General features: G+C 46.4%; 42 protein-coding genes, 11 tRNA genes, 1 rRNA gene, 1 pseudogene, 1 riboswitch and 1 other annotated feature (1 of these 57 running past the window's edge). Of the genes and pseudogenes, 20 read left to right on the top strand and 35 right to left on the bottom strand.

The window, feature by feature from the left end; translation table 11 throughout:
* The 3 genes and pseudogenes from MZO41_RS00265 to MZO41_RS16735 all read right to left on the bottom strand — a co-directional run.
* A protein-coding gene (locus MZO41_RS00265; protein ID WP_243463912.1) for a MerR family DNA-binding protein crosses the window boundary here: on the bottom strand, positions 1 to 132 show its 5' portion. 93 nt of this gene lie to the left of the window's left edge; 132 of the gene's 225 nt are visible here — the first part of the coding sequence; it begins with the start codon at positions 130 to 132; its stop codon lies off the left edge, out of view.
* 6 nt (positions 133 to 138) lie between these two features.
* Positions 139 to 204: pseudogene (locus tag MZO41_RS16950) on the bottom strand (MerR family transcriptional regulator); the annotation flags it as partial.
* The gene (locus tag MZO41_RS16735) at positions 204 to 335 is read right to left on the bottom strand and encodes a MerR family transcriptional regulator (protein WP_262340759.1); all 132 of its coding nucleotides are present in this window, start codon (positions 333 to 335) and stop codon (positions 204 to 206) included. The gene MZO41_RS16735 and the pseudogene MZO41_RS16950, both read right to left, overlap by 1 nt.
* 306 nt (positions 336 to 641) lie before the next feature.
* Here MZO41_RS16735 and msrA point away from each other — a divergent pair, with 306 nt between their 5' ends.
* The 9 genes from msrA (at position 642) to MZO41_RS00220 (ending at position 9,924) form a co-directional block, all read left to right on the top strand.
* Entirely contained in the window at positions 642 to 1,445 is an 804-nt protein-coding gene (gene msrA, locus MZO41_RS00260) for a peptide-methionine (S)-S-oxide reductase MsrA (protein WP_013355442.1), read from the top strand.
* Positions 1,446 to 1,531: 86 nt separating this feature from the next.
* Positions 1,532 to 1,777, top strand: a complete 246-nt coding sequence (locus tag MZO41_RS00255; RefSeq protein ID WP_236251431.1) for a hypothetical protein — start codon at positions 1,532 to 1,534, stop codon at positions 1,775 to 1,777.
* Between the two features lie 245 nt (positions 1,778 to 2,022).
* Positions 2,023 to 3,009, top strand: coding sequence for a LytTR family transcriptional regulator DNA-binding domain-containing protein (locus MZO41_RS00250; protein ID WP_003643163.1), 987 nt, complete (start codon positions 2,023 to 2,025; stop codon positions 3,007 to 3,009).
* Positions 3,010 to 3,159: 150 nt separating this feature from the next.
* Positions 3,160 to 4,017: an ABC transporter ATP-binding protein gene (locus MZO41_RS00245; RefSeq protein WP_003643164.1), complete on the top strand. Its 858-nt coding sequence runs from the start codon at positions 3,160 to 3,162 to the stop codon at positions 4,015 to 4,017.
* A complete protein-coding gene (locus MZO41_RS00240; RefSeq protein ID WP_011101359.1) occupies positions 4,014 to 4,751 on the top strand; it encodes an ABC transporter permease in 738 nt (245 codons plus the stop codon). Before MZO41_RS00245 ends, MZO41_RS00240 begins: the two co-directional genes overlap by 4 nt.
* A gap of 20 nt (positions 4,752 to 4,771) precedes the next feature.
* Positions 4,772 to 4,939: a hypothetical protein gene (locus MZO41_RS00235; RefSeq protein ID WP_011101358.1), complete on the top strand. Its 168-nt coding sequence runs from the start codon at positions 4,772 to 4,774 to the stop codon at positions 4,937 to 4,939.
* 397 nt (positions 4,940 to 5,336) lie between these two features.
* Positions 5,337 to 8,288 (top strand): YhgE/Pip domain-containing protein, encoded by a 2,952-nt coding sequence (locus MZO41_RS00230; protein WP_013355440.1) that lies wholly within the window; start codon positions 5,337 to 5,339, stop codon positions 8,286 to 8,288.
* Positions 8,289 to 8,791: 503 nt separating this feature from the next.
* A complete protein-coding gene (gene mscL / locus MZO41_RS00225; protein WP_003643168.1) occupies positions 8,792 to 9,172 on the top strand; it encodes a large-conductance mechanosensitive channel protein MscL in 381 nt (126 codons plus the stop codon).
* Between the two features lie 104 nt (positions 9,173 to 9,276).
* Positions 9,277 to 9,924: a deoxynucleoside kinase gene (locus tag MZO41_RS00220; protein ID WP_003643169.1), complete on the top strand. Its 648-nt coding sequence runs from the start codon at positions 9,277 to 9,279 to the stop codon at positions 9,922 to 9,924.
* A gap of 181 nt (positions 9,925 to 10,105) precedes the next feature.
* Here MZO41_RS00220 and MZO41_RS00215 read toward each other — a convergent pair whose 3' ends face one another.
* The 7 genes from MZO41_RS00215 to pepV all read right to left on the bottom strand — a co-directional run bounded on the left by MZO41_RS00215 (position 10,106) and on the right by pepV (position 17,320).
* Positions 10,106 to 10,792 carry a glycerophosphodiester phosphodiesterase gene (locus MZO41_RS00215; protein ID WP_011101356.1) on the bottom strand — a complete coding sequence of 229 codons (687 nt, stop codon included), beginning with the start codon at positions 10,790 to 10,792 and terminating at the stop codon, positions 10,106 to 10,108.
* Between the two features lie 20 nt (positions 10,793 to 10,812).
* On the bottom strand, positions 10,813 to 12,165 hold the full coding sequence (locus MZO41_RS00210) for an ABC transporter substrate-binding protein (protein ID WP_021355926.1): 1,353 nt from the start codon (positions 12,163 to 12,165) through the stop codon (positions 10,813 to 10,815).
* Complete coding sequence (locus MZO41_RS00205) at positions 12,162 to 13,004, bottom strand: carbohydrate ABC transporter permease (protein ID WP_003643172.1); 843 nt, start codon at positions 13,002 to 13,004, stop codon at positions 12,162 to 12,164. Before MZO41_RS00205 ends, MZO41_RS00210 begins: the two co-directional genes overlap by 4 nt.
* Positions 13,004 to 13,969 (bottom strand): carbohydrate ABC transporter permease, encoded by a 966-nt coding sequence (locus MZO41_RS00200; RefSeq protein WP_021356523.1) that lies wholly within the window; start codon positions 13,967 to 13,969, stop codon positions 13,004 to 13,006. Before MZO41_RS00200 ends, MZO41_RS00205 begins: the two co-directional genes overlap by 1 nt.
* Positions 13,944 to 15,044: an ABC transporter ATP-binding protein gene (locus tag MZO41_RS00195; RefSeq protein WP_033098977.1), complete on the bottom strand. Its 1,101-nt coding sequence runs from the start codon at positions 15,042 to 15,044 to the stop codon at positions 13,944 to 13,946. Before MZO41_RS00195 ends, MZO41_RS00200 begins: the two co-directional genes overlap by 26 nt.
* Positions 15,045 to 15,383: 339 nt before the next feature.
* Positions 15,384 to 15,890 (bottom strand): universal stress protein, encoded by a 507-nt coding sequence (locus tag MZO41_RS00190; RefSeq protein ID WP_003644234.1) that lies wholly within the window; start codon positions 15,888 to 15,890, stop codon positions 15,384 to 15,386.
* A gap of 26 nt (positions 15,891 to 15,916) precedes the next feature.
* Positions 15,917 to 17,320 (bottom strand): dipeptidase PepV, encoded by a 1,404-nt coding sequence (gene pepV / locus MZO41_RS00185; RefSeq protein ID WP_013355438.1) that lies wholly within the window; start codon positions 17,318 to 17,320, stop codon positions 15,917 to 15,919.
* A gap of 126 nt (positions 17,321 to 17,446) precedes the next feature.
* Here pepV and MZO41_RS00180 point away from each other — a divergent pair, with 126 nt between their 5' ends.
* Entirely contained in the window at positions 17,447 to 18,283 is an 837-nt protein-coding gene (locus MZO41_RS00180; RefSeq protein ID WP_003644232.1) for an NAD(P)H-hydrate dehydratase, read from the top strand.
* A 136-nt stretch (positions 18,284 to 18,419) separates the two neighbouring features.
* Here the strand turns inward: MZO41_RS00180 and MZO41_RS00175 are convergent, their stop codons facing one another.
* The 3 genes from MZO41_RS00175 to leuS form a co-directional block, all read right to left on the bottom strand.
* Positions 18,420 to 19,160: a 16S rRNA pseudouridine(516) synthase gene (locus MZO41_RS00175; protein WP_003643178.1), complete on the bottom strand. Its 741-nt coding sequence runs from the start codon at positions 19,158 to 19,160 to the stop codon at positions 18,420 to 18,422.
* Positions 19,161 to 19,167: 7 nt separating this feature from the next.
* Complete coding sequence (locus MZO41_RS00170; RefSeq protein WP_011101352.1) at positions 19,168 to 20,838, bottom strand: putative polysaccharide biosynthesis protein; 1,671 nt, start codon at positions 20,836 to 20,838, stop codon at positions 19,168 to 19,170.
* Positions 20,839 to 21,361: 523 nt separating this feature from the next.
* Positions 21,362 to 23,788, bottom strand: coding sequence for a leucine--tRNA ligase (gene leuS, locus MZO41_RS00165; RefSeq protein ID WP_003643180.1), 2,427 nt, complete (start codon positions 23,786 to 23,788; stop codon positions 21,362 to 21,364).
* Between the two features lie 138 nt (positions 23,789 to 23,926).
* Positions 23,927 to 24,137 (bottom strand) — a binding site (T-box leader).
* Positions 24,138 to 24,250: 113 nt separating this feature from the next.
* Here leuS and MZO41_RS00160 point away from each other — a divergent pair.
* Complete coding sequence (locus MZO41_RS00160) at positions 24,251 to 24,934, top strand: phosphatase PAP2 family protein (protein ID WP_013355437.1); 684 nt, start codon at positions 24,251 to 24,253, stop codon at positions 24,932 to 24,934.
* A gap of 29 nt (positions 24,935 to 24,963) precedes the next feature.
* On the top strand, positions 24,964 to 25,530 hold the full coding sequence (mnmM, locus tag MZO41_RS00155; protein WP_033098978.1) for a tRNA 5-(aminomethyl)-2-thiouridylate-methyltransferase MnmM: 567 nt from the start codon (positions 24,964 to 24,966) through the stop codon (positions 25,528 to 25,530).
* A gap of 95 nt (positions 25,531 to 25,625) precedes the next feature.
* Here mnmM and MZO41_RS00150 read toward each other — a convergent pair whose 3' ends face one another.
* From MZO41_RS00150 to metK, 7 genes are all read right to left on the bottom strand, one after another.
* The gene (locus MZO41_RS00150) at positions 25,626 to 25,823 is read right to left on the bottom strand and encodes a hypothetical protein (RefSeq protein ID WP_013355435.1); all 198 of its coding nucleotides are present in this window, start codon (positions 25,821 to 25,823) and stop codon (positions 25,626 to 25,628) included.
* Positions 25,824 to 25,852: 29 nt separating this feature from the next.
* Positions 25,853 to 27,379: a glycosyltransferase family 4 protein gene (locus MZO41_RS00145; RefSeq protein ID WP_013355434.1), complete on the bottom strand. Its 1,527-nt coding sequence runs from the start codon at positions 27,377 to 27,379 to the stop codon at positions 25,853 to 25,855.
* A gap of 10 nt (positions 27,380 to 27,389) precedes the next feature.
* A complete protein-coding gene (locus MZO41_RS00140; protein WP_013355433.1) occupies positions 27,390 to 28,898 on the bottom strand; it encodes a glycosyltransferase in 1,509 nt (502 codons plus the stop codon).
* Positions 28,899 to 28,924: 26 nt separating this feature from the next.
* Positions 28,925 to 30,559: a hypothetical protein gene (locus tag MZO41_RS00135; RefSeq protein WP_003643186.1), complete on the bottom strand. Its 1,635-nt coding sequence runs from the start codon at positions 30,557 to 30,559 to the stop codon at positions 28,925 to 28,927.
* Between the two features lie 126 nt (positions 30,560 to 30,685).
* Positions 30,686 to 40,030 carry a lp_1303a family serine-rich repeat glycoprotein adhesin gene (locus MZO41_RS00130; protein ID WP_252129633.1) on the bottom strand — a complete coding sequence of 3,115 codons (9,345 nt, stop codon included), beginning with the start codon at positions 40,028 to 40,030 and terminating at the stop codon, positions 30,686 to 30,688.
* 384 nt (positions 40,031 to 40,414) lie between these two features.
* Positions 40,415 to 41,917 carry an MDR family MFS transporter gene (locus tag MZO41_RS00125; protein WP_003643189.1) on the bottom strand — a complete coding sequence of 501 codons (1,503 nt, stop codon included), beginning with the start codon at positions 41,915 to 41,917 and terminating at the stop codon, positions 40,415 to 40,417.
* 135 nt (positions 41,918 to 42,052) lie between these two features.
* Complete coding sequence (gene metK / locus MZO41_RS00120) at positions 42,053 to 43,240, bottom strand: methionine adenosyltransferase (RefSeq protein WP_003644222.1); 1,188 nt, start codon at positions 43,238 to 43,240, stop codon at positions 42,053 to 42,055.
* Positions 43,238 to 43,343: riboswitch (SMK box riboswitch) on the bottom strand. (Overlaps the previous gene by 3 nt.)
* Before the next feature lie 110 nt (positions 43,344 to 43,453).
* Between metK and MZO41_RS00115 the strand changes: the two genes are divergently transcribed.
* A complete protein-coding gene (locus tag MZO41_RS00115; protein WP_252129632.1) occupies positions 43,454 to 44,173 on the top strand; it encodes a hypothetical protein in 720 nt (239 codons plus the stop codon).
* Positions 44,174 to 44,248: 75 nt separating this feature from the next.
* Here the strand turns inward: MZO41_RS00115 and MZO41_RS00110 are convergent, their stop codons facing one another.
* Both MZO41_RS00110 and mmuM read right to left on the bottom strand, forming a co-directional pair.
* The gene (locus MZO41_RS00110) at positions 44,249 to 45,745 is read right to left on the bottom strand and encodes a glycosyltransferase (RefSeq protein WP_013355431.1); all 1,497 of its coding nucleotides are present in this window, start codon (positions 45,743 to 45,745) and stop codon (positions 44,249 to 44,251) included.
* 400 nt (positions 45,746 to 46,145) lie between these two features.
* Positions 46,146 to 47,075, bottom strand: a complete 930-nt coding sequence (gene mmuM / locus MZO41_RS00105; RefSeq protein ID WP_013355430.1) for a homocysteine S-methyltransferase — start codon at positions 47,073 to 47,075, stop codon at positions 46,146 to 46,148.
* 113 nt (positions 47,076 to 47,188) lie between these two features.
* Here mmuM and MZO41_RS00100 point away from each other — a divergent pair, with 113 nt between their 5' ends.
* The 5 genes from MZO41_RS00100 (at position 47,189) to MZO41_RS00080 (ending at position 53,482) form a co-directional block, all read left to right on the top strand.
* Positions 47,189 to 48,571 carry an amino acid permease gene (locus tag MZO41_RS00100; RefSeq protein ID WP_013355429.1) on the top strand — a complete coding sequence of 461 codons (1,383 nt, stop codon included), beginning with the start codon at positions 47,189 to 47,191 and terminating at the stop codon, positions 48,569 to 48,571.
* A 331-nt stretch (positions 48,572 to 48,902) separates the two neighbouring features.
* Positions 48,903 to 49,877, top strand: coding sequence for a ferrochelatase (gene hemH / locus MZO41_RS00095; protein ID WP_013355428.1), 975 nt, complete (start codon positions 48,903 to 48,905; stop codon positions 49,875 to 49,877).
* Positions 49,849 to 51,174 (top strand): Nramp family divalent metal transporter, encoded by a 1,326-nt coding sequence (locus tag MZO41_RS00090; RefSeq protein ID WP_013355427.1) that lies wholly within the window; start codon positions 49,849 to 49,851, stop codon positions 51,172 to 51,174. Before hemH ends, MZO41_RS00090 begins: the two co-directional genes overlap by 29 nt.
* A gap of 838 nt (positions 51,175 to 52,012) precedes the next feature.
* On the top strand, positions 52,013 to 52,849 hold the full coding sequence (locus MZO41_RS00085; RefSeq protein WP_128650926.1) for a metallophosphoesterase family protein: 837 nt from the start codon (positions 52,013 to 52,015) through the stop codon (positions 52,847 to 52,849).
* Positions 52,850 to 52,963: 114 nt separating this feature from the next.
* A complete protein-coding gene (locus tag MZO41_RS00080) occupies positions 52,964 to 53,482 on the top strand; it encodes a GNAT family N-acetyltransferase (protein WP_003643199.1) in 519 nt (172 codons plus the stop codon).
* Between the two features lie 191 nt (positions 53,483 to 53,673).
* Here MZO41_RS00080 and MZO41_RS00075 read toward each other — a convergent pair whose 3' ends face one another.
* On the bottom strand, positions 53,674 to 54,195 hold the full coding sequence (locus MZO41_RS00075) for a hypothetical protein (protein WP_003645282.1): 522 nt from the start codon (positions 54,193 to 54,195) through the stop codon (positions 53,674 to 53,676).
* Between the two features lie 195 nt (positions 54,196 to 54,390).
* Between MZO41_RS00075 and MZO41_RS00070 the strand changes: the two genes are divergently transcribed.
* Entirely contained in the window at positions 54,391 to 55,464 is a 1,074-nt protein-coding gene (locus MZO41_RS00070; RefSeq protein WP_022638051.1) for an integral membrane protein, read from the top strand.
* 2 nt (positions 55,465 to 55,466) lie between these two features.
* A complete protein-coding gene (locus MZO41_RS00065; RefSeq protein ID WP_003644211.1) occupies positions 55,467 to 56,009 on the top strand; it encodes a phosphoribosyltransferase family protein in 543 nt (180 codons plus the stop codon).
* A 383-nt stretch (positions 56,010 to 56,392) separates the two neighbouring features.
* Here MZO41_RS00065 and MZO41_RS00060 read toward each other — a convergent pair.
* From MZO41_RS00060 to rrf, 12 genes are all read right to left on the bottom strand, one after another.
* Positions 56,393 to 56,477 (bottom strand) — tRNA-Leu (locus MZO41_RS00060).
* A 55-nt stretch (positions 56,478 to 56,532) separates the two neighbouring features.
* A tRNA-Cys gene (locus MZO41_RS00055) sits at positions 56,533 to 56,603 on the bottom strand.
* A 22-nt stretch (positions 56,604 to 56,625) separates the two neighbouring features.
* Positions 56,626 to 56,697: transfer RNA gene (locus MZO41_RS00050), tRNA-Gln, on the bottom strand.
* Positions 56,698 to 56,704: 7 nt separating this feature from the next.
* Positions 56,705 to 56,777 (bottom strand) — tRNA-His (locus MZO41_RS00045).
* Between the two features lie 5 nt (positions 56,778 to 56,782).
* Positions 56,783 to 56,856: transfer RNA gene (locus MZO41_RS00040), tRNA-Trp, on the bottom strand.
* A gap of 8 nt (positions 56,857 to 56,864) precedes the next feature.
* Positions 56,865 to 56,947 (bottom strand) — tRNA-Tyr (locus MZO41_RS00035).
* A 5-nt stretch (positions 56,948 to 56,952) separates the two neighbouring features.
* Positions 56,953 to 57,025, bottom strand: a tRNA-Phe gene (locus tag MZO41_RS00030).
* Between the two features lie 55 nt (positions 57,026 to 57,080).
* Positions 57,081 to 57,153 (bottom strand) — tRNA-Val (locus tag MZO41_RS00025).
* A gap of 4 nt (positions 57,154 to 57,157) precedes the next feature.
* A tRNA-Glu gene (locus MZO41_RS00020) sits at positions 57,158 to 57,230 on the bottom strand.
* Between the two features lie 21 nt (positions 57,231 to 57,251).
* Positions 57,252 to 57,341 (bottom strand) — tRNA-Ser (locus MZO41_RS00015).
* An 18-nt stretch (positions 57,342 to 57,359) separates the two neighbouring features.
* Positions 57,360 to 57,432: transfer RNA gene (locus tag MZO41_RS00010), tRNA-Asn, on the bottom strand.
* 6 nt (positions 57,433 to 57,438) lie between these two features.
* Positions 57,439 to 57,555, bottom strand: a 5S ribosomal RNA gene (rrf, locus tag MZO41_RS00005).
* Between the last annotated feature and the right edge of the window lie 116 nt (positions 57,556 to 57,671).

Below are 57,671 nucleotides of genomic sequence, written 5' to 3'. Positions count from 1 at the left end.
CTCTAATTCTTTCAGATGATGTTCAACAATCGCTTGACGCTTTTCCGCTGTTGCTTGCTTGCCTTGAACAACTAAATCAGTTAGTTGACGAATATCCTTCAACGGCATTTCGGAATCAATAAAAATCTTCAAATTTTTCATCCAAATCAGATTCTTTTCCGTAAAAACACGATACCCATTCTCAGATCGTCTTAGATTAGGAATTAGGCCCAGGCGATCCCCAGGCGATCATAGTAATGGACCTGAGAGACACTCATTCCAACTAATACTGAAATCTCTTGGGTTGTATATTTGGCGACTTCATCATCCAATTTTAGTTCCTCCTTTTTTCGCATGCGATTCATTATAAACTATCAACCATACTTCATAGCAAGCTTTTCCAATCAAATTGGACTTGGGTGAATAATACCCACAATAATAGCCGCCATTTTTGACGTCAGCCAAACGGTGCTTATAACTATGATGCAACTAACGATCACATCAATATCATCTGGTTGCATTTCTTGTTAGAGTAGCTTACGACAGGGTGATAGAAAACAAATCATAACATTATGTGCTACCAAAGCACCGTGCTAAAATCAAATCAGTCAAAATGCAAGTACGTGCTAATACTCGGCAAATAAGCCAGTTAAGGAGACACCATGAAAACAAAACCTGAAGCCTTAATGCGCGACTTATACAATTTAATCATCAACCCGGCGACGCGTGACTGGGAACGCCATTTACTAGTCCAGGCCAAGAATAATCGGCAACAGCTATCGCCGACTGGGCAACTAAAACAGCTCGAAGCTGATTTGCGACCATTAGCTATGCGGAATAACTTGACCCCGGATGTTATGGACTTTTATCTTGCCATCACTGGCAACGCACCCATGCCGACTAAAAACAATGTATCGGCTTACCCACCCCTTAGTTCGCCTTATGAAGAACGGGCAGTCTTTGCTGGTGGGTGCTTTTGGTGCATGGTTGAGCCCTTTGATCAGCGTCCCGGTATTAATAATGTGATTTCTGGTTATACCGGTGGTTCGTGGGCCCAACCGACCTATGAACAAGTTATTGGTCAATATACGGGGCACGTTGAAGCCGTGGAAATCAGATACGATTCCCGTAAAATCTCGTATCAAAATCTTGTCGATATTTATTGGCAACTAATTGATCCGACCGACCGCTTTGGACAAATCAATGATCGCGGTAGCCAATACCGGCCAGTCATTTTTTATGCTAATCAACATCAATTGACCATTGCGCAAGCATCCAAACAAGCGCTTGTGGACTCGCAACGTTATCAAAAACCAATTGTCGTGGCCATTGAGCCCTTACAGCAATTTTGGCCAGCAGAAAATTATCATCAGGATTTTTACCGCAAACAACCCCGGCGCTACCGACAACTGAAAAAAGCCCATGATCACTATCTAAATTGGTTGAAATTCAAAAACAAATTCTAGCTTGGCGGTTCAGTCACAACTGATGACTTTGCCTGCTTCTGGAATCAATTGGTCAAGCACTAATCGCTGTGCCATACTTAATTGTTATGGAGGCGCATAAACATGCGGCAAGAATCGCAATGGGCCCTAATCAGCTTGTGGCTGATTATATTAGGAAGTTTCATCCACATGGGCTAACGTTAGGTTGGCATCAAGTGATGCCAGTAATTGCTTATAATCGCCCACAGATACCGTTTGGCTGGTCATTTCTGATATTGCTATTATTATCAATTGACCAAGTGTTTTATGACCACTTGATCAATCTCGTTAGTCATTCAATCATCAAACATTAATTTTAAAAAACAGGATATTGACCCGCCATACGAATGCCGGCCGTCCATTGTCCTGTTTTTATTGCGGTATTTTGCATCATGTCAGCTGTCATTTTGACATAACGGTCTTAATCAGGACAAACCACAACTGCCTACTTCGATATGGTATATTGTTACTGTCTACATCAGATTTGCCAATTTGTTTGAGTGATATGGCCTTTTTCTAACCACCTCACTCAGACACTAAAAACAACGAGGTTCTCACCATGCAAACAATTCAGTTAAGCAACATCTTTAAACAACAAGCACACCAAACGATTTTAAAAGATTTCACACTCACCATTCCAGCGCAAAGTAACATCGGCATTCAGATGAGCCACGTTGAGGCAACGACCCTCTTTAACCTATTACGCCAAACGACACCCCAAACTAGTGGCGTGATGACTGGCCTCACTCCCGCACGTATCCAAGCCATCTTTCATGATGACGGCTTTTATCCGCAATTAACAGTCTCGACTTATTTGAAGACCTTTCAACACATCAGCACCTTTGAGACGGACCTGGATGACATTTTGCAGTATTTCGCACTCAAAGACGTCGCCCATACTAAGATCAAGCACTTATCCTTTGATCAACAACAACGTCTGGCCTTACTGCGGGCGTTCATCCTACAACCGGACTTGTTACTAATTGAAAGTCCCCTGACCAACTTGACCAACGCTGGCATTGAGCTGTACTTAGCAGCCTTAGCCTATACTCGCGAACACGGCGTCACCGTACTGCTGACCTCCTACTCATTAGAAGAACTTGTCCTAACCAGTACGACTATCTTCCGCTATCGACCAAACCAGGGCCTCGAGTTGACTGATTTGGCGACCGAAAGCAGTTCCGATTCCGCACACACTTCAGAAGATACACCTAGACCAATTTTTAAAATTGCAAGTAAGGTTGAAGATAAAACAGTCTTTTTCAGCCCCAACGAGATCGATTTTATTGAAAGTGTCAACGGGGTCAGTCAACTGAACGTCAGTGGCGAACAATTCACGTCATCGCAAACAATGAGCGAATTAGAACAACAATTGACGACGCTCGGCTTCTTCCGCTGTCATCGTTCTTACTTGGTTAATTTACAACAAATCGCGGAACTAATCAGTTACTCCCGAAATAGTTACACGTTAATCTTGAAAAACAAAAGTAAACTGCCCCTCTCTCGCGGTAAACTCACTGATTTAAAAGCTTTGATCAATTTTTAGGACACCATTCAGCCTAAATAATGCACCATTCGGCCCCAATATGCCCCATTACACCTTGATTTAATCACATTCGACGATTGTTCCAGTAAACTAGATTTTGTAGAAGCCACTACGCTTCCAAATCAAATTTAAAGGAGTCAGCGATCAACGATGACAATAAAAAATGCAATCGAAGTGATTAACATTGCCAAATCATTTCAAAATACGACCGCGCTGGACCAAGTTAGTTTTACCGTCCAACCAGGTGAAATTTTTGGCTTTTTAGGTCCCTCGGGATCGGGAAAAACAACCACCATTAAAATTCTAACCGGACAATTATTACCAACGAACGGTGAAGCCTACGTCCTGGGTCAGTCTGTCCAAGCATACGACGAACACCGCTATGAAAAAATCGGCATCGTCACGCATCAAAGTGGGCTTTACGACAAATTATCGGTATACCAAAACCTACTATTCTTCGCGAAAATGTTTGGTGTCCCGGTTGCACGTGTTGATAAGTTACTTGAACGAGTTGGTCTCAGTCAACATAAGAAAAAACTCGCTGGTAAGTTATCTCAAGGTATGCGTCAACGGCTAGTTCTGGCCCGAGCAATTCTTCACCAACCGCAAGTCTTGTTCCTCGATGAGCCAACCAGTGGTTTAGATCCCCGCACGACCCAAGCAATTCACGCACTGATTAGGGAATTACGCGACCAGGGTACAGCGATTCTGCTAACGACTCATGATATGCTGGAAGCCACTCGTCTCTGCAATCGTGTCGCCTTACTCAACGCTGGCCGCATCGCAGAATGTGCAGCCCCACAAGCATTGCAATTAAAATATAATCGCGACCAGCAGTATCGCGTCCACATTGCATCGGCAGCGCAAGATTTGTTACTCCCAGCATCTCCTGAGACGACCTATCAGATTAATCAGTGGATGCTTTCTGGGCAACTTGAGACGATTCACTCGTGCGAGCCGACCCTTGAAGATGTCTTTTTAACCGTAACTGGAAGGAGCCTAAAATGAGTTTATCAGTAACCAAAATAAAAGCCTTATTCGGTCTTAAATTAAGACTGATCATTTCAAATATGAGTCTAATGACTGCCCCAATCATGGCCATTTTGTACGTCGTTTTCATGAAGAGTATTATGCAAAGTAAAGCACCATCACACGTCGCCCTGATTTCCCTATTACTGGGAATGGGACTATGCTTTAATATCGTTATGGGTGGCATCATGATGACGAGTTATCCCTTAGCCGAAGAAAAAGAACACCATACGTTACGTGTCCTAATGACCTCTTCCATTACCGGGCCCGAATTTTTTATCGGTAGTTTATTGCCACCACTAGCTATTATGACTGTAACCAATTTGATACTGGTCCCCCTAAGCGGCGCCAGTTGGTCGCAAATTCACTTAGGAAACTTTTTATTGATTACTATTATCACTAGTTTAACGAGTCTCGTGCTCGGATACATTATTGGTCTGATTGCTAATAGTCAAACTCAAGCAGGCGTCTACAGTATTCCAATGATGCTGATTTTAAGCCTGATACCGAATTTCGAACAGTTCAATACCACCCTTAAAACCATTAGTAGCTATCTTTATACCAGCACGATTAATCACTATATTACCGCCTCATATGCCACTAATGGTTTTTCATGGACGCTTCGTGAGGTACTGACGCAACTCGGATGGCTCGTGATTACCTGTGGCATCTTCTTCTATGCCTACCGTCGTCACGGCCTTGATAATGACTAAAATTTAGGAGGTTTTCAATCATGTCAACTTTAAAAATCGGAACAACCGTCAAGTTACCAAAACCATATTTGGAAATTGTGGGAACGATCATTGCCTACTACGCAGCTAAAGATCAATACTTAGTTCGGTTTGGTGTTAGCCAACAACTCTACTTCAAACCAGATGAACTAATTGTCTGGAAATCTTAACTGCTTATCTCATACCAAGCCCCTTACTTTGAAATATCATGGTAAGGGGCTTCTTTTCCACGTTCGGACAATCCCGCAGCCGAATCGACGTTGGCTATGTTATAGCAATGGCCACCCAGCCTAGAAGGTGCGCGTAAGACGCGCATTTGCTGATGACCAGTAACCTAACGACACATTTTTATCATAATTGATGACAGCTCAATTCATGCTATGTATACCCATAATATTTTTAAAATCATAACTTACCCTTAATTTTAAACCCCACTTGCACTCAAAATGGGGTTTAAACCCCACATGCTGTCTTGATGATGTGGTGCTATTTCTGAAACCTGTTATCCTCTTTAATGCACACACGGGGTTTCATACAAAATAGACAATTAAGGGAGCGCAAGCAAAGATGATTAAAGCAGAATGGGCGTATATGCGCAAACACAAACTAATGATTATCGTCATGGCAATCATTATGTTCATTCCATCAATTTATGCCGTGACATTTTTACGATCAATGTGGGATCCATACGGTCGGTTAAATAATTTACCTGTAGCCGTCGTCAATCATGATCAGCCAGTCACGTACCAAGGGAAGCATCTCAGTGTTGGGCGCAATTTAACAACGAATTTAAAAAAATCTAGCGCTTTGAAGTTTCAACAAGTCAACGCGAGTCAGGCACAAGCTGGCTTGAAAAATGGCCGCTATTATATGGTGCTCACGATTCCAACCAATTTTTCGCGCCACGCGACCACCTTACTCAATCACCAACCACAAGCCATGGTGCTACATTATGATACAAGTGCTGGACATAACTTCGTCGCTAGCAAGATGGCCGATTCGGCGGTCACTTCGATTCGGTCATCCGTCGCCCAAACGATTACAACGAGCTATGCCAAAACGATGTTTGCCGCTATCAAACAACTTGACAGTGGCCTCAAAACAGCTGCTACTAATAATCAAAAGCTAGCCACCGGTGGTCAGCAGCTCCAAACTGCCAACCAAAAAATCGCCACCAACCTGGACACCCTCGCAACTAGTTCGCTGAAACTAAAACAAGGGAGTCAAACACTGACGGTCGGTTTAAACCAATATCTTAATGGCATTTCACAACTACAGGTGGGTAACCAAAAAGTGGTTGCCGGTCTAACACAACTGCTCGTCAAAAGTAATCAGTTAGTTGCTGGCATGGCTCAACTCAACACCGGGGTTCAAACTTTAAATCAAGGTGTTGATCAATACGTTGCTGGCGCCCAGCGAGTGAATACTGGGACTGTCAAAGTCAATACTGGTGCCCATCAGGTGGCCAGTGGCACGCAACAATTCAGTAGTGGTACCGCTCAACTGGCGACTGGTACGCAACAACTTAGTTCCGGTTTAAACGCTTATGCGGCCGGTGTCGGCAAGGTCAACACTGGTGCCAACAAGCTTAGTCAAGGTGCTAATCAACTACAAGCACAGACCGCTCAGTTAACGGCTAAAACGACGGCCCTAACGAGCGGCTCAAGTCAGCTAACTACTGGCATCCAGACACTAGGTCAGAACAGTCAGTCCCTCACCATCGACTTGCAAAAATTGCAGACGCAACTTAAGCAACCAACCAACAATCAAGCCACGATTAGCGCAACCGTGGCAGCGCTGAAAAAGCAGGCTGCTGGTACCGACTTATCGTCCGTTAAAACCGCGCTAAGTGCGCTGACATCGGCTATTAAAACTAGTGCGGCGCTTCACGACAATGTCGCCGCAACCGCTGACAGTCAAAATTTGACTGCGGCACAAAAATCAGCCATTTTGGCAACGGTTGATCAATCCGCTAACCGTGACGCCATCAACGCCGCCCTTGCGAGTTTAACCACGGCCATCGCCCAGTCGACGCAACCGGCTGTAGATACGACTGCTTTGACTAGGGCCCTCAGCGCCACGACTCAACAGCAGGCTGACCTTGTCTCCACGGTCACCCAACTCACTACCGGTGCGCAATCACTGACGACCGGTATTCAATCTGCTGGTAACGCGGCTAACAAACTGAGGACTAGTCTAACCCAGCTGAACACGGTCCTACCTAATCTCACTAATGGCATTGGGGCCGTCACTACTGGTGCGACAAACTTGGCTAGCGGAACAACAACGCTCACAACTAATAGCCAGCAGCTCACCCAAGGCTTTAAAACACTGGATGCTAACACCAACTTGCTCAATCAGAGAAGTCACCAACTGGCTACGGGTGCGGGGCAAGTTGCCGCGGGTTCTCAACAGCTGACCGCGGGCACGCGTCAACTCAGCACCCAGGGCAACCAGCTAACACAAGGTGCCAGCCGCGTGGCTACGGGTCTTCAATCTGCACAGACCAACCTACCCAGCTTAACAACTGGCATCTCACAGTTAGTTACGGGCAGTCAACAAGTCACCACTGGCTTACATCGACTCGGCACAACGGGTATTGCACTCGCTAATGGCAGTCAGCAACTCACTAGTGGCAATGGGCAATTAGCCACCGGAGCTCAGCAACTAGCCGTGGGTGCTAACCAAGTTACAACCGCTGGTAATAAGATTCAAACTGGTAACCAAGCATTAGCGACCAAATTAGGAACGGCCGCAAGCAAGGGGAATCTCAATCCATCAAAACTGACGTATCAACAAGTTGCCAAACCCGTCACTACAACTCACCAGGACCGTGATGATGTACCAAACAACGGTACTGGTATGGCGCCGTATATGTTAAGTGTCTCGTTATTTGTCGGCGCGCTCGCCCTCAATATGATGTTTGATATGTATACCCCACGCAAACACCCGCAATCGGCACTGGATTGGTGGAGTAGCAAGGCCAGCATCATGCTCGTCTTTTCAATCATGGAAAGTACGATTATGCTCGGCTTGATGATGTTAATCAACGGACTCAGCCCGATTCATCCGTTTGCCACTTGGTTGTTACTCACGCTAACGGCGCTACTCTTCATGACGATCGTCGCTTGGCTTAACCTTGTCTTCGGCAAAGCTGGCGCCTTCTTCAGTATGGTACTACTAGTCTTACAGCTCGGTGGTTCAGCCGGAACGTATCCAATTCAGCTGTCAGGTCACTTTTTCCAAACAATCCACCCGTGGTTACCAATGAGTTACAGCGTCAACGGCTTGCGGCAGACCTTGATGACTGGTAATTCTGCTCTTCCTGAGATGGGCGTCTTAGCACTGATTCTAATGCTGTTTATTGCTCTGACCTGGTTGTTCTTTATCCGTCGTTACCCTCGGCTGGCTCAAATTGACTTTGAAGACCCCGTCGCCGTCAAAGCCACTCAGAGTAAGTTAGCCACGTTGGTTCGGCGAAAGGCTCAAGCTAAAGCATCTGACAATAAAACGAATTAGTTATTTGGATTTATGATCTCGAAACACTGCCAAAACGACTTTCTCTATATCAGAGAGAGTCGTTTTTAGCAGCTAACTAAGTTGACGACTTTACCCAAATGGTGCTGTTAATTCTGATTCGCTGGTCAACACCATAACCTACTACCATATTATTAGTATTCGTGAAAATCCCTACTAATATTGAAACGACTTCCCCATTACTTGAGACTGCTTTTCACAGACTCATTTTGACCGGATGTCACACACGCTAAGTCACCTAACTTGTCAGTCAACAGCCCAACCAGCTAAAACCATTAACTAGTCTCAAATGCACCACAACAATCATTCATAACAACATTAAGTCACTATCCAAACAAAACTAATCATGATACCACCTCAAATTAGTATGGGTATGCTTTAGTTAGGGACAAGCTTACGGTTAAATTAGATTGGTATATTGATTGAGTCAGCGTTTGATTTTGGCTATACTGTTAACAGTCAATTAATAAAGGAGTGCGAGTCGCATGATCAAAGAATTCAAGGAATTTATTGCCCGCGGTAACGTGATTGATTTGGCCGTTGGGGTTATTATTGGGTCCGCTTTTACGGCCATTGTTAAATCGTTGACAGACAACTTAATTAATCCACTGATTGGGATTTTCTTAGGCAAAGTTGATTTATCCAATCTAAAGTTCAGTATCGGTGATGCTACCTTTAAGTACGGGTCCTTTCTAAATGCCATCATTAATTTCTTCATCGTCGCCATCGTCGTTTTCATTCTGGTGAAAATTATTAATAAAGTGGTTAAAAATGAACCAGAAGAACCCGAGGAAGAAGAAGTCGATGTTTCCGCGCAATATCTAGAAGAAATTCGTGATTTATTAAAGGAACAGGCTAAAAAATAAGTGAAAATAGCTCCCAAGCAAATTTTTCATTAAAAGTCTATATGGTATTAAAACTTTTTTTGAGATACAATATATTGTGCAATTTTTTATAAAGAGGGGCTATCATGGTGATAATAACAGCAGGAATGATTGGGGTCGGCAAAACCACGTTAACGGGGTTAATTGCTGACCACCTTGGAACTAAGGCATTTTACGAACCGGTTGGCGACAACCCCGTATTGCCACTTTATTATTCGGATCCTAAGAATTACGGGTTCCTATTACAAATCTATTTCCTCAACAAACGTTTTGCAATGATCAAGAAGGCATTGGCCGACGATAACAACGTCCTCGACCGCTCCATCTATGAAGATGCCCTCTTCACCAAAGAAAACAACGCTGAAGGAAACATCTCTGACACTGAATTGAATGTTTACTTGCAACTACTAGACAATATGATGACCGAATTGACTGAACTGCCTAAGAAGGCACCAGACTTGATGGTCTACTCTGAAACTGACTTCGATACGATTCTTTACCGGATCAAGAAGCGTGGTCGCGACTACGAACAGTTCGACCACAACCCTGAACTGGAATCTTATTACTATAAGATGTGGACCGCTTATCGGAAATGGTACGATGAATACGATGCTAGCCCTAAAATGAAGATTGATTTACAACAGTACGACTTGGAAAAACCTGCTAACCAACAAGCAGTGCTGGCTCAAATCGATTCTGAATTAGGCAAGATTCGCAATCCAACCACAGTTTAATTAATCATGCTAAAAGCGCCAGTCCCGATAATGGGGACTGGCGCTTTTATTGCGCACAATCTAGCGAGCAAACAATACAGAAACTTCTTAATGACTCGCGACCAGCTAACTAGGTAGCGCGGGTAGTGTCGCATTACCAAACGACAATCTTTGAATGCCGCACTAGCACAATTGCGCTCGATTACATGGCTGCCCGGACTTGTTGGGCTAACTCAAAGTTATTGGTAATCACCGCATTGACCGAGGCTGCGAACAATTGTTGCATTACGATTGGCTCATCCACTGTCCAAACCCGTTCAGCAACATGGTGTACAGGTTGATAGTGTTCAAGATGCACCCCTTCTAAGTGTTCGTGAGTCGCAAACTCATCCGGATTACCCAGACGCGCTGAAGTCAAAAAAGCATATTTCTGGCTGGCATCAATGGCGTAGGCCCGCTGTAAACTCTTCAGATTAAACGACGAAAAAACGACCGGATAAATTAAGTCAGTCTGCCGGACCATCCGTAGCACAATCCGCTCGATATCAAGATAATAGTGTCGATCAGTCTTCAACTCAAGGTTCAAGTGAACGGGCTCTCCACTCACTAAGTTTAAAAATTCTTGTAAGGATGGGACGGGCTCTCCATTTGCTAATTCAAATCTACGCAACTGTTCGAAGGTCAGATCCGCAATGGCCCCTTGCCCATTAGTAGTTCGATCGATTCGTTCGTCATGCATAATCACTGGTATTTGATCCTGGGTAAGATGGACGTCAAACTCTAAGCCATCGATATGATGACTGATGGCATACGCAAACCCAGCTAGCGAATTCTCAGGAAACTTAACGGGAACGCCCCGATGACCATAAATCAACGACATATTTGGCACAATTCTTCAACTCTTTCCAATTAATGACGACCGTTTGCACGGTTATTTGATTCTAACACTTTATTGTACGTATTTTCAGCCGTTTGCAACGATTGTCGAATATCTTGGCCTGCAAAAATCTGTTGCATCGCCGTTTGAATCGCTGTCCGTGCGGGAACCCAACCATCGACAAAGACACCTGAGTTCGTATTATTAGGCTTCGTTCGTAGCATCTGATTACCAGAAACTTCTAGGACCGGCGACTTCTTGAATAGTTTTTTCAGCGTTGGCTCGTCCTTAGCCCCCTTATTAACGGCTAAATAACCAGTCTTAGCTTGCCAATCGGCTTGCGTCTGTGCGCTAGCGAGAAACTTAGTGAATTCCCACGCGCCATCTTGGACCGCGCTTGGTTTATCGTTCGCAATCCAAAGTGCCGCCCCACCAACTGCGATTCCGTTGGCTCTCTGACCATTCGGCCGTGGGAAATATGTGACACCTAGATCATTTTTGAGCACTTGATACAACTGACCCGTGTTCGCGGACGATTGCATGAAGATACCCAAATGGCCTGCCAAGAAAGAAGCTGCTTCATTTGCAGCAGCATTACCACCCGAACCAAAGTTCATAAAGTCACCATAGTCAATATTTTCTTTAACCCACTTCATCGCATTGATCGCCGCGGGACTCGTAAAGTCGACCTTAGTCGCATTGCCAGTATGACCATTATCACGATTGGCAACGGGAACACCTGCGTTAGCGACCAGCTGCTCGAATAGCCACGAATAGGCCTCCATTGTCATTCCCTTGACTTTGCCGTGGGATTTGTCGTGGATGGCCTTAGCGACTCGCGTGATATCATCGTAAGTCGGATCCACTGGTGGCGGCGTAATCCCGTACTGACGCAAGACCCTCTTATTATAATAAAGCGCCGTTTGCGATGCATTAAACGGCATTGCTAGCAATTGATTGTCGCGCATCACGATCGCCTTGGCGCCCGGAATGATTTGATCAGCATCGTAATGGTCACGGTCAATAAATTTCTGCATCGGTGTCGTGAAACCACTGTGATACATCTGACTGGTGGAAATATCCATCGATTGAAATAGCGCTGGTGACGCGGCCGTCCCATGCGTATTCAAGATTTTTTGAATGACGCCATTATAGCCACCCTCAAACTCGGCTACAACTTCATATTTGGACTGTTGGTGATTAAACGCTTTAACGTAGGCGTCAATCGCTTGTTGACCAGGACCTTTCATCTCATGCCAAAACACCACTTTAATGCGACTACTATCCGCATGGACACGGGTCCGACTATAAGCGACCCCACCCACTACCAAGAGGACAACCATCATACCGGCTAGCCACTGCCACTTTCGCGTTATCTTCATCATTTCACCGAACCTTCATTCAATCCAGATTTAAAGTAGTGTTGCCCCCAGAAAAGGACAATCAATGTTGGAATCACCACGATGGCGGCACTCGCCTGAACGAGTCCCCAATTCGTAGCGGTTTCCTCCGAATGCAATTGCCGCAATCCATCTTGGACCGGACGTAGCCGATTTGAAAACGTGGTTAGCATTGGCCATAAATATTGGTTCCAGCTTCCTAAAAAGCTGTAAGCAGCTAGCGTCAATAAACTAATCCGTGAGTATGGTAAGGCAACGCGACAGTAAAATTGCCAGTGTGAGAGACCATCAACATCAGCGGCTTCCTTTAAGTCTCGTGGAATTTGCAGAAAGGCTTGGCGTAACATGAAGATACCAAAGGCCGAAGTTAAGAACGGGATAACCATCACCGCATAGTGATTCAACAAGTGCATCGCACGGACCGTGTGAAAGTTCGGAATCACTTCAGCTTCAAATGGTAGCATCATAGTTGCCAAGACCAAGTAGAACAACGCATCCCGATACTTAAATTCTAAAAACACAAAGGCGTAGGCGGCAATTGATGCAAAAAACAGATGAGCAATCATCTGAATGATTGAGATCACTAAACTGTTAAATAAGTAGCGAAGAATGGGTGTTTTGGTGAACGCATCCTGATAGTTCTGCCAAGAAAGGGTTCCGCTCAGTGATCCTTTCGCAATAGTCGTCGTTGGTAAAAAGCTGGTCCACAACCCTAAAACAAACGGTAAAATAATGACTAACGTTAATGTAATTAATAACAAGTACCGGAATCCGATACCGATTCGATGTCGAATCAGGGCTTGAGTAGCCATTGTATTTTCCATTAGTAATGCACCCGCTTTGCTAAAAGTTTGAATTGGATTACCGTAATCGCTGCAATAATGATTGCTAGTATGATCGATTCCGTGCTAGCAAGCGCATAGTTACCATCAACGAAGGCATCCCGATAAATACGGTAAACTAATAAGTTGGTGGCGTTCGTAGGCCCACCCGCAGTCATTAAGTCAATCAATCCGAAACTCTTGAACGCTGAGATCAACGTAATCACCGCCGCAAAGAAGAGTGTGGGGGAAATCATTGGCAACGTGATATGGATGAACTGATAACGCCGACTGGTCCCCGCCACATCGGCCGCATCATATAAGGTTTTAGGCACAACTTGCAATGCCCCAAAAAAGATCAGGAAAGTAAATCCGAGGTGCATCCAAACGCTCGTCATAATAATCGCCACCATGGCCCAGTGTGGCTCCGTTAACCAATTAATTGCCGGTAAGTGCATCCAGATGGCCACCTTATTCAACAAGCCCACGGATGGATTAAACATGAATAACCAGAAAATTGCGGAGACCGAGACAGACACTCCCATAGTCGAGGTAAACATAGTTCGAAATAGCTCGATACCCCGAACCCTTTGATTGGCAGCGGCCGCTAACAGTAACCCCCCAATTAACGTGAACACTGTCACACCCACGACATAGATTCCAGTGGCTTGCAGGCTAGCAAGATAACTCTTAGTCGTCAGCAAATTAAGGTAATTTTGCAAACCAACAAAGACGGTTGGTTCACCAAGACTATTAGTCAAGAAAAAGCTTAGATACAAGGTGCGTAACATTGGATAGAAAACAAAAACACTGAGGGCGAGTATTGAGGGCCCAAGAAATAGCCAAGCATAATATTTATCATTACGCTTTAATTCAAAACTGCCGGTCTGCACATTTGCTTGGTCATGCGCATCTGGCGATTGTTTCGGCTTAAGGCGTCGCTTAATCGACGGAAACGAGTTGATCACTAGTAACACCCTCCTCTTCAGCAATCAGTTGTTCGTGCTCATCAAAAATGAAGATCTTACCATTAACGGTTACATTCACCCGCTGCTCAAGTGGTAATTGGACCTGACCAGATTGTGCAATTCGCAATGCCGTCCCGTTATCAGCCTGCACTTCGATAATCGTCATCTCGCCCAGTGTCTCGACATTCGTAACCTTGCCATTACCGCGCTCATCAGTAACTGGTACTGCGTTTAGCTGATTAGGTCGGATACCAATCGTATAGCTCCCCGCGTTTAATGGTTGGTTAAGCGCAATCTGAAAGCCCTCCGCGACGTGTAAATTACGAGCGGTTTTCGTCACCACTGGCAGTAAATTAATCTGTGGCGTACCGAAGAATTCAGCGACGAAATGATTAGCAGGATGATTATAAATATCTAACGGTGTATCAATCTGCTGCACGTGACGCTCATTTAACACCATTACGTGATCGGCCATGGTCATCGCTTCAGTTTGGTCATGGGTGACATAAATCAATGTCAATCCGAGCTTACGTTGCAGTTCGCGAATTTCGGTCCGCATTCGCACGCGTAGTTGCGCATCAAGGTTTGATAACGGTTCGTCCATCAGGCAAACCTTAGCATCACTGGCAATCGCCCGAGCCAAAGCCACTCGTTGCCTTTGACCACCAGATAGTTCGCGCGGCTTGCGGTCACGATAAGCCGTCAAATTGACCATCTTCAACGCGGCATTGACCCGACGCTCGACTTCCGCGGCCGGCATTTTTCGTGCTTGTAAACCAAACGCAACGTTGGCAGCCACGTCCAAAAAAGGGTACAAGGCATAACTTTGAAAAACCATTGACAGCTTTCGATCTTTTGGTGGGACTGCATTCATGATCTGACCATTGATGGCCAGCTTTCCACTAGTAATTGGAATAATACCGGCAATCATCCGCAGCAGCGTACTTTTACCACAACCGGATGGCCCAACAATCACGAATAACTCCCCGTCTTGAATCTCAGCATTTACATCGTTTAAAACTGGCTGTTTCGCCTTATCATACGTCTTTGTGATGTTCTGCAAGGTAATTCCCATATTCATATCCCCTCGACCTTTTATTTGTAATTTATTAGATTACTCTTTAATCATGCCAGACCAACGTATCGGGAATGTTGGCATAATGTAAAAATAACGTATGGGTTATGTATTTTTTTCATAAACAGCGCCCCACCAACAAATTCGGAGTGAATAAAAAATAGTTGTTTCAAGAATTTGTACATTCTCGAAACAACTATTTAGTCTGTGTCCTACCAGTTAATCTGTCATGGATGATAACGGTCCACCGTGAGTCAGTTTTCTCTGTGTCCGATATCGAGCTTGAAAAAGCCGCTCAAATGTTTATCCGGACACTATCGGATGTCCTAAAAATTTCAATTAAAGCCGACGAGTGGTATGCTTTGGCAGTTTGACTGGCTGTTGATCAGCATCTGTGCGCACCACCAACGTGTCACAGGTAGCATTGCGAATCACATAAGCAGCATTAGAGCCAATTAACACCCGTGCCACGTTGTTAAGACCTGTGGCCCCAACAACGATCAAGTCAGTGCCATAGCGGTCTGGTAAAGTCGTCGCTAACAATAACTTCGAATTACCTGAATGTAAGTGAACCCGCACATCGCTGACACCCGCGGCCATCGCTTGTTGGCGGGCCTTAGCGAGATTCGCTTTAAGACCGGCCGTCAACTCGTTCAATGCCTGCGGTGTCGTTGCGCCAAAACCCATCGGCCCTTGAGTCACACCAATAAATTTCTCAGTATTAATGACCGTCACAATATCCAAAGCGGCATTTTGCTCGACCGCGATCTTAATTGCTTTCGTTAAAGCTAATTGGGACTGAGGACTCGTATCGATGCCGACTAAAATGCGTTTAACCATCGTCATAACCATCACCCTCCATTAAAGGATCACTATTTGTCGGTTGCTAACACGGCAATTGATTCAGCGTAAATCGCCATTGCAGCCATTAATTCGTCAATTGGTTGGAATTCATTGGCTTGGTGCATCGTATCTTCGGTATCTGGGAAGAGTGCCCCAAAGGCAACCCCACGAGCCATCATCCGGCCATAAGTCCCACCACCAACAATTTGTGGTTGTGAGGCCGTGTCACCAGTTTGACGCCGGTAAACGTCCATCAAATCCTTGACGATCGGGTCTTCAGGGTCAACGTAATGTGGCACCATGAAGTCACCCTGCGTGACCGTGGCACCAGCTGGTAACTGCGCTTGGACTTTCGCCGTTAAATCAGCAGGTTCGATTCCCTTCGGATAACGGAAGTTCAACGTTAACGCACCACCCTTTTGATGGTCGAAGCTGAGTAACCCGACATTCATCGTCAAATCACCCATAACGTCATCCTTGTAAGCTAAGCCTAACTGGTTCGCCCGTGAATCATCGTGTAGCTTATTAGCCACGAAGTCTAAGAAAGCAGCGGCATCATCAGCAAAGGCATAGTTAGTCAAGAACGTTGCAAGGTAGGTTCCGGCATTGATCCCGTTACGTGGTTCCATCCCATGGGCGGCCTTTCCAACAACTTCCAGCTTAACGCCTTCAGGAACGACCGTTAATTCACCAGTTACTGGTTGCTGGTCCAGGAACGCTGTGAAGTCGGCCGCCAACTGCTCGTTGTCATCCGTCGCGACCACGGCTTCGGCATCACGCGGCACCATATTTTCACGCAAGCCAGAATCAAAAGAAACAAGGTTAAAGTCGCCATTATCTTCATGATCGAAGTGTAATTGCAGACTCACATTTCCCTTTTCACCATTGATCAACGGGAACATGGCATCTGGAGAGAAGCCCAAGGTTGGCGCTGGTTCAACTTCAAAGTAGCGTTTCATTCCAGTCCAATTACTTTCCTCATCGGTCCCAACGATAAAGCGAATCTTCTTATTGAGCTTCAAGCCAAGTTCTTTGACAATCTTTAAGCCATAGTAGGCCGCCATTCCCGGGCCTTTATCGTCGGAAACGCCGCGGGCATACATCTTGCCATCCTTGATGGTTGGTTCGAAGGGGTCCGTATCCCAGCCGTTACCAGCAGGCATTTCATCCACATGGGCTAAAATTGCCAAGGTTTCATCCCCCTCACCAATTTCAGCATAACCGACCAAGTTATCAATGTTCTTGGTCTTAAAGCCATCGCGTTCCGCAATCGCTAAAAACGTGGTTAACGCTTGCTTAGGACCAGGGCCTAAGGGTGCATCATCCGTCGCCTGGCTATCGTCACGAAAGCTCGGTACGCGGAGCATGGTGGTTAAATCTGCTAAATAATCATCTTGATGCTTAGTTGCTTCATTTTTCCAATCAACTGACATGTTAAATTCCTCCCACATATTGTTACCTCAATTTTATCATAGCTGTCGTCAACTTAATAATCGTAAGTAACCGCTTTTGGAAAATGGTATACTCAAAGTAAATTAACTTAGAAAGCTGGTCATTTTATGCAACCTATTACAACTGAAATTGTTAGCCGAACGATTATCAAACGACCGGCTGATTCTCACAAAGGCAATTACGGTCGAATCATGCTGATTGGGGGTAATCAAAATTTTGGTGGTGCTATCATCATGGCCGCAACGGCCGCAACATATAGTGGTGCCGGTCTGGTGACGGTCGCTACCGACCCGTCTAATTTCACGAGTCTACATGCTCGGCTACCCGAAGCCATGGTCATTGACTATCACCAAACGGACACCTTATTAAACCTGCTGGCAGGAATGGACGTTATCGTCATCGGTCCAGGCCTTGGAACAGATACCGTCGCTGATCAGTTACTGACCGCCGTTCTCGCTGCGACGCACGTCCCACAACGATTGGTCATCGATGGTTCGGCGCTGACCTTGCTTGCACAGCAGGCCCGCCCCTTACCCGCCACGGACATCGTGGTCACGCCACACCAAATGGAATGGCAACGACTTAGCGGTATCGCGATCAAAGATCAAACCCCAACTGCCAATCATGACGCGCAACAACGGTTAGGTGTTACGGCCGTGGTCAAAGCTCATCGCACGACCGTCTACACTGACGAACGAGTCTGGTTCAACCCCGGCGGCACTCCGGCCATGGCGACCGGCGGCATGGGTGACACGTTGGCTGGTATGATTGGTGGCTTCGTAAGTCAATTTCATAATTTCACCGATGCCGTTCTCAGCGCGGTCTACTTGCACAGTGCCATTGCCGATGACCTCGCTGCAACGCGGTACGTCGTCTTGCCGCATCAAATCAGTGCCCGCATTCCGACTTACATGCACCGCTTTAGTCAGATTGAACGCCCTTAGCTAGCTGGACCATAATGAACACGAAAAAGCCAACGACATTATGCTAAAAAAGCCTCAACTAACCATGCTTGAATTCATAGTTAGTTGGGGCTTAATGATTTAATTTAAAACAGAGTGGCCGAATTCGTAACACGCACTATTCGCCTACGGGTTGGTTCGCATCCGCCTTCAACGCTGTTAGTTCGTCATCAGTCAGCGCACGATAGTTCCCCGCTAATAAGCCAACGGGTAGCGTTAACGAACCAAACTTGATTCGCCGTAACCCGACGACCCGTTCACCTAACGTTCCGACCATCCGCTTAACTTGGTGATACTTGCCTTCATGGATCATGATTCGAATCGTGGTAAAGTTCTCGATTTCATGGAATTGAACAATCTCAGCCTGAGCCGGTTGCAGTTCAGTCCCGTCCTTTAACGTGATTCCATCATTAAAATTAGCCAATTGAGCTGCAGTGATTTCCCCCGTTACTTCAGCCTCATAGACCTTCGTAACATGGTGGTTCGGCGACAATAGGTCGTGCGATAGGGCCCCATCGTTCGTAATGACCAAGATTCCCTCAGTATCTTTATCGAGACGACCCACGGGAAATAGATCGTCACGAAAATCCGTCGTATTGAACAGGTCCATCACCGTTTTCGCAGCGGAATCCGTCGTTGCCGTGATGACCCCGACTGGCTTATTCATCACATAATAGAAGTATTGTTGGTAACGGACCTGCACGTCATCTAAAAAGACGGTGTCACTGCCAGGGTTGATCTGTTGTTTGCCAGAGATTACTGGCTCACCATTGGCAGTGATATGACCATCTTTAATCAGACGACGTACTTGAGTCCGCGTACCAATTCGCATCGCATGTAAAAATTTATCTACTCGCATAATTCACCTATTTAATCCGTAATTTCCGTCGTAACCCAGCAGCTTTCGTTCCAATCATCAAATCAGCCATCCGTGAACGGAGTGCTAAGTAAACGTAAACCGCACCACCAGCGATAACTGCTAGGGCCACGATCAAGAACGATTGCGTCTTACTGTGCTCATTCAACACAAAGTTCAGCCCATAAACAACTAATCGTGCCGTGACGTACGTTAAAATCGAATAAACTAAAATTCGATTGATTTTTGGTAATAACTTCACGTACCGAATTCCAAAGTTGACTTCCAAATCATACATCGCCATCAGACTCGCAACCATCATCCCAATCGCGGTCGCAACCAGGGGCCCCGCCGTTGATAGGAAATAGATACATGGTAACTGAATCACGATTTTGACCAGTAAGCCGATCAAGTAATAGCGAATAATATCGCGGTTGCGTGATAGGCCTTGCATCAGCGCCGAAATCACCGTAAAAAAGCCTAAAGCAATCGCGGTAAATGCTGAGATCTGCAGAATCAAGGTCCCAATTTGATCATAACTATAAAAGAGCGTGTTAAGTGGTTGTGCCACTGCGGCCATCCCCAGCGCTCCGGGAATCATGATAAATAGGAATAAAATAATCGAATCTTCCAATTGTTTACGAATATTACGCATATTATGACTGGCCAATGATTCAGATAAAATCGGCACGACCGTCACGGCAATCGCAGACGCCAATGACACAATGATCATCACCAATTTGTTCGCATTAAATGCAAAGTAAGCATACAACGTATCGATCTGCTTAGTACCCAAATGGTAAACCAGCCGCATCATCGGTTGGAACGTTGCTTGATCCAACAGGTTGAAGACTGTCGTCGCGGTATCGATCACAATAAATGGAATCGCCTGAATAATAATATCGCGGAACAATTGCCAGACTGGAATAACTAGTTTGTTCTCACTCTGAGCAGCTAAGGCATTTAGCTCGGGCCGTTTGCGGAAATAATACCAACCGAGTAATAAGAAGCTGGCAGCCGCCCCGACGAATGCTGCGAATGTCGATTGGGTCACGGCATTCACCCAATCGCCGTGAGCGACGCGCATGATGAAATACGTCGCACCCAACATATAGATGACCCGAAAAACTTGTTCCACGAACTGTGAGATTGCGGACGGCGCCATCTGTTGATACCCTTGGAAGAATCCCCGGGTCAAAGACATCGATGGCAGAATCACCAAGGCAATAGCCAACGCATGCAAGACGGGAATCAGATTGGCATCATAGCCCCCAAAAGCTGTTGAAATCAAGCCAGCACCAAACCATAAAATAATGGCACCAATAATCCCAAAGGCTGACGTCAACAACAAGCCCCGCTTGAATAAGCGCTGTCCAACGGCATATTCATTCATCGCATTATATTCGGAAAGTTGTTTAGAAATTGCGGACGGAATTCCCCCGATCGCAATTAGCAGGAAAAAACTATAAATATTATATCCCTTGGCATAAAGCGCGTTACCTTGCGTATAATCAGCGCCCATCCAGATAACCCACGGGATAATATAAATCGCCCCGAGCACCCGTGAAAAGAGACTCCCAGCCGTCATCCAAGCCGACCCGCGCACCATCTTCTGGTGCGCTTCGGCTTCAGAATTCACGTGTGCATTCTGGGGCTGATTAGCTTTTGATTCCTCAGACATGTTCGTAACCCACTTTCTTAATTCAATCCTAATCATTTTAGATGAAAAACAAACAAGTTGCAATTCAATTCCGGCCTTATGCGTGAGTTTAACCGAACTTTAATGATAAGGTCTTGACAACTGCACCAGCTATTGGCGAACCGTACCGCCGTCCGATACCCTATGGCTGATACAGAAAAAAGGCCAATCCGTACGCTTTACCAGCGGCCACGATGCGGTCTCAAATTCGATTACAGCAGAGTGCCGCCATGATATCCATTTCCGCTGATTAAACCACGTTACTGCTAGTTTTAAGTTAAGCATAGGCGGTTGCACACACTCTGCCCACCAAAAACACGTGTGATTTGTCTCCCAAACCGAACCAGAACGTCCTCAGAATCTTTATTCACTTAACCAAATCAATCGTAACCGCACTAATTAGTTCTGTGAGTAGTTAAAAAATCGTGATAGCAACCAACAATTGTCAGTCACCATCACGATTAATTTAAGCGATATTCATTTAAGTTGATACTGGTCGTGGTACTTAGTTGGCAACCACGTTAACCAGTTTACCAGGAATGGCAATCACTTTACGAACTGTCTTGCCGGCCGTAAATTCCTGGATTTTTTCATCCGCCAGGGCTAGTTTTTCAAGTTCATCCTTGCCCATATCCTTAGCGACTTCGGCGTGCGAGCGAACCTTACCATTAACTTGAAGCACGATTTGGACCGTGTCTTCTACTAACTTAGATTCGTCATACGTTGGCCAAGTGGCGTAGGTGATCGTGTCATCATGGCCTAATAATGACCATAGTTCTTCCGACAAATGTGGTGCAATCGGTGACAGTAACTTCACAAAGCCTTCGATATAAATGATTGGTAAATCGTCGACCTTGTATGCTTCGTTTACGAAGACCATCATTTGTGAAATCGCAATGTTAAAGCGCATAGCTTCATAGTCTTCCGTGACTTTCTTAACGGTTTCGTTGTAGATTTTCGTCAACTTACCATCATTGATAGTCGTGATTCGATCGCGAACACGATTGTTTTCATCGATCATTAAGCGCCAAACCCGTTCGATCCACTTATTGGCACCATGTAACCCATCGGTACTCCACGGAATCGAAGCTTCCAATGGTCCCATGAACATTTCGTATAACCGCAACGTATCGGCACCATATTGGTCAACAATATCATCGGGGTTAACCACGTTCCCCCGCGACTTAGACATCTTTTCGTGATTATCACCCAAAATCATCCCTTGGTTAACTAACTTCTGGAATGGTTCCTTGGTTGGCACAACGCCTAAGTCATATAAGAACTTGTGCCAGAAACGTGCGTAAAGCAGATGTAAGACCGCGTGTTCTGCACCGCCCACGTATAAGTCAACGGGTGACCAGTACTTCAACTTGTCATAATCGGCCAAAGCTTCACGGTTGTGCGGATCAACGTAACGCAAGAAGTACCATGAACTCCCGGCCCATTGTGGCATCGTGTTGGTTTCACGCTTCCCCTTACGACCGTTTTCATCGACGACATTTACCCAGTCGTCGATATTCGCTAACGGGCTTTCACCAGTTCCTGATGGTTCCAGGTTCTTAGTTGCTGGTAACCGCAATGGTAGTTCATCTTCAGGAACCAGCGTCGTTTCGCCGTCTTCCCAGTGAATAACTGGAATCGGTTCGCCCCAGTACCGTTGCCGTGAGAAGATCCAATCACGTAACCGATAGTTGACCTTCTTTTCACCGGCATGGTGTTCACCTAACCAGTCAATCATCTTATCAATAGCTGGTTGCTTAGCTAAACCGTCAACAAAACCTGAGTTGATGTGTTCCCCGTCGCCAGTGTAAGCTTGTTGGTCATAATCATTATCACCCGCAATGACAGGTTTGATTGGCAAATCAAATTTTTGTGCAAATTCAAAGTCCCGATCATCATGAGCAGGCACTGCCATGATGGCCCCAGTTCCATATGAAGCCAGAACATAATCGGCAATCCAGATTGGCAGTTTTTCACCATTAACCGGGTTGATGCCGTAGCTACCAGTGAAGACCCCGGTCTTGTCCTTATTCAAATCAGTCCGTTCAAGGTCTGACTTGCTGGCGATTTTAGCTTTGTATGCTTTGATAGCGTCCGCTTGTTCGGGTGTCGTCAATTGTTCAACTAAGTCGTGTTCAGGTGCCAAGACCATGTAACTTGCGCCAAACAGCGTGTCTGGCCGCGTTGAGAACACTTCAATCTCGGTATCGTCAGGTTGACCAGCAACCTTGAAACGAATGGATGCGCCAACTGAGCGGCCAATCCAGTTACGTTGTTGCTCTTTGATGTTTTCTGGCCAATCAATATCGTCCAGGTCATCAATCAACCGGTCCGCATAGGCCGTGATTTTGAGGCTCCATTGCTTCATTGGCACCCGGTAAACATCATAGCCACCGCGTTCCGTCTTACCATCAACCACTTCTTCGTTAGAAACAACCGTTCCACCCATCATATCAGGAGCCCAGTTGACCAACGTTTCAGATTCGTAAGCCAAGCCCTTCTTATAGAGCTGTTCAAAGATCCACTGCGTCCACTTGTAGTAACTTGGATCAGTCGTATTCACTTCACGGTCCCAGTCATATGAAAAACCTAATGACCGAATCTGACGTTTGAAGTTTTTGATGTTCTTGGCCGTAAAGTCCTTCGGGTTATGCCCCGTCTTGAGCGCATATTGTTCAGCGGGTAAACCGAATGCGTCCCAACCCATTGGATGTAAGACATTGTACCCTTGCATCCGCTTGAACCGTGACATAATATCCGTGGCCGTATACCCTTCAGGATGTCCAACGTGTAATCCTTGACCAGATGGGTATGGGAACATGTCTAAGGCGTAATACTTCTTCTTATCCGTCGTATCTAATGTTTTGAAGGTTTTGTTTTCCTTCCAATAATGTTGCCATTTGCGTTCAATGACTTTATGGTTGTATGCCATAGTAGTGCCCCTTTCTTGCTGCCTTGTATGTAAAAGCTAGCATTGCGACTTTCCAACTGACTATTCAAGATGGCATTTTCATGCTTCAACTCAGTAAAAGCGGTTAAAAAACAAAAAAATCCTATAAGCCAATTAAGCTTATAGGACGAAAACGGGTTCCGCGGTACCACCTATGATTCCACGTTACCGTGGCCTCTTGGGAATCTTAACGCGAAACCACGTCCGTACCTACAATCTTGTTCAGCCGGAAGACTCGAAGGTGAGTTCATGATTGGTGAATCCCCGTTTGCAACTACCACGGAGTTTCTGCAAAACACCAGCCACTACTATTCCTTCTCAGAGTCGTAAAGTTATTGTTTTCATAGTAGCAAACCAGCACGTTTTTTTCAAGGGCCCAAGCCCCGCTGGCGATAAATTTTATCATCGGCATTAATCGGACCCCTGATAAAAAATGCTATAATAATGGCAATAATTTATTTATCGGAGGAATCAGTATTGAAGCAACGATCCTGGCAACGTTCGGACAGTTTGATTCTACTTATATTTATAGGCTGGTTAGGCTGGACGGCCGCGGTATGGCAACGGGCGCCTTGGTTAACACACTTTGATACCACGGTTGCTAATTTTTGGCATCATAGTCCCCAGTGGTTTCAACACGTGATGGTCACGTATACGCAGCTTGGCAATCCCCACACCATCACCATAATCACGTTGATTATCGGCCTGGCACTCTGGCTGGGCCATAACCCACGCGGCGCAGTCTTCTTTTGGGTCACCACCTGGCTGATTGCCGGCTACGGTAATTATCTCATCAAACAGGTCATCATGCGGCCACGGCCAACCGCTTGGCGACTTGTCCAAATTGGGGGGTATAGTTACCCCAGCGGGCACTCGACAACAACGACCGTTCTTATCGGTAGTCTGCTCGTGTTGGCATTTGACTACTGGCACCGCAATGCCTTGACTGGCTGGCTCACTGCCCTCGGCATAACGGCCATCTTGTTAATGATGATCAGCCGGGTCATCGTGGGCGTCCACTATCCCAGCGATACAATCGGTGGCCTTTTACTTGGAAGTGTTTTACTATATATAAGTGCGCGTTTTAGTACGCGTTATCGGCACGGACCGCTTCGATTGCGGCCCTAATTCATGAATTCAACAAGGGGGTAACACTCATTCAACTCAGTTCGGCATTAGCTTATAGCCACGCGCTAATGAACCAAGTCGTCAATCCCGGTGACCATGTGATTGACGCGACGGTTGGCAACGGCCATGATACCGTCTACCTCGCCAAGCTGGTCGGGACTACTGGTCGCGTCGACGGGTTCGACATTCAATCAGCGGCCATTGAAGCGACGACAACTGCCTTAGATAAAGCAGCGCTCACCCATCAAGTCACTCTGTGGCAAACGGGCCATGAACACATCGCAGATAAGATTGCCGCTGATCAACCTATCAAGTGTGCCGTCTTTAACCTGGGCTATTTACCAGGTGGCGATAAACAAATCATTACGAAACCAACGACAACGTTAACGGCCATAAAAGCCATTCAGGAACGCCTCGTCACCAACGGACTCATTATCCTGCTAGTCTATGCTGGTCATCCCGGTGGTGCGACAGAAGCACAAGCCGTTTTGGATTACGTAACGAATTTAGACCAGCATCAATTCCAAGTCCTACAATATCAGTTTATTAATCAAGTCCATGTGCCGCCATATTTGTTGGCCATTCAGAAACGTTAATTTAACGATAAATTAGCCGAAAAGACCTGTCAGACGATTAGCTTCGTCTGACAGGTCTTTTCAATTAGATACTTAACTTAAAAACCAATGGTACCTTACTTCTCCCACGGATACTTACCGTTCTCATCCTTAGGGGTATTACGCATGATCCGCTTAGTTCCCTCGTCCATCTCGTTACGCCGCTTCTTACGATTATGGTGACGAACAATTAGGACAAGACCACCGATGCCACAGTACACGATCATTCGGGTAAACATCTTAACGGTCCCATAAATGGTCATAAGCATTAACATTTTGCGCCCTCCCTTGCCGTCAAATCTACTTAAGCCGTGATCTTAGCAGGCTTAAAGTAATCTAACAATGCTTGCCACTGCTTGAAAACGGCTTCTTCTGAATAACGCTTGGCATTTTCATAGGCCTGAGCACTGTATTGTGCCAGCTGCCCTTGATTCTTCAACAATTCTAAAATCGTTTTGGTCAATTGTTGCACATCGCCGTCTGTCGTTAGGATTCCACTCTTATGATCCTGAATAATATCACTCGGGCCGTACTTCACGTCATTGGCAACCATTGGTAACCCATGGGCTTGAGCTTCTAACAACATCAATGAGAATCCTTCAGCTCGACTTGGCAAAAGTCCTAATTGGGCCCGATTGTAAACGGCATTGACATCCGTGGTATACCCCTTGAACAATACCACATCTTCCAAGTGCGCTGCAGCAACTTGTGCATGTAGTTGCTTTTCAATATCCCCGTTCGCATAACCCCATAATTCCAACTTGGCATCAGGAAACTGCTTGTGAACTTCAACAAAGGCTTCGATTGAATGATTCTGTTGCTTTTCAGGTGCCAGCCGCGCAACTTGCACGACGAGGTCTTTTTGTCGTTGGTCAAACTTCACCGGCGCGGCTTTTAACGTAGCATTATCAACATAGCCAACCGGAATAGTGAACGCTGGAATATCCTTACCAAAGCGGGCTTCCACGTCCTTAGTTTGTTCCGGTGTCGCAGAAATGACCGCGTCCCAAGCCGCCCAATTATTCAGCGCATTAGCATAATTATTGTTCAAGGTAGAATGCATAATATCCTTAGCATCACTCACATGGTTATTATGTAGATGCAAGACTTTCTTAGCTGGTGTGGTCATATTGAATAAGCCCCAGGCACATTCAACGGTCCGATCACAAATGAAGACATTTTGTTCATCATTCAACTGGTTAAGTTCATCATAGAAGTAACGGGTCAGTTCATTCATCCCATTAAAAGTATGGCTCTGCTCGTTGTAGTTCAAGACGCGCCACGTGATTCGCTCCTGACCAGCGTGATTTAACAAGTGTAACTTCTCCACGTGAATCAATCCATCCGGGCCAAAGTACGCTTCTTGGGCAATCTTACCGTCCCAGTCAAATAATTGTTCAAGACACTTAAAGCCCCGCGTATCCCACCAACTCATCTTGAGCGTACGACCATTAACGTCAAAGTATTGCACATTGCTAACAGCTTCCGTACCGGCCCGAAGGTAAATAATCATGATTAACTTACCACGTTCCATGACTTGAATCTGATTATCCTTCCGGGTTTTGATAGCATCGGCTGGCACTTCAAAGTCGGCCAAATCAAACCTTTGACGCTTGACCGACTGACTACCACAAAAGAAGTCAAAAAGATTAACAAAATCAGCATCGGCAATGTTGGCCCCTTCAAGCACATCGTGCAAATTCATTGCGAATACGCGGGTCACGATTTTAGCGGCCACATGGTGCTTCTTGAATAAAGTCAGTCGGTTGATTTCCGCCTGTTCGATTCCTGATTTTGAAAATTGCATGTTATCGTTTAAGAAATAATACATATGCGCCCTCCTACTTAATACCCAGTAATTGTTGCCAACGGTGCCAAACTTTTAAGTCAGTTTGTGACGTATGAAGCTTCTTAAAGGCGGCTTCGCTGAATGCCGTCAACTTCTTCGTATCCGTCATTAATTCGATGACCCGGTCACGCAGCGCCAATTGATTGCCAGGATCAACGATGAAACCGTCATGACCGTCATCAATCCAATCTTTAGGCCCATAATTAAAGCGATAACTAATCACTGGAATTCCGTGACTCATGGCTTCCGGCATACTCATTGGACCACCATCAACAATATCGGTATTGAGCAACAGCTGATAATCATCATAACGTGTTTCTAAATCAGGATGATAATCTAATAAATGCACATTATTCGTCAATTTTAATTCTTCAACCAGCTTATTCAGCGTCTTAAGATACTCTGGATCGCCGTAGCCGTAAAAGTCACACTGAATTTCTTTGACCTGTTGCTTAACTAACGCAATGGTCCGAATTAACTGATCCAGTTGCCGATCCGGCGCCAGCCGCCCAACGTATAGCAATTGCTTGGGGCGGGCCGTGATTGGCTGTAGTTTACTCTGCGCCAACGGACTCGTAGTTACAGTTGGTAACACTGTCACCTTAGCTTTAGGGAACCGCGTCCGCAGATGCTGAGCCTGACTTTCAGTAGCTGTAATGAAACCATCAAAGTGTTGCAGATTATCGAAGGCCGGTGTTAAGAACCCGTCCAACGGGGAATGAATTGGGTCATTAATATCCTTCGCCTGATAAATTGGAACCGTCACATACTTGTGAGAATCATCCTGAAGTTCCAACAACGGCTTCACACTGGTACCTGGGCGATCACTAATAAAGGTCGTCGTTTGCTTGTCCAAATGACTGAGTTCGGCCAAGAAGAAACGAAATAAATGGTTCGCGTCCTGGAAGAAGCGCTCTGCTTGATCACGATAATTCTTTAAAATCAAACGTGACGCTAGCGGATTACCGTTAGTGTCAGGTACATAGTACTGCTCAATAACGGTCTCGCCTTGTAGATTATAAAACCGTTCCAAAACCAGTTTACCGTTCTGACCAAAATATTGTGTACTGGACTTGAAGCCTCGCCAATCCCACAGGTCAGTTGAAGATAAGTTACCTTGATTGTCGAAGAATTCTTGGTAAAAGACGCGCCCAATCGTTCCAGGAATAAAGCCGACGTTGCTAACGTGTTCATCACCATTAAAAATTTTGCTAAAGTTGGCACCCACTTCTACCGCATATTCAACTGGCAGATGCATGTCATCAGTATGCAGAACTTTAGTTGGCACATCCGTGGTTTGTTGAAAGTAATCAAACATATTCAGCACTTGCTGGTTTGCTAACTGAAAAGTTCCCATGGTCTGATGTAGCAAACGGTCATACATCTTAGTCACAATCTGGGCTGGCGCTTTATAGTGGTTAAATAATTTCACCCGGTTGATTGCCGCGTGCTCAACACTCGAATTCTTGCCTAAAATATATTCATTAATGAAGTAAAACATACAGTCACCCTTTCTGTTACCTAGTATTATGCTTGTCGATATGTGTAGTTATAATAGTTGATCAACCCAGATAAGAAGTGTTCACAATCGTCAATCCGTGTCCGGAAATTGTCATGACGTGCATAGAACCCACCAATGAACTTCTGTGGATTATAGAGATACATTGCAATCTCAGGTAGAAAACACCCAGTAGTAATCTCATACAACGCACGATACCGCAATACCTGCCGTAAACGAACCAAGTCATAAGGTGCTATCAAGTCTTCATTACCTGAACGTTTAATCATATCGGTCATTTTGACGGCCGCATCAACTAACTCAAGTAATGTTGGATACGTGGTATCACGCTCTTCAATGAATTTTAGATGACTGAATACATTTTTCAAACCCAGTTTCATATAATCATGATTGTCTGGGAATACCAGTAATGCTTCATTGATTGCATAAGAAATCCAGTGATCATGGTATTTACCGTAGTCATTAGCCACCATGTAATCCAAGATTTGCTTCACCAGATCCATCACATTCTTATCATGTGTTAACTCATATAGTCGGGAAAGCGCAAATGCGACTTCTCCTTCATAATAGATAATTCGATAAGCTGCTTTGACCGTTAAATCTGGATTTAGGACATGAATTAACTTACCAGACGGTTCTTGGAAGAAATGGACGCCTTTAAAAGCTTTCATTAAAACTGGCACGAAAGTATCATCCTTGGTAACGTCTTGATATTTACTCAATGCAAGTATTAACAAGGCCTGTCCACCCAACTTTAGCTCGCCATTATCATCGACGAAGATTGCGCCCTCTTTTTCAATCGTGGCGTTTTTTAAGCCCCACTGAATCGCTAACTTAACTTTTGCAAAATCTTCAGTACGCTTTGTGAATGGAATGGCTTCCAGCAAGGCATATAAGGACGAAAAATGCCGCACAACATTGTAATTGCTAAGAACTCTTTGACGAGCCGGAAAATAACCGTAGACAAATTTTCCATTGCCTTTTAACTGATTAATTAGGAAAGTTTCACCATGTTCAATAGCTGATTGCAGCTCGCTCTGCTCGTCAGTCACCACCCGAACGCCCTTACCACAATCCTCTTGCTCAGATAGATTCCAGATTTTCTGCCCGTCAGTAAATACACCAGCGGTTGTAAAGACCCAAACATTTTCTGTCTTTCGAATATCGACTGGTAGCGCTCCTTCACGCTTGTTAAGATACGGCTCTACTCGATCATAGTCGACCCAAGAACCCGAACGATTCTTACCAATTCGATGCGCTTTGCTAGGACGGAAAAATGCTTGTCCATTACTTTCCATCTCCAATAAGGCTGTCTTGAAATCTGCATCAAAACTAATACCGTATCGCCAATAGTTCATCCGAAAAGTAGCTGCCAATCGCTTTTCAAAAGTTTCTCTTGGTAACTTCTGTGTTGATTGAACTGCTTCTAATCGAACCCAACTCGCTTGAGGGGTTTTGGCTAATTGTTGTGCAACTGCTATCCAAGCTTGCTTGAAAGAATCGCAACGATAGAATCGCACTTGGGCCCGATGTCGATGATCCGATACCGAAAGTGCCAAGGTTACGGTACTTGTACCGTAATCTTTCAAATTTCCAGTTGCAATCAGTGCTTGCTTAAGCTTGGTGACAGTAGATTTTTGCATCTTAGTCTTACCTCTTTCAATTTTCTTTTATGTACGCCAAAACGGGCTTCACGCCCGTTTTGGTTAATAGTCTTATTTTACAACGTATATCGTTAGCAGTACTAACAAATCAGCTTTAAATTTTAACTATTTTTGATTCTCGTCATCTTCATCATCATCTTTACGACGACGACCGAACAAGAAGAACCACCAGCCGAGTCCAGCAGCTGCAGCCGCGGTCAACAAGCCACCGAAAATCGTTCCGGCATTATTACTTGTATCAGATGCAGTCTTACCATTCTCGTCAGTATTACTTGAGCCAACCTTATCATCAGCACTATCAGTATCAGCTGACTTCTTATCCTTATCAGAATCATTACTACTCTTCGAATCTGAATCAGTCTGATCAGAAGTTGCATCAACGTCTTGAGCGCTAGCAGCGGCATAAACCACTGATGTAGCAGCAGTTGCTGACGTTGTTGCAGCACCGTCACTGGATGGTGTCGTAACCGCCAACGTTGCGGCTGTGGCCGAGACGCCACTTGTTGCTGCAGCACTCAAGCTAGTCGTACTTGTCGAAGCAGCACCGTTGCTAGAAGCAGTCGATGAAGTTGTCGTACCAGTGCCAGTACCTGAGTTATTTCCAGTAGAGCCCGTCGTATTGCCCGAACCTGATCCAGTATTTGAACTGGAACTTCCATCTGAGCCAGAATTACTACCATTGCCAGAATTGGTTCCATCATTTGAATCTGAATCTGTGATTGTATCGGAGTCACTGTCGCTATTCGAATCACTGTCAGAGTCTGAGTCGTTGTCGGAACCTGAGTCGCTGTCTGAGTCAGCGTCACTGTCCGAATCGGAATCACTGTCGGAATCCGAATCACTATCCGAGTCGGAATCACTATCTGAGTCCGAGTCACTGTCGGAATCTGAATCACTATCTGAGTCCGAGTCACTGTCGGAATCCGAATCACTATCCGAGTCGGAATCACTGTCGGAATCCGAGTCGCTGTCGGAATCCGAATCGCTATCCGAATCCGAATCACTGTCAGAATCGGAATCGCTGTCTGAGTCCGAATCACTATCCGAATCCGAGTCACTGTCGCTATCCGAATCACTGTCCGAGTCCGAATCGCTGTCCGAGTCCGAATCGCTGTCCGAGTCCGAATCGGAGTCACTGTCGCTATCCGAATCACTGTCTGAGTCTGAGTCGCTGTCAGAGTCGGAATCCGAGTCACTGTCGCTATCCGAATCACTGTCTGAGTCTGAGTCGCTGTCCGAGTCCGAATCACTATCAGAGTCTGAATCGCTATCGGAATCCGAGTCGCTGTCTGAGTCCGAATCACTATCAGAATCCGAGTCACTGTCGCTATCCGAATCACTGTCCGAGTCCGAATCGCTGTCCGAGTCCGAATCGGAGTCACTGTCGCTATCCGAATCACTGTCTGAGTCTGAGTCGCTGTCCGAGTCCGAATCTGAATCACTGTCGGAATCCGAGTCACTATCGGAGTCTGAATCGCTATCCGAGTCTGAATCACTGTCCGAATCGGAATCACTATCCGAATCGGAATCACTGTCTGAGTCGGAATCGCTGTCCGAATCGGAGTCACTATCGGAATCCGAGTCACTGTCGCTATCCGAATCACTGTCTGAGTCTGAGTCGCTGTCCGAGTCCGAATCACTATCCGAGTCGGAATCGCTATCGGAATCCGAGTCGCTGTCCGAGTCCGAATCGCTGTCCGAGTCCGAATCACTGTCGGAATCGGAATCGCTGTCCGAATCGGAATCACTATCCGAGTCAGAATCGCTATCTGAGTCCGAGTCACTGTCGGAATCCGAATCGCTGTCCGAATCCGAATCACTGTCAGAATCTGAGTCGCTGTCGGAATCCGAATCACTATCCGAGTCGGAATCACTGTCAGAGTCCGAATCGCTGTCCGAGTCCGAATCGCTGTCCGAGTCCGAATCACTGTCCGAATCGGAATCACTATCCGAATCTGAGTCACTATCGGAGTCAGAATCGGAATCGCTGTCTGAGTCGGAATCACTATCCGAATCTGAGTCACTATCGGAGTCAGAATCGCTATCCGAGTCGGAATCACTGTCAGAATCGGAATCACTGTCAGAGTCGGAATCACTATCCGAGTCTGAATCACTATCCGAGTCGGAGTCACTGTCGGAATCGGAATCGCTATCCGAATCCGAATCACTGTCAGAATCTGAGTCGCTGTCGGAATCAGAATCACTATCCGAGTCCGAATCACTGTCGCTATCTGAATCGCTGTCTGAGTCTGAGTCGCTGTCGCTATCCGAATCACTGTCAGAATCGGAATCACTATCAGAGTCTGAATCGCTGTCGGAATCCGAATCACTGTCTGAGTCGGAATCACTATCGGAATCCGAATCGCTGTCGCTATCCGAATCACTGTCTGAGTCAGAATCACTATCAGAGTCTGAGTCGCTGTCAGAATCGGAATCGCTGTCGCTATCTGAGTCACTGTCCGAGTCTGAGTCGCTGTCGCTATCCGAATCACTGTCCGAGTCTGAATCGCTGTCGGAATCTGAGTCACTATCTGAGTCTGAATCGCTGTCGGAGTCAGAATCACTGTCAGAATCGGAATCACTATCAGAGTCGGAATCACTGTCCGAATCGGAATCACTATCCGAGTCCGAATCACTATCGGAATCCGAGTCACTATCCGAGTCCGAATCACTGTCGGAATCCGAATCACTATCCGAGTCGGAGTCACTGTCGCTATCCGAATCACTATCAGAGTCCGAATCGGAGTCACTATCGGAATCGGAATCACTGTCGGAATCGGAATCACTATCCGAATCCGAATCGCTGTCGGAATCGGAATCACTGTCTGAGTCGGAATCACTGTCGCTATCTGAATCGCTGTCGGAATCCGAATCACTATCTGAGTCGGAATCACTGTCTGAGTCCGAGTCACTATCGGAATCAGAGTCACTGTCCGAATCGGAATCACTATCGGAATCCGAATCACTATCAGAGTCTGAGTCACTGTCGGAGTCTGAGTCACTGTCGGAGTCCGAATCACTGTCAGAATCCGAGTCACTATCCGAGTCAGAATCACTGTCGGAGTCACTGTCGCTATCCGAATCCGAATCACTATCAGAGTCTGAGTCACTGTCGGAATCTGAATCACTATCCGAGTCAGAATCACTATCCGAATCTGAGTCGCTGTCCGAGTCTGAGTCACTGTCACTATCAGAATCACTGTCTGAGTCGGAATCACTATCGGAATCCGAGTCGCTGTCGGAGTCCGAATCACTATCGGAATCCGAGTCGCTGTCCGAGTCGGAATCACTATCGGAATCCGAGTCGCTGTCGGAGTCCGAATCACTATCCGAATCCGAATCGCTGTCGGAGTCCGAATCACTGTCGGAGTCGCTGTCCGAGTCTGAGTCACTGTCTGAGTCTGAATCGCTGTCGGAATCTGAATCACTATCCGAGTCCGAATCACTATCGGAATCTGAGTCGCTGTCCGAGTCTGAGTCACTGTCACTATCAGAATCAGAATCACTGTCGGAGTCGGAATCACTGTCTGAATCCGAATCACTATCCGAGTCACTGTCTGAGTCGGAATCACTGTCCGAATCCGAGTCGCTGTCCGAGTCGGAGTCACTGTCCGAGTCTGAGTCGCTGTCGGAATCTGAGTCACTGTCGCTATCCGAATCACTGTCTGAGTCGGAATCACTATCGGAATCTGAGTCGCTGTCCGAGTCTGAGTCACTGTCACTATCAGAATCAGAATCACTGTCGGAGTCGGAATCACTGTCTGAATCCGAATCACTATCCGAGTCACTGTCTGAGTCGGAATCACTGTCCGAATCCGAGTCGCTGTCCGAGTCGGAGTCACTGTCCGAGTCTGAGTCGCTGTCGGAATCTGAGTCACTGTCGCTATCCGAATCACTGTCTGAGTCGGAATCACTGTCGGAATCTGAGTCACTGTCGCTATCCGAATCACTGTCGGAGTCCGAGTCACTGTCAGAATCGGAATCACTATCGGAGTCCGAGTCGCTGTCGGAATCGGAATCACTATCGGAGTCCGAATCACTGTCGGAATCGGAATCGCTGTCCGAGTCTGAATCACTATCCGAATCCGAATCGCTGTCCGAATCCGAATCACTATCGGAGTCGGAATCACTGTCGGAATCTGAGTCGCTATCAGAGTCGGAATCACTGTCAGAATCGGAGTCGCTATCCGAATCCGAATCACTATCGGAATCGGAATCGCTGTCCGAGTCAGAATCGCTGTCCGAATCCGAATCACTATCCGAGTCGGAATCACTGTCAGAATCGGAGTCGCTGTCCGAGTCCGAATCGCTGTCTGAGTCTGAATCGCTGTCTGAGTCGGAATCACTATCCGAGTCGGAGTCACTGTCTGAATCCGAATCACTATCCGAATCCGAGTCACTGTCTGAGTCGGAATCACTATCCGAATCCGAGTCGCTGTCCGAGTCGGAATCACTGTCAGAATCGGAGTCTGAATCGCTGTCTGAGTCGGAATCCGAATCACTATCCGAGTCGGAATCACTGTCGCTATCTGAATCGCTGTCCGAGTCCGAGTCACTGTCAGAATCGGAGTCGCTATCGGAGTCGGAATCACTGTCGGAGTCGGAGTCACTGTCCGAGTCCGAGTCGCTGTCCGAGTCCGAGTCGCTATCGGAATCCGAATCACTGTCAGAGTCCGAATCACTGTCGCTATCCGAATCACTGTCGCCGTCAGAATCACTATCCGAGTCATCTTCACTAACATTAGCAGCTAAATCAGCATAGTAGCCTGCATCATCAGCGGCACTTGAAGCTTTCTTTTTAGCTTCAGATGCTTCGGACGCTTTCTTTTTAGCTTCCTCTGCATAACTGGAAGCAGCCGAGTTTTCGCCAGCAGCTTCCGCAGAATCTGCATTTGATTGGGCGGCTGCCGCATTAGAGGCTGCAGTTGAAGCAGCTGTTGCAGCTGACTGTGCATCAGAAGCTGCTGCCGTTGCTTGTTCTGCGTAGGAGCTTGCTTCTGAGTTTTTACTTGCATATTCGCCCGCAATGTTCGCATAAGAACTAGCAACTGAACCATATTCCGTCGCTTGATTTGCGTAGTTAGCTGCTTCGCTAGCTGCAGAATCTGCCGCTTCAGTTGAAACAGCATTAACAGTCAAGTAAGCCCGGCCTAAAGTTACAGTTGTCGTGGTAGTAGTCCCGTTAGTCGTATTGGATCCAGTAATAACTAGGTAGTAATAACCGGATTGCCCTACTGTCAGATCCGACAGATTAAGTGTCGTACCAGTCTGACCACTCAGCGCTGTTCCAGTACCGTCCGCTGTTGAAGAATAATACCATTGATAAGTAACATTAGTCCCAGTACCCGTAGTCGAGCCATCTGGAACCCACGTCAAATCACTTCCTGCATCAACAGTTGCATCCTCAAGGCCACTACCAATTGTAATTGTCTTTGAAGATGAATAGCTAGTTCCGTCTGCATTTGTAATTGTTGCTGTGATTGTCACCGTTCCATTAGACACAACGGTCAAAAGGCCAGAATCATCAATTGTCGCAATGCTTGAATCACTTGTCGTCCAGGTAATCGTTCCCGTAGCATTCTCAGGGTTAGTCGTTGATGTAAACTGGCTAGTAACCTTATCGTTTGAGCCACTCGAACTGTTCGTTGGATTAATGACGTAATCATCACCAGCTATGGAAATGTTTGTTGCTGGAATATTGCTACTATAAACATCTACTTCCGCTAAATTACTTGCAAATGTATAAACTGTAGCCAAGTTTAATAAGTCCCAAGAAAACCCTTGTACGGCTTGGAATAGTAATGATCCAGTATAGCCCGCTTTGATAGTAACTGTTAATGAGCTACTGGTTGACAGTAAACCAGCACTGTCAACTGCATCATATGATTCAATATAAGCGCTGGCCTTATCTAAGGTCATCCAAGTGCCGTTGACTTGAACATACCAAGTTGTTTTTGATGATAGTGCAACCCCACCTAGTCCTAATGCTGACGAAGCTGACAAGGTAAAGGTCCCACCAGAAACGGTCGACGTCACTGCTGCGGGTTGAGAAGTCATCCCACCAGAAATAACAATCCCTAGAATTGTCGTTGCATTACCCGTATTAGTGCTTTTATATGAATTCGTATTGTTTGAATAATTCGTCGCGTTGCTAGCCGCCGTACTACCTAAAGCCGCATTGGATGTAGACAATGCCGCATATGAGGTTGCTTCACTAGCTGCTGCTGAGGCATTGGTCACATATGAGCTGGCCATAGCATAATCGCCCGCAGCTACTGCCGATGAAGCCTGGCTTGTATACTGAGCTGCCATTTCCGCAGCTGAAGTTGCGGCCGCCGCTGCACCCAGAGTTGTCACGGCATAATTATTAGTTTGTGCAACGTATGAGCTACCCAACGTGGTGTTTGACGCATACTTTGCACTTAATGAACTCGCGACACTGATTGCGTTCCCGGCTGCCGATTCAGCTGCTGACGCTGCGCTAGAAGCAGCCGTTGCAATCGAATTATAATAACTGGATTGTGCTTGCACGACCGTTTGGGTAATCGCACTCGCCGCACTCGAAGCAGCATTCAATTGATCTGTGGCATAGGTTAAACGCAAAGCCGCGTAGCTTTGTTGCAAGGCAGCCGAATTATAATTCCCGTCCGCTGCATATGAAGCAGCAAGACTTGCTGCTTCACTAGCTGCCGCAGCGTATGAACTAGCCGCTACAGCTGCAGAACTTGCCGCTGCATTATAACTGCTAGTTGCAGTGGTATTAAATGAAGAACCAGCAACGTTATATGCATTAGCAGCGTTGGCCGCATAGGATGCAGCTAACGAGGCTTGGTCACCGGCCACATTTGCCGATGACGCAGCCATACTGGCATAACTTGATGCTAAATAATCAGCAGCGGTATCACCACCATCTTCATTAACCGCATTTTTCAAAGCAGTATCGAGACTAGCTGCTGCCTCAGATGCCGCACTACTTGCAGAACTAGCATATTCAGTTGCAACACTCGCATAACTCGATGCCATTCCTGCCCAGATATTAGCACTGGTATACGCCCCTTCGGCTTCATAAGAAGCGGCCGAAGTACTGGCCATAGTTGCAATACTTGCCGCCTCCGAAGCCACACTCGCATATGAGCTAGCTGCGTTGTATGAAGAATTAGCCTGTGACGTGTAGTAGCTAGCTAATGAGCCCGTCAAGTTAGCTGAAGAACTGGCCAAACTGATTGCATTACTTGCAGCGGCGGCTTGAGAGGTTGCCACTGAGGCTGCGCTGTTGGCTTGGCTGGCATAACTGCTGGCAATTTCAGTGTAGGTCCCTTCTGGATTAGTGACAACAATGGTAATCACATTACCAGCTGCTTTAAAATCTGAAGTGAAGACTAATGCCGTGACTCGCTTACCAGTCACGACTGCTTGATAATAATACGTCCCTGAAGTAGTTGCAGTTGTTGTATACGTTGCCGATGTTGCACCACTAATGGTCGTCCAAGTTGTCCCATCCGTTGAGACGTACCAAACATAAGTTGGTGTACCACTTACTGAATACCCTGAGTCCAAACCCACCTTGTTGGTAATTGTCACAGTATCTCCAGTCGAGACACTTTGCGTTGCCGTACTCGTCGTTAAAGTCGCATTGGAACTAACGGTTTGTTCATTAGCGACATCCGTCGAAAACTTAGCAGCTAAAGTCGCGTTAGACTCGGCAGTTGCAGCGTAACTAGCAGCCAATGAAGATGCCGATTGGGCCACCCGAGCGTATGAGTCCGCAGTGGCAGGATCACTAGCACTGACAGCAGATTTTGCAGCCGTACTTGCGACGGCGTAGGCTGATGAAGCAGAGCTAGCGGCCGTTGAAGCACTTGAAGCATAAGCTGACGCTTGAGTACCAGTTTGCGTTGCTGCCACACTGGCCGCACTTGAAGCCGTACTCTTTGCTGTATTCGCCACGTTTGCACTTGAAGAAGCCGCACTCGCCAAATCACTAATTGCAGTACTATTGGCAAAACTGGCTGCCGAACTAGCGGTGCTAGTAGCGGTGCTCCCGGCGGCATATTGACCAAGCGCCTCCGTTGCGGCGGAGGAAGTAACTGCATAGGCAGTACTAGTGGCTTCATAGTCATTATTTGCCGCATTACTACTTACCGCGGCATAGGCTGAGGAAGCTGCCACCGCAGCGGTCGTTGCGTTAACCGCGGCCGTTGAAGCCGCAGCTGCCGTGCTAGAAGCAACGGTGTAAGCTGAGGTAACGGCCGTATTATTTTTGTCGTATTGCATGGCTAAGTATGCACTGTTGGCTGCTTCAGCTGCCGAGCTGGCTGCTACCGTGGCTGCAGATGCCGCACTAGATGCGGCGGAATAATTGCTACTTGCTAAATTAATTAAGCCTTGGGTAGCAGCACTGCTGGCCGTTGAGGTGGCCGTTGAAGCCAGGGCTGCGTATGAACTGGCCGCACTGGCTGCACTAAATGCTAAAGAGTTGGCATTAGCGTATGCCAATGTATTATCTACATTGGACCCCACACCATTTGTCATTGCGTCTAAGTACATGTTTGCAATACTATTGTAGTGCCGTGACAAATCAGCCGCGTTAAGCGCTTCTTGATAGGCACTTTGGGCCGCACTCACTGCTGCTTGCGTCGTTAGGTTATTGACCAAACTAGCATAACTGCTGGCAAGTGTGGCGTATGAACCGGCTAATGAAGCTGACGATGAAGCCGCCTTAGCTGCGGTACTATCGGTATTTGAGCTGGCAGCCGATTCCGACGAGTAAGCTGCAATGGCTGCCGTTGAAGCCGCCGTACTTGCAGACTTAGTCGTGCTGGCAACACTGCTTGCTGTCGAGACAGTACTTGCCGCTACGCTAGCACTGCTTGACAAACTCGTCGTACTTGAGCTAGCTGCGGAAGAACTGCTGCTATCAGTTAAACTCGATGAAGTAGCGCTTGACGAGCTCGAACTACTACTTGAACTTGCGCTGGATGCGCTCGAACTAGCCGTTGAAACACTGCTACTACTAGTACTTGATGTACTTGTCGCATTAGTCGTACTTGTTTCGCTCGCAGAACTTGCGTCTGAAGCACTGTCATCGCTGCTTGAACTATCCGATGAAGATTCGGAATTACTGTTCGAGGCAGTTTCGCTCGAAGAAGATGCCGTAGACGAGTCACTGGTAGTACTAGTTGACGTACTACTTGCCGTTGCAGCAGCTAGTGCCGCCGCACTCGCTGCTGCAGAAGACGTATCCGCCCCCGAGCTGGCACTACTAGTGGCACTACTTGCCGTATCGCTACTAGTATCCGCCGAAACCGTATCTGCATGAGATACTAACTGAGGTGCAGCAGTCAATACAAATGATGCCATCGCCGTAAATACCCAAGTACGGCCGACTTTAAACATCTTGTAGTGAACTTGCGGATCTCCCCTAAAAGATTTATGTCTCAGAAATTTCATGGTTTTGCCTTCCTTCTCTAACCTAATCAAACCCGTTTATATATGATACAAAAAACACATATATAGCATCATTGGTATACACCATCAATCGTTAGGCTATGCACTCATAATACTATGATTATGTTTTGTTGGCAATAGTTGATACCGTCAATCTTGTTACACGTTTTCCATTAATTTTCCTAAAATAGTTACCAAATAAATAATATTAATGAAAACGAGTGTAATAGGCCTCATAAAGCCCATTACACTCGTCTAACAACTTAAAATTTATTTATAACACTTATGGAAATTTTATTGAAAATTTTTCAGATTTTTTTACGTCAATATCAAATAAACGACAAATTATGAGTCACTTTGACAATTAATTTGTTGATACTAAGCCGACTAATCCTGATTTTGGTTTAAATCAGCCGCGTGTTGTGCTGCCGTTTTTTGTGGTCCGCGATCCAAACTATTCACAATAAAGGCTAGAATAACCAAACCAAGGCCAATCAGGTAGACCCAATGTAAGCCCGTATATAAGATACGATGAAGTGTCGGCAACAAATGAGACGGTAATTGCGTTGCTGTCTGTGGATTGATCAACTTGTTCATCATCGCCATGTTCGTTCCTGCATGGTGCTGAATACCTTGGTTCATCCCAACGTTCAACGCAATTCCAAAGATTGAAATCATCAACGTTTGACCAATCGTTCGACTCAATGTATTGAAGGACGTTGCGACGCCCACGTTCTCAGCTGGCACAAGGTGTTGCGACGTGACGGTCGTTGCTGTAATTGTAATTCCGAAGCCCACGCCACCAATCGCTGTGATCAGGAAGAACCATGGGAAAGCAGTATTAACTGGCAACCACGCTAAGCAAATGCTTGTCACGAGAATGAAAGCCAAACTCAGATACAAAATCCGTCTCGGCGCCCACTTTGCCAATAACCGCCCCGTCACGAATGACCCGACGATCCACATTAACGAGCTCGGTGTCACTGCGAATCCCGCCAAAGAAGCCGGTACACCCAGTATCCCCTGAGTCCAAGTTGGAATATAAACTTCAACGGCCATTAGGAAACCACTGACTAAGGCCGCCACGGCATTCTGAATAATAAACGTGTGGTTTTTGAATAAATCCATCGAAATCACTGGTTCATCCGTGCGACTTTCACGACGAATAAATAGCCACAAACTGAGCGCACTAATGATCCAAGCAGTCCCAACGGCCACCCAACTGATAGTGGCGTTTCCCAATAGTTGGAAGCTTAGCATCAAGCACAGCAAGAAGAGCATCAGCCAAAAGCTACCCAAGTAGTCGATTTTCACGTTATTGTGACGTTTGGGTTCTCGTAAATAAAATTGAAATAGGAAAAGGGTGATCAACCCAACTGGCACATTAATGAAGAAAATCCAATGCCAGCTGAGCTTATCGACAATTAGTCCACCAATCAGCGGTGCCAGCACTGAAGCAATGCCCCACGCTGAACTATTGAAGCCTAGCACTTTGGCCCGGCGTTCGAATGAATAAATATCTGCGATAATTGTCATTGAGACTGGCATTAGCGCCCCGGCACCGATCCCCTGAATGGCCCGCCAAAAAATTAGCACCGGCATCGAATTAGACAAACCGCTCATCATAGACCCAATAATAAAAATAATTAGTCCGGCTTGCATCACTGGTTTTCGGCCGACCAAGTCAGTCAGCTTTCCATAAATTGGCGTCATCATCGCATTAGTCAACAAATAAATTGAGAAAACCCAATTCATCAATGAAACCCCGTGTAAATCACCAACAATCGTTGGCAAGGCGGTCGACACGATCGTCCCTTCAATCGCACTCATAAACGTCGCGACGTAAATGGCAACCGTAACCGCCATTACGTTAGTTTTACGCTGTTGCATCTTAGTAATTCTCCTTCTCTATCAATCATTTTAAAACCCCATGCATCTAAAATAGCCCGCAAAAAAAGCGACCTTGAAAAAAGGTCGCTTTTAGCGTCGAGTACCTACAGACCGTAACGAATCAACGTTACCGCATTATTTAAATGCTGCTTTTAGGGCATCCACTTTATCAGTATGTTCCCATGGCAAATCAATATCGGTCCGACCAAAGTGGCCGTATGCCGCAGTTTGCCGATAAATTGGCCGTTGCAAATCGAGCATTTTGATAATCCCAGCTGGGCGTAAATCAAAGTTTTCGCGAATGGCGTTAATCAACGCTTCATCACTAACCTTCCCGGTCCCGGCAGTATCCACTGCAATCGAAACTGGTTCGGCAACCCCGATGGCATATGCCAATTGCACTTCGACCTGATCAGCTAAACCGGCAGCCACAACGTTTTTGGCAATGTAACGAGCAGCGTAACTTGCAGAACGATCAACCTTGGTCGCGTCCTTACCAGAAAAGGCACCACCACCATGATGGGCAAAACCACCGTACGTATCCACGATGACTTTCCGACCAGTCAAACCGGCATCCCCTTGAGGACCACCAATAACAAAACGACCAGTTGGGTTCACAAGATACTTAGTTTGGTCATCTAATAAATCAGCTGGTAACACAGCCTTGATGACTTGATCAATGACCGTTTGCCGGATCGTGTCCAAATCAACATCAGGATCATGCTGAGTAGACAAGACCACCGTGTCGATTCGCTTAGGTTGGTTGTCTTCGTCATATTCGACCGTGACTTGGGCCTTAGCATCTGGACGTAACCACTTAATGGTACCATCCTTACGTAGCGCTGCAATTTTACGCATCAACCGATGGCTCAATGCGATTGGCAGTGGCATTAATTCAGGGGTTTCGTTGATGGCATAACCAAACATCATCCCTTGATCACCAGCACCGATTTGATCTAATGGGTCAGCATCGCCAGAACGCGTCTCCAAGGAATCATCGACCCCTTGCGCGATATCTGGTGATTGTTCATCCAATGAGACAAGGACGGCACAGTTGTCACCGTCAAAGCCGTATTGACCGTCAACATAGCCAATCGACTTGATCGTGTCACGCACGACCTTTTGAATATCAACGTAGGCCTTGGTCGAAACTTCACCGAAGACCAGCACTAATCCAGTCGTCACTGAAGTTTCAACAGCGACCCGTGCTTGTGGATCCTGGGCTAACATTGCGTCCAAGATAGCGTCACTGATTTGGTCAGCAATCTTATCAGGATGACCTTCAGAGACAGATTCAGATGTAAATAAGTGTCTTTCACTCACAATAAATTCCCCCTTGATAATTTCGGTTACAAGGCATCTAAGCATCACTTATTCTTCATTGAACAAGCTAAACTTATCCTTTCGGGAACGGCTCATAACTATATAAGGTTATCACAATCACCATTTTTTTTAAAGATTTCTGTCAAATTATTGACGGGAACTGCCCCGACCGGTACGATTAACTCATTATCCTAATTAGAGAGTGTTGACAATATGATTCGAATCGGAAAATTACATATTAAACGCGATTACATCGCCTTGGCGATCTTTACCATCGTTCAAAGCATCATTAGTTGGTGGGCCGCCCTCGATTACGGGCGCTCATTTCAAACGGCCTCATTTTCAGCCGCGCAGTTACCACTGATTGGCTACACCTTAGCCGTGGCCGCCGCGGTCTTCATTATCTTAGATCAGCGGATTGCTCCCCAGTGGAGCCTCATTGCAATTGGAATTACCGTGGCCTTTGCATTTACCAACATTATTGCCAAGGAATCCGAACTACTGTACCTGCTATTAACGTGCAGTGCGTGGTTGCTCGTGATGGCTGTTCCACGCTTCGGTATGCAAAACTACTTTGGTCTAGTCGTTTTCGGCGTCATCATGACGTTCACGATCCCAGTGGCCGTCTTCGATTTACAAAATAACTATTTATCAACTACTTTTCTCTGGAAGCTGACCCCCATGCTGGCTAGTTATGTCTTCCTATACGTTCCGAGCTTCAGCCGTCAACGCCAAATCAATCAATTGATTTCGGCCATCACTGGCCTGCTACTTGTTATTACCATCTTCCTGCAGCCGCTGACCTGGCAAACGATCGTTGCAATTCTCATCACGATTGCTGTTTGGTTCAGTCAACAGTCCTTTGGCCGTACTCGGTTACATCTCATGATCAACGTAGCCGTTCAGTTGGCACTGATTTTATTACTTTATTAATATCTAGATAACAACAAGGCGTCTACCTAGTCTCTCAAACTAGGTAGACGCCTTGTTTGCCCCTATCACCAGTTCTTAAAGTGCTGCTATTAACTGGCGCCACTTTTCAATAATTGTCTGCTTGCTGTAACGAGTTGCTGAATTGTAGGCATTCGTAATCAGTTGTGCTTGTCGTTCAGGGTGCTGTAAATACTGACGAACTTTCATTGTCAACTCATCAACATCATTGGGTGTCACTAAGTACCCGTTAACGCCATCTTCGATAATATCTTCCGGCCCGTACGCAATTCGATAGCCAATAACCGGCACGCCATAGCTTTCAGCTTCCATTGTGGCTAGCGAAAAACCCTCTTCCACACTCGTCATTAAGGCGAGGCTTGCCCGCTGGTACTCTTCTGCCAGATTGGGCAAGAAACCCCGAATAACAATATTTTTTTCTAGCTGATTGGCCTGAATAAATTGACGCATTTGCATTTCAATCTTTTGCCCATGCCCAAACAACTGCAAAGTCAAGTCGGGAAATTCACCAACTAACCGACGAACCACTTCCAGTTGATGTGGTAATTGCTTTTCCGGCGAATAGCGCGCCACACTAATAATTCGGTGCAGGTCACGACCATCAATTTTAAACGGATGAACCGTTGTATAGCCGACTGGAATCACGACAACTGGTGGTAAATTATCATAGCGGGCCAATAAATCACGCTTTTGATGCTCGGTCGACACAATAATTCGGTGAAATTGGTCTGGATGGGCTAGGACATACCGATAGACCGATTTCAAATGCCCACTTACCACGTCCTCACCAATCCGTAGATGCGTGCTATGTAAGACTGAACACACGCGAATTGCGGGGCGCGTATGACCTAAGGCCGCCGCCGTTTGTCGGTTACGATCACAGAAATAGACGTCATCAGCAGTGGCCAATTCATTGAAGAAGAATGTCTGAAAAGCCTGTTCGGTATTGAAGAAAAAGTCTCTTTGTTGATAGTTCTTCAACGTAATCAGTCGTAGTTTTGGCTCTGGCCCGGTAATATCATACTGTTTGATAATTTTGACTTGCCCTTGTAAATCATAATACACTTCTGTGTGCACTTCCTGATGTTTCACTAAAAAGCTTGTCCGGCTCAGGAAGCCCCGGTTATCATAAAATTCGCGTCGGACTTTAACACCCTGATTATCAAAATAATTGACATAATCCAATTGTTGTCGCCCGGCGTCCACAAAATGAACGTACATCAAATATTGACCATCGGTATCCAGGACGCGAAAATCCGTCGTATTTGGAACCTGAATCACCTTAAAGTGACAAACAGCTTGCCAATAGTGCATCCAATCATGATGGATTTTAGTCACTGCTTCAGGCATCGTCCCCTGAAAGAAATCATACAAACTAAAGCATTTTCCTTCCGCACCAAAGCGGGCCGCATGCTCATGTAAACGCGGATTATAAGTGACATAGACGCATCGAGCCTGATAACCAGTGGCGTCAAATAGCGCCAGTCGGTTCAACTGTGCCTTTTCAATTCCCGTCAATTTCAATCCTAAACCAGTACCCACAAAATAATACATCACCTAGCCGTTCCCTTCTCAATCTGAAAAATCAACTCATCCTGTCACCGAGTTCAAAAACTTCGAGTACGCACGGACGATTGACCACTTCATCTGTTATATCTATACACTATCTTTACCCTACCATATTTTACGTTACTCGACCAAGATATGAACAGTTTTATTGACATACAAAAATCGCTAGTCGTGAACAACTACCGTATCAGCAGTGCCCGACTAGTGATTTTTCACCAGTTTCAATTAAATTGCTAGCCATACCTAGTGACGCTCAGCACGCTAGGTATTGTTTTGCTCAAATATAATTAAATCAATAATTAGTATGTAACGAACACCCCAAGACAACTTAGATCTCGGAGACACGCCCACCATGAACTAAAACACCGTCATTTCTTAACATTTTTCAAAGCTTGGCGGAATCCGAAACACTGAGAGCCCGTGCCACCGTCGCAATATCCTTCGGCGTTGTGCGACAACAGCCGCCGATAATGCGGGCCCCGGCGGCTAACCACTGGGGGACAAAGGATGCAAATTGATGACTCAAATGAGTTTCTTGCCAAGTCTTCGTCACGGGATCATATTGATCACCAGAATTAGGATAAACGATCAACGGAACCGCTACAGCCGCCTTCAAAGTGGCTAACGCTGGTGCAATGTTTTCCAGCGTAGTGCAATTGACCCCCACAGCGACCACGTTCGGCTGGGCCGCCACCCACTTTGCGGTCGCAGCTAATGACGTCCCATCACATAATGTCTGTGGATCCTTGATACTAAAGCTTACCCAGTATGGTTGTTGCGGCCAAGTGGTTGTGATTAGTTGTACCAAAGCCTGTACTTCGTCTAAACGTGGCATCGTTTCTAATGCAAGCACGTCCACCCCGGCGGCCATGATCAACGCCAGGCGTTCGCGGTGAAAGTCTTGATAAGCACTCGGCGTTAACTGATATGCACCCGTATACTCACTACCATCCGCTAAGTAAGCACCGTACGGGCCAATACTACCAGCAATCACAGCATCCGTGACATGACTAGCATCACGCGCCGTATGCGCAATTGTCACCGCCTGTTGTATCAATTGACGCGCTTGTGCGGCAGCAATACCAGCCTGCTCAAATGCAGGGACGTTGGCCTGGTATGTATTAGTTGTCATGATTTTTGCGCCCGCATCCAGATAGCTCTGATGGACCGCTTGAATCGCATCCGGATGGTCCAACATTGCCGTGGCTGACCACAGTGCGCTATTGGTTGCCACGCCCCGTTTTTCTAATTCCGTAGCCATCGCACCGTCCGAGACGACTGGGCCCCGGTTCAATTGTTCAGTTAATGAAAGCATTGCAATAATTGCCTTCCTTTCTACTTATAAATTATGTTATTCTAATAACATTGTTGATTTTCTAATCATAGTCTAATCATATTAATTCTGCAAGTAAGGAAGGCCGGTACATTATGTCAAAACAAACCCACCTCAGTCGCCAGATGGAATCACGACACGTACTGATGATTTCGCTCGGTGGCGTGATTGGGACCGGATTATTTTTAAGTTCCGGTTACACGATTCATCAAGCGGGGCCAATTGGGACCCTGCTCGCCTATACCATTGGAGCCATCCTCGTCTATCTCGTCATGCTCTGTCTAGGTGAGCTGTCAGTTGCAATGCCCTACACCGGGGCGTTTCACGTCTATGCGAAAAAATATATTGGTCCCGGCACAGGCTTTACGGTTGCCATCCTATATTGGTTGACTTGGACGATTGCCCTCGGTTCAGAATTTACAGCAGCGGGGCTCATCATGCAAACGTGGTTTCCGCACATTGCGACCTGGATCTGGAGCCTCGTCTTTATGGTGGTCATCTTCACCGTTAACGCCCTCTCCGTACGCTGGTTTGCGGAAGCGGAATTCTGGTTTGCCAGTATCAAAGTCATCGCGATCATTGCTTTTATTGTGTTAGGCGGACTGGCAATGGTCGGTATCCTGCCACTTCACGGTCATACCAGTGCCCCGTTTCTGAGCAACTATACGCGTAACGGTTGGTTCCCCAATGGTTTTGGTGGCGTCTTTACGACTATGCTAACGGTCAACTTTGCCTTTTCCGGAACTGAGCTAATTGGAATTACAGCTGGTGAGACTAAGGATCCGGCCCACACCATTCCGACCGCAATCAAAACGGCCCTCTGGCGCCTGATTATTTTCTTCATCGGTAGCATGTCCGTCATGGCCGCACTGATTCCTTACAAACAAGCAGGTGTGACGCAAAGTCCATTCGTGCTCGTCTTCAAAGCGATTGGGATTCCCTACGCCGCTGATTTAATGAATTTCGTCGTATTGACCGCCATTATGTCGGCCGCTAATTCTGGCCTCTACGCGTCTACCCGCATGCTGTGGTCACTTGCGAACGAGGGAACCATTCCAAAGGTTTTCAAACGAACCACGAAGCGTGATGTGCCGTTAGTCGCCCTAATTACTAGCATGCTGGGTGGCATTCTGGCCCTATTGTCGAGTGTCTATGCCGCCGGTTCGGTGTACCTGGTCTTAGTATCCATTTCAGGACTTGCCGTCGTCATTGTTTGGATGGCAATTGCCCTTTCGGAGATCAACTTCCGCAAAACCTACCTGAAAAGTGGGCAGTCGCTTGATCAATTGACCTTTAAAACGCCCGGCTACCCGGTCGTCCCGTGGCTGGCCTTTATCTTAAGTGGGCTCTCTTGTATCTTGATTTGGTTTGACCCTAACCAGCGGATTGCCTTGTATTACACCATTCCCTTCGTGGCGATTTGCTATCTAGGCTACTATCTCAATCAACGTTATCGACGGACCCACGCCGCAAAGTAAGCCCGTTAGTCAGCTCAACTCACCAAGTCCACCCAGCAATCGTCTTTTGATGCTGACGACCTGAAAACGAACATGGTCATGGCTTTTGCTGGCATTTCTGAATCTACTTTTAAAGTACGATCCAGCCGACGGCACCGATTTTTGAACTGCAACAAAACCAAATATCAATTTCAGATCTCTTGCTAGCCCGGCCAGTTGCTAGCAAGAGATTTTATTTATTTCAGCAGTAAATTGATTATCACTAGATAATCGAATAAACAAACCATTAACCCCGTATACAAGCTGACGATTATGCTATGATTAATTTATCAAGAGCATTGGAGGGGTTTCTATGCACCCAGGATTATTACTCGTCAATTTAGGCTCCCCGGCATCCCCACGGACTAAGGATGTCAAAGCATACTTACAAGAATTCTTAAGTGATCCAAGCGTCATCGAGATGCCAGCCGCACTCTGGCAACCGCTGTTGCGTGGTATTATCTTACCGACCCGTTCTTGGCGTTCGGCCACCTTTTATCAGGATAGTTGGCTCCCACAAGGCTCACCATTAATCGTCTACAGTCAAGCCATCTGCCAACAAGTACAAGCAGCATTACCCGATTGGGACGTCCGACTAGCAATGACGTACGGTCAACCCGATATCGGTGCGACCTTGAAAGCCATGGTTGCTGATGGGTGTGAAAAGCCAATTATTTTACCACTTTTTCCGCAATACACCCAGAGCACGCACGGCGGCATCCATCGTCAAGTTGAAGCAACTGGATTACCACACACCTTTATCGACAGTTTCTACGACCAACCGACCTACATTCACTTACTAGCAACCAAAGTCTGGCAAAGCTATCAGGCGCATCATTATGATGCGGTCATCTTCAGCTACCACAGCATCCCCACTGCAATGGTACGCCATGGTGATCCCTATCAACGAGAATGTGAGGCAACGACCAAAGCTGTGTTGACGGAGCGACCAGAATTACCAGCTGATAAGGTCATTACGGCGTATCAGTCCAAGTTCGGACCGATGCCGTGGTTGAAGCCTTACTTAAAAAATGAGCTCATGCAGTTGGTCGAACTTGGCAAACGCAACGTATTAGTAGTTACGCCATCCTTTGTCGTGGACTGCTTGGAAACCCTCGAGGAAGACTACGTTCAAAATTATCAAACCTTTCGGGCAAGCGGTGGTGATCGGTTTGACTTAGTACCACCGATGAATAAGGATACCGGCTTCAGCCAATTTCTGGCTGACCTCGCTATCCAAAAGCAGGAGGCGTCGAACCATGCAATCGCATCGTCATCAAAGTCTTGAAGAAATCAATCAGAGCGTCGCGGTTCCCGACGTTCATCAGACGGCCTTTTGGCGCAAATTTTTAGCCTATAGCGGTCCCGGTGCACTAGTGGCAGTCGGCTATATGGATCCCGGCAACTGGTTGACATCCCTAGCCGGTGGCGGTCAGTTTCAGTACCGGCTTTTAGCCGTGCTCGCATTAGCCATCATTGTCGCCATGTTCATGCAAGGCCTGGCAATCAGGCTAGGCGTTGTAGCCCGGCAAGACTTAGCACAAGCCATCGCTAGCAAGCTGCCCCGGCCCGTGCGTTACGCCGCGTGGATTTTAAACGAAGTCGCGATGATGGCGACTGATATGACGGGCGTAATTGGAACCGCAATCGCCTTAAAAATGTTATTCGGCTTACCACTACTTGCAGGAATTTTACTGACGATTGCGGACGTCTTAGTTGTCTTGTTGTTTTTGAGATTTGGCATTCGGCGTGTCGAAGTAATCGTCCTCGTCGCTATTTTGACCGTCGGCATTATTTTTGGTATCGAGGTGGGACGGGCCCACGTTCAATTTGGCAACGTGTTGCTCGGCTTAGTTCCAACACCATTGATCGTCAAAAATCATACCGCACTAGTCCTCAGTCTCGGAATCTTGGGCGCAACCATCATGCCACATAACTTATACTTACACTCATCGCTTGCACAAAGCCGGCGTTATGATTATCATAATCCAGCCCAAGTCACAGAAGCACTGCGCTTCGCCAATTGGGACTCAACAGTGCACTTGATTGCGGCTTTTCTCATCAACGCACTTTTGCTCGTCCTTGGTGGGACGCTTTTCTTCGGTCACACCAACGCGTTAGCGAGTCTGCAGGCCGTCTTCGATGGGTTAAAAAGTACCACCGTGGTTGGCGCCCTTGCTAGCCAGGTCATGAGCTGGTTATTTGCATTAGCCCTACTAATTACCGGCCTAATTTCATCCATCACCAGCACCTTAGCTGGTCAGATCGTCATGGAAGGTTATTTACACATCCGCTTACCGCTATGGCAACGCCGGCTGCTTACTCGCGCTGTCACGCTAATTCCGATTCTGATTATCGGTATGTTAGTCGGCTTTAGTGACGCTGCCTTTGAAAACTTGATCATTTACGCGCAAGTGGCACTCAGCATCGCCCTCCCCTTTACCTTGTTGCCACTAGTTGCGCTGACAAATGACGCCAGCCTGATGAAGGCCCACGTTAATCGCCCAACGGTAACGTGGGTGGGATATGGACTGGCCGGAATTATTACGGTGTTGAATATTTATTTGGTGTATAGCTTGTTTTGAGATGAGATCCATTCACATAGCTACTTTGACTTCAGCACTAAACTAAAGGCCGTCAACCGCGAAGCATATACGCAGGTTGATGGCCTTTTGATACTCCAACTCAATTATCGTGGATACTAATTTCCCAATTTTTAGCGATAAATAGTCATACCCCGCAATGTATCTTCTATCAGACAGTATCGCAACGTTATCACTAGTTGCTATGCTAGGTAAAAATTCCCCAGTACAACCCGCACCCATGAATCGCAACAGTCCCAATTGCTAAAATGACCATTTTAGCCAAGCTACATGCCCAATATCAATGGTGCTGGCTCGAATCATATTACTAAATAACATTGAAAAGACAACAAGACACTAGTCAAATTAATTGCCAGCTTTAGTCGAGGCGCATCCGTTACGTTAACTTTTTTGTAAGGTGTCATCATTTATCCAAAACCTCTTTCACAAACAATTAGTTTAACCACTATATTTAGAAGCAATCCATTCAGTTTAAACAATATCACACCATATGTAAGTCACCTTGAACTCTGGGCAATTACATGTGTGGTAACCCACCCGCATTCCATGTACTGATACAATTAAATGACACCAACCAAACTAATCATAAGGCACTATGGTAAAATAAAAACCGTGATTATCGCAAGGATAACCACGGCACGAAACGAATTGGCTTGAATATACGTGCTATATATTACTTCGTTTCATACCCATTATAACAGATAAAAGTTACGATGGCTTTTCATAGTGGTTACATTCATAAATTTTTAAAACCCACGTTTACCAGAATAAAACATCTCACCAGAGTTTAGATTACATAGTAGAAAGGAAGCATCTCAACATGGTAAAAATTGCAGTCCTATCTGACGTTCACGGTAACGCTACTGCACTCGAAGCAGTCTTAGCAGACGCCCAGAAACAACACGTTGACGAATACTGGACAGTAGGCGACATGACCGTTCGCGGGCCAGAATCGGAGCGCTGTCTCACCTTACTAGACCGCGTTCACCCCACCGCCTACGTTCTCGGAAATCACGAGGAAAACTACCAAAAAGTAATGGCAGCCAATCCCAACACGTTTACTAAACCCAAACAAATTATGGCAACGGTTCTCACCGCTTTTGATCGGCGCCAGCTGAGTTCGACACACTTTGAACGGTTACTGAACTTACCAATGACAGTCATCAAACACGTCGGCCCGTTAACCATCCGTCTCCAACACGTTTTACCGACCGTCGCTAGTGGACACGCGCTCGCACCAACTGCCAGTCAGGCCAACTTTGACCAAGCCGCTGAAGGCGATGTCGATATCGTCATCTACGCGCACACACACCAGCCCATCATGCGCTACGCAACCACGGGACAGTTGATTCTAAACGCCGGGACAGTTGGTCTTCCGACTGCCATTAATCCCCACCTACGCCAACCACGAGCAAACTACTTGCTTCTGACAATTGATAAGACTGGCCTCCAGCATGCTGATTACCGCGCCGTAGATTTCGATTGGCAGCGTGCTATCACGATTGCGCAAAATACCCACTTACCCTACTTCGAATTCTATGAACAAACTTTGCGGACTAATACTTACCAATATGCACCGAGTGCGGTCGCTGCTTATAATACGCAACATGACATGGCCCGAGAAGCGCGCAAGATTTTACTTGAAAATCGTCACTGAAAATCTCCTAAGAATCGGTAGAAAATAGTTTCATTTTTCTAAAAATTCTGTATACTTTTAAAAGTCGATTACTGCTTCGGCAGTCAATCGCTGTTCAAGAGAGGAGCTAGAATTATGTACTTTAAAAAAGCGACCCTCGATGATCTCGATACGATCATCGACATTCTGAGTGACGGCCGTAATCAACTTGCTGAAGCTGGGGTCAACCAGTGGCAAGGCGACTACCCGTCTCGCAAACAAATCACGGCCGACATCATGCAAGGATCAGCATACTTATTCAATGCCGACGACAACGCAACGGTCGGCGCTGTCGCTGTCGTGCCTTCACCAGACGAAACTTACGATACTGCGAAGGCCGAATGGTTAAATACCACGGCACCTTACGTCGTGATTCACCGAGTCGCGATTCATTCTAGCCATGCAGGTCATGGTTATGCCACTCAATTATTCGAAAAAATCATTGCTCATATTGCTGCGGATCATCCTGAAATCAAGAGCATCCGTATCGATACTCATGCCGACAATCAAGCGATGCAACATCTGATTGCAAAGATGAACTTCAAGCGAGTTGGCGAAATGGTCGGTGTATACCATGTCGATGACGTTTGCTACGTCTATGAAAAAATGCTCTAATTAATCTGAGAACCTGACCACTTGTGGCAGGTTCTTTTTTTACGATCAAATCCAATCAGTCATGCTAAATGACTACTCGTTTGCGGCAGTTGTCACAGCTAAGTCCTTTTACTCAGCAAATACACAACGAGTGGCTGTTTGATTCTTATAACCGGCGCACTAGTTGCAGCCCGATTAAGACAAGCTTGGCTTCATTTTTGTAACAAAGTCGCCAGTGCTGCATACCGTTTGCGCCAGTCCAAAATAGTTAGCGACTCACAGGGTTGCGTTAATAGCCAATCCAACTGTGCTTGCCGGTCAGGCTGATCTAAGAAGACATAACTCCGCGGCGTAACAAAGTTTTCAAACTGACGACGTAACTGTGCCAACGGAATGTTAGGTAAGGTTGTAAAAGCCGTAATCGGTAACGCCAATCCGGCTTTAGCGCCTTCAAAATAAGCCGCGGTGGTTGTGGGCGCGTCATGCTGTAACAATGCGCCCACAAGCGCTAATTGTTCAGGCACGAGTTGCAGACCCTGATCACAACGCAAAAAGAGTTGAATTCCCCCATTATCCCCCGTTGTATAGACAAATGCTTGAAACGGACGTGCAAAAAAACGCCGACGATATTCCAGAATCTTGGTGCCATTGATAATCGCTTGTGTTGGTTCTGGATGCAACGAAAATAATAATGTTGGCCGCTTTGGCAAGTAATAATCTTTAATCGTTGGCATGGTGCCACCCCTCCTTCACTAATTAGCACTAAGTATACCCCATTTGCGAGCGTGCGCCAACTAATCGTGATTCGTGAAAACACGAACTATAAATAGTTAACAAACAATATTATTCTGACTTTGTCCTAAATTTGCTGGATTTAAACCCTAATCAGTCGTATATTATTCGTATAAACAAAAAAAGGCGGTATTAATATGCATTGGTTGGCGGATCTATTGGCAGCAATCGGGGTCGTTTTAAACGGGATCCCACAAGGAATTATGGCGATGAGTCTCGGTTTTGCGGTCTTTCCGACTGCATTTTCATTCGGATTAGTTGGTTTAATCAACGGCGTGGCTAGTTCAGTTGCACCGGTTTCATTTCAAGCGGAATCCCTCGCACTAGTCGGGCACCTGGGACACGATTTACGCGAACGGTCGTCGATTATCTTTTTAGGTGCGAGTCTGATGTTCGTGATTGGCTTGACCGGTACTCTGCCGCTCATCGTTCATAGTCTGGGCAATCAGCTTATGGCAGCGATGATGGCAGGAGTTGGCCTGATGTTGGCTAAAATCGCGTTGCAAATGGCGCACGAACAACCCCAATTTGGGTGGCTGTCAATCGGCTTGGCGGGTGTGACTTATTTGATCAGTAAAGATTTAGTATGGACAATTGCCGTTTCAGTGATTGGAACCAGCTGTTACGCAGCGACGACACATTATCGCGTCGCACTACCGGAACATGTGACGACCTGCAAATTACAATTTGTCAGGCCACAGTTCAGTTTTAAAATCCTGCGAGGTGCTCTGAGTCTAGCTTGTCTTAATATCGGTGCTAACCTCTCGTACGGCTTAATTACTGGCCAAATGACGGGACAACACCCCAACCCGGTCAATCTAAATCTACTGACTAGTAGTCAGGCATTAGCAGACCTGGGAACTAGCCTTCTGGGTGGTGCGCCAGTAGAAACGATTATTTCCGCGACAGCCAGCGCGCCTGAACCAGTAATCGCGGGTATCCTAATGATGTTGATCATGATGCTGATTCTATTACTGGGATGGCTGCCAAAGCTGGGAAAAGTTGTGCCTAGCACTGCAATCGCCGGTTTTTTGTTTATCTTAGGGACCATTGTCATTTTCCCGGAAAATGCAACCACCGCTTTGCACGGCTCGTTAAGTACGGTTGCAGGCGTAACGCTCGTCGTGACCGCCCTTGTCGATCCATTCGCGGGGCTAATGACCGGGGCACTCCTAAAATTTGGTTTACCATTAATTGGATTGGGGTTATAAATATGCAAACTTATCAGTTAACATTAGGATCGCTGACACGGCAGTTACCATTGATTCGATTAAATGCCACGACTAGCATCGCCTCTTTCGTTCTATTGGGCGACGCTGAGCTGACCGACTATGCTGCCCGTCAGCTCAGTCAACGGCTAACTACCACTAAATTTGATTATTTAGTCACGATGGAAAGTAAGGGCATTCCGCTAGCCCAGGCACTAAGCCAGGCCACAAACCACCCTCGCTTTATCGTTTTACGTAAGAATCGTAAGGATTACATGCAGCACCCGCTTATCGAACCGGTAAGCGCAATTACGACCAGCACCCCACAACAGCTAGTTTTAGATGGTACTGACGCCGCACTAATCAATCATAAGCGCGTTATCATTATCGACGACGTCATTAGCAGTGGGGGCTCGTTGACAGCTGCCAACGCCCTCCTACACCAAGCTGGCGCCCAAGTGGTCAAGCAGATGGCAATTTTAGCAGAAGGCGCCGCCAGCGAACGAACAGATATCGATTTTTTGGCACCGTTACCATTATTTGACTAGCTGCGGTTCAGAAACACATTACAACTCACTAGCGAGTCACAAAGCAGAACAAGCACCATGGACTTAAACCAACTACTTCAGTTATCACCGAGTGCAACGAGCAAGTTTTAGATGGATGGATTCGTTTTAAAGACCTACCATAATATGAAAAGCCCTATGTTAGCATGATTTATGCTAATACAGGGCTTTTCGATGCTTACGAGACTATTTCTACGTTCATATTCATGCAATGCTAATATTGTAAATTTATTCTTTGCAATTGGAAAGTTCACCCAAAAATCATTTTGCCTATTTTCGCATGATTCTAAGAATACAAAAAAGTCGTTATATCAACGATATAACGACTTCTTAAAGGTACTTAGAGCTTCCTGAAAACCTCTTAGTACCGGCGATCGGGGTCGAACCGATACTCCCTCAACGGGAACTGGATTTTGAGTCCAGCGCGTCTGCCAATTCCGCCACGCCGGCAAAATAATAACTAGATGGAACATAAATCTGATCAGGATTATAACCTTTTCAGGAAAGGCGGTAACCGGATTTGAACCGGTGATGAAGGTTTTGCAGACCTCTGCCTTACCACTTGGCTATACCGCCATCATTTATTGCCCAAACCCAACTGGGTTAGCTGGATTCGAACCAGCGCATGATGGAGTCAAAGTCCATTGCCTTACCACTTGGCTATAACCCAATCAAAGGGCGGTAGGTGGGAATCGAACCCACGCGTGCCGGAGCCACAATCCGGTGCGTTAACCACTTCGCCACTACCGCCATCATGGCAGGGATAGTAGGAGTTGAACCCACACCGACGGTTTTGGAGACCGTTGTTCTACCATTAAACTATATCCCTATAAAGAATGGAGGGGAGTGGATTCGAACCACCGAACCCGAAGGAGCGGATTTACAGTCCGCCGCGTTTAGCCAGACTTCGCTACCCCTCCATAAATGGCGCGGGACGGAATCGAACCGCCGACACATGGAGCTTCAATCCATTGCTCTACCGACTGAGCTACCGAGCCATATCATTCTTCATGATGGAGTCTATTAAATTATTGATGAGTAACTCTCATCAGATGGAGGATACAGGGCTCGAACCTGTGACCCTCTGCTTGTAAGGCAGACGCTCTCCCAACTGAGCTAATCCTCCATAATGACCCCTACGGGATTCGAACCCATGTTACTGCCGTGAAAGGGCAGTGTCTTAAACCACTTGACCAAGGGGTCATATTTATTATATCTAACTAACGGAGAGTAAGGGATTCGAACCCTTGAAACAGGTATAACCCGTTTACAGCATTTCCAATGCTGCTCCTTCAGCCACTCGGACAACTCTCCATGGCTTACCGTAGATAACTCCGACAGGCGGGCTCGAACCGTCGACATCTTGATTAACAGTCAAGCGCTCTACCAACTGAGCTATGTCGGAATAATCGCATGGCAACGTCCTACCCTTGCAGGGAGCGATCCCCCAACTACTCTCGGCGCTAAGAAGCTTAACTTCTGTGTTCGACATGGGAACAGGTGTATCCTTCTCGCCATCGTCACCATACTATTGAGAAACTTGTGCTCTCAAAACTAGACAATATCAAATATCTTCATATGAACCGGAACACCAATTACTTGGTTAAGTCCTCGACCGATTAGTATTAGTCCGCTTCATGCGTC

It is taken from the genome of Lactiplantibacillus sp. C232 (genome assembly GCF_023806725.1).
GTDB lineage: Bacteria > Bacillota > Bacilli > Lactobacillales > Lactobacillaceae > Lactiplantibacillus > Lactiplantibacillus plantarum.
The sequence above is the reverse complement of the archived record's forward strand: the minus strand, read 5'-3'. Positions and strand labels throughout refer to the sequence as shown.

Excerpts from the sequence above, each read along its gene's own strand:
- MZO41_RS00135 (WP_003643186.1), bottom strand. The coding sequence starts at position 30,559 with ATGCAAAAATCTACTGTCACCAAGCTTAAGCAAGCACTGATTGCAACT.
- MZO41_RS00065 (WP_003644211.1), top strand. The coding sequence starts at position 55,467 with ATGCAAACTTATCAGTTAACATTAGGATCGCTGACACGGCAGTTACCA.
- MZO41_RS00115 (WP_252129632.1), top strand. The coding sequence starts at position 43,454 with ATGATTCGAATCGGAAAATTACATATTAAACGCGATTACATCGCCTTG.
- MZO41_RS00250 (WP_003643163.1), top strand. The coding sequence starts at position 2,023 with ATGCAAACAATTCAGTTAAGCAACATCTTTAAACAACAAGCACACCAA.
- MZO41_RS00180 (WP_003644232.1), top strand. The coding sequence starts at position 17,447 with ATGCAACCTATTACAACTGAAATTGTTAGCCGAACGATTATCAAACGA.
- MZO41_RS00070 (WP_022638051.1), top strand. The coding sequence starts at position 54,391 with ATGCATTGGTTGGCGGATCTATTGGCAGCAATCGGGGTCGTTTTAAAC.
- MZO41_RS00240 (WP_011101359.1), top strand. The coding sequence starts at position 4,014 with ATGAGTTTATCAGTAACCAAAATAAAAGCCTTATTCGGTCTTAAATTA.
- MZO41_RS00190 (WP_003644234.1), bottom strand. The coding sequence starts at position 15,890 with ATGACGATGGTTAAACGCATTTTAGTCGGCATCGATACGAGTCCTCAG.
- MZO41_RS00255 (WP_236251431.1), top strand. The coding sequence starts at position 1,532 with ATGGAGGCGCATAAACATGCGGCAAGAATCGCAATGGGCCCTAATCAG.
- MZO41_RS00100 (WP_013355429.1), top strand. The coding sequence starts at position 47,189 with ATGTCAAAACAAACCCACCTCAGTCGCCAGATGGAATCACGACACGTA.
- hemH (WP_013355428.1), top strand. The coding sequence starts at position 48,903 with ATGCACCCAGGATTATTACTCGTCAATTTAGGCTCCCCGGCATCCCCA.
- MZO41_RS00245 (WP_003643164.1), top strand. The coding sequence starts at position 3,160 with ATGACAATAAAAAATGCAATCGAAGTGATTAACATTGCCAAATCATTT.
- MZO41_RS00090 (WP_013355427.1), top strand. The coding sequence starts at position 49,849 with ATGCAATCGCATCGTCATCAAAGTCTTGAAGAAATCAATCAGAGCGTC.
- mmuM (WP_013355430.1), bottom strand. The coding sequence starts at position 47,075 with ATGCTTTCATTAACTGAACAATTGAACCGGGGCCCAGTCGTCTCGGAC.
- MZO41_RS00220 (WP_003643169.1), top strand. The coding sequence starts at position 9,277 with ATGGTGATAATAACAGCAGGAATGATTGGGGTCGGCAAAACCACGTTA.
- MZO41_RS00230 (WP_013355440.1), top strand. The coding sequence starts at position 5,337 with ATGATTAAAGCAGAATGGGCGTATATGCGCAAACACAAACTAATGATT.
- MZO41_RS00205 (WP_003643172.1), bottom strand. The coding sequence starts at position 13,004 with ATGGAAAATACAATGGCTACTCAAGCCCTGATTCGACATCGAATCGGT.
- pepV (WP_013355438.1), bottom strand. The coding sequence starts at position 17,320 with ATGTCAGTTGATTGGAAAAATGAAGCAACTAAGCATCAAGATGATTAT.
- MZO41_RS00150 (WP_013355435.1), bottom strand. The coding sequence starts at position 25,823 with ATGTTAATGCTTATGACCATTTATGGGACCGTTAAGATGTTTACCCGA.
- MZO41_RS00075 (WP_003645282.1), bottom strand. The coding sequence starts at position 54,195 with ATGCCAACGATTAAAGATTATTACTTGCCAAAGCGGCCAACATTATTA.
- MZO41_RS00195 (WP_033098977.1), bottom strand. The coding sequence starts at position 15,044 with ATGGGAATTACCTTGCAGAACATCACAAAGACGTATGATAAGGCGAAA.
- MZO41_RS00110 (WP_013355431.1), bottom strand. The coding sequence starts at position 45,745 with ATGTATTATTTTGTGGGTACTGGTTTAGGATTGAAATTGACGGGAATT.
- MZO41_RS00085 (WP_128650926.1), top strand. The coding sequence starts at position 52,013 with ATGGTAAAAATTGCAGTCCTATCTGACGTTCACGGTAACGCTACTGCA.
- MZO41_RS00130 (WP_252129633.1), bottom strand. The coding sequence starts at position 40,030 with ATGAAATTTCTGAGACATAAATCTTTTAGGGGAGATCCGCAAGTTCAC.
- MZO41_RS00125 (WP_003643189.1), bottom strand. The coding sequence starts at position 41,917 with ATGCAACAGCGTAAAACTAACGTAATGGCGGTTACGGTTGCCATTTAC.
- MZO41_RS00210 (WP_021355926.1), bottom strand. The coding sequence starts at position 12,165 with ATGATGAAGATAACGCGAAAGTGGCAGTGGCTAGCCGGTATGATGGTT.
- MZO41_RS00235 (WP_011101358.1), top strand. The coding sequence starts at position 4,772 with ATGTCAACTTTAAAAATCGGAACAACCGTCAAGTTACCAAAACCATAT.
- MZO41_RS00145 (WP_013355434.1), bottom strand. The coding sequence starts at position 27,379 with ATGTATTATTTCTTAAACGATAACATGCAATTTTCAAAATCAGGAATC.
- msrA (WP_013355442.1), top strand. The coding sequence starts at position 642 with ATGAAAACAAAACCTGAAGCCTTAATGCGCGACTTATACAATTTAATC.
- mscL (WP_003643168.1), top strand. The coding sequence starts at position 8,792 with ATGATCAAAGAATTCAAGGAATTTATTGCCCGCGGTAACGTGATTGAT.
- MZO41_RS00170 (WP_011101352.1), bottom strand. The coding sequence starts at position 20,838 with ATGTCTGAGGAATCAAAAGCTAATCAGCCCCAGAATGCACACGTGAAT.
- leuS (WP_003643180.1), bottom strand. The coding sequence starts at position 23,788 with ATGGCATACAACCATAAAGTCATTGAACGCAAATGGCAACATTATTGG.
- MZO41_RS00160 (WP_013355437.1), top strand. The coding sequence starts at position 24,251 with ATGGCAATAATTTATTTATCGGAGGAATCAGTATTGAAGCAACGATCC.
- MZO41_RS16735 (WP_262340759.1), bottom strand. The coding sequence starts at position 335 with ATGCGAAAAAAGGAGGAACTAAAATTGGATGATGAAGTCGCCAAATAT.
- MZO41_RS00175 (WP_003643178.1), bottom strand. The coding sequence starts at position 19,160 with ATGCGAGTAGATAAATTTTTACATGCGATGCGAATTGGTACGCGGACT.
- MZO41_RS00140 (WP_013355433.1), bottom strand. The coding sequence starts at position 28,898 with ATGTTTTACTTCATTAATGAATATATTTTAGGCAAGAATTCGAGTGTT.
- MZO41_RS00080 (WP_003643199.1), top strand. The coding sequence starts at position 52,964 with ATGTACTTTAAAAAAGCGACCCTCGATGATCTCGATACGATCATCGAC.